The sequence below is a fragment of the Allobosea sp. GW821-FHT12C12 genome, assembly GCF_058807355.1.
Window position 1 is genome coordinate 153859 of record NZ_JBXAQP010000008.1, and the last position, 56872, is coordinate 210730.

49 protein-coding genes and 1 pseudogene (2 of these 50 running past the window's edge) are annotated in these 56872 nt (G+C 69.5%); 22 read left to right on the forward strand and 28 right to left on the reverse strand.

Features of this window, described 5'->3' with window-relative positions; genetic code table 11:
* Positions 1-425: the 3' portion of a (d)CMP kinase gene (gene cmk / locus AC1RRW_RS13590; RefSeq protein ID WP_492901365.1), read on the forward strand. The gene continues 202 nt to the left of window position 1, outside the view; the window shows 425 of its 627 coding nt (coding positions 203-627); its start codon lies off the left edge, out of view; it ends in the stop codon at positions 423-425.
* A 252-nt stretch (positions 426-677) separates the two neighbouring features.
* Positions 678-1433, forward strand: coding sequence for a DUF1194 domain-containing protein (locus AC1RRW_RS13595; RefSeq protein WP_492901288.1), 756 nt, complete (start codon positions 678-680; stop codon positions 1431-1433).
* Positions 1434-1443: 10 nt separating this feature from the next.
* Here AC1RRW_RS13595 and hrpB read toward each other — a convergent pair whose 3' ends face one another.
* On the reverse strand, positions 1444-3948 hold the full coding sequence (gene hrpB, locus AC1RRW_RS13600) for an ATP-dependent helicase HrpB (protein WP_492901289.1): 2505 nt from the start codon (positions 3946-3948) through the stop codon (positions 1444-1446).
* Between the two features lie 46 nt (positions 3949-3994).
* Positions 3995-4786: a class II glutamine amidotransferase gene (locus tag AC1RRW_RS13605; protein WP_492901290.1), complete on the reverse strand. Its 792-nt coding sequence runs from the start codon at positions 4784-4786 to the stop codon at positions 3995-3997.
* Positions 4787-4974: 188 nt separating this feature from the next.
* Here AC1RRW_RS13605 and AC1RRW_RS13610 point away from each other — a divergent pair, with 188 nt between their 5' ends.
* Positions 4975-6390: a sodium:proton antiporter gene (locus AC1RRW_RS13610; RefSeq protein ID WP_492901366.1), complete on the forward strand. Its 1416-nt coding sequence runs from the start codon at positions 4975-4977 to the stop codon at positions 6388-6390.
* Between the two features lie 358 nt (positions 6391-6748).
* Here AC1RRW_RS13610 and phnE read toward each other — a convergent pair whose 3' ends face one another.
* From phnE to AC1RRW_RS13640, 6 genes are all read right to left on the reverse strand, one after another.
* Complete coding sequence (gene phnE, locus AC1RRW_RS13615) at positions 6749-8377, reverse strand: phosphonate ABC transporter, permease protein PhnE (RefSeq protein ID WP_492901291.1); 1629 nt, start codon at positions 8375-8377, stop codon at positions 6749-6751.
* Positions 8374-9162 carry a phosphonate ABC transporter ATP-binding protein gene (phnC, locus tag AC1RRW_RS13620; RefSeq protein WP_492901292.1) on the reverse strand — a complete coding sequence of 263 codons (789 nt, stop codon included), beginning with the start codon at positions 9160-9162 and terminating at the stop codon, positions 8374-8376. Before phnC ends, phnE begins: the two co-directional genes overlap by 4 nt.
* A 73-nt stretch (positions 9163-9235) precedes the next feature.
* Positions 9236-10288 (reverse strand): phosphate/phosphite/phosphonate ABC transporter substrate-binding protein, encoded by a 1053-nt coding sequence (phnD, locus tag AC1RRW_RS13625; protein ID WP_492901293.1) that lies wholly within the window; start codon positions 10286-10288, stop codon positions 9236-9238.
* A gap of 109 nt (positions 10289-10397) precedes the next feature.
* Entirely contained in the window at positions 10398-11405 is a 1008-nt protein-coding gene (locus tag AC1RRW_RS13630) for an Lnb N-terminal periplasmic domain-containing protein (protein WP_492901294.1), read from the reverse strand.
* A 96-nt stretch (positions 11406-11501) separates the two neighbouring features.
* On the reverse strand, positions 11502-13112 hold the full coding sequence (locus AC1RRW_RS13635) for a phosphoenolpyruvate carboxykinase (RefSeq protein ID WP_492901295.1): 1611 nt from the start codon (positions 13110-13112) through the stop codon (positions 11502-11504).
* Between the two features lie 201 nt (positions 13113-13313).
* Positions 13314-14111, reverse strand: coding sequence for a HugZ family pyridoxamine 5'-phosphate oxidase (locus AC1RRW_RS13640; protein WP_492901296.1), 798 nt, complete (start codon positions 14109-14111; stop codon positions 13314-13316).
* Between the two features lie 140 nt (positions 14112-14251).
* Between AC1RRW_RS13640 and AC1RRW_RS13645 the strand changes: the two genes are divergently transcribed.
* The 13 genes and pseudogenes from AC1RRW_RS13645 to trxA all read left to right on the forward strand — a co-directional run bounded on the left by AC1RRW_RS13645 (position 14252) and on the right by trxA (position 32341).
* Entirely contained in the window at positions 14252-14953 is a 702-nt protein-coding gene (locus AC1RRW_RS13645) for a response regulator (RefSeq protein WP_492901297.1), read from the forward strand.
* A 99-nt stretch (positions 14954-15052) separates the two neighbouring features.
* On the forward strand, positions 15053-16852 hold the full coding sequence (locus tag AC1RRW_RS13650) for a stimulus-sensing domain-containing protein (protein ID WP_492901298.1): 1800 nt from the start codon (positions 15053-15055) through the stop codon (positions 16850-16852).
* Positions 16853-16858: 6 nt separating this feature from the next.
* On the forward strand, positions 16859-17347 hold the full coding sequence (locus tag AC1RRW_RS13655; RefSeq protein ID WP_492901299.1) for an HPr kinase/phosphorylase: 489 nt from the start codon (positions 16859-16861) through the stop codon (positions 17345-17347).
* A gap of 87 nt (positions 17348-17434) precedes the next feature.
* On the forward strand, positions 17435-17836 hold the full coding sequence (locus tag AC1RRW_RS13660) for a PTS sugar transporter subunit IIA (protein WP_492901300.1): 402 nt from the start codon (positions 17435-17437) through the stop codon (positions 17834-17836).
* An 8-nt stretch (positions 17837-17844) separates the two neighbouring features.
* On the forward strand, positions 17845-18180 hold the full coding sequence (locus AC1RRW_RS13665) for an HPr family phosphocarrier protein (protein ID WP_492901301.1): 336 nt from the start codon (positions 17845-17847) through the stop codon (positions 18178-18180).
* 213 nt (positions 18181-18393) lie between these two features.
* A pseudogene (locus AC1RRW_RS13670) lies at positions 18394-18519 on the forward strand (DUF2283 domain-containing protein); the annotation flags it as partial.
* 108 nt (positions 18520-18627) lie between these two features.
* Positions 18628-20028, forward strand: coding sequence for an adenosylhomocysteinase (ahcY, locus tag AC1RRW_RS13675; RefSeq protein WP_492901302.1), 1401 nt, complete (start codon positions 18628-18630; stop codon positions 20026-20028).
* A gap of 346 nt (positions 20029-20374) precedes the next feature.
* Positions 20375-22858 carry a sensor histidine kinase gene (locus AC1RRW_RS13680; RefSeq protein ID WP_492901303.1) on the forward strand — a complete coding sequence of 828 codons (2484 nt, stop codon included), beginning with the start codon at positions 20375-20377 and terminating at the stop codon, positions 22856-22858.
* Positions 22855-24399 carry a tRNA (adenosine(37)-N6)-threonylcarbamoyltransferase complex ATPase subunit type 1 TsaE gene (gene tsaE, locus AC1RRW_RS13685; RefSeq protein ID WP_492901304.1) on the forward strand — a complete coding sequence of 515 codons (1545 nt, stop codon included), beginning with the start codon at positions 22855-22857 and terminating at the stop codon, positions 24397-24399. Before AC1RRW_RS13680 ends, tsaE begins: the two co-directional genes overlap by 4 nt.
* Before the next feature lie 107 nt (positions 24400-24506).
* Positions 24507-25301 (forward strand): nucleotidyltransferase family protein, encoded by a 795-nt coding sequence (locus AC1RRW_RS13690; protein ID WP_492901305.1) that lies wholly within the window; start codon positions 24507-24509, stop codon positions 25299-25301.
* On the forward strand, positions 25294-28398 hold the full coding sequence (gene addB, locus AC1RRW_RS13695; RefSeq protein WP_492901306.1) for a double-strand break repair protein AddB: 3105 nt from the start codon (positions 25294-25296) through the stop codon (positions 28396-28398). Before AC1RRW_RS13690 ends, addB begins: the two co-directional genes overlap by 8 nt.
* Positions 28395-31859, forward strand: coding sequence for a double-strand break repair helicase AddA (gene addA, locus AC1RRW_RS13700; RefSeq protein ID WP_492901307.1), 3465 nt, complete (start codon positions 28395-28397; stop codon positions 31857-31859). Before addB ends, addA begins: the two co-directional genes overlap by 4 nt.
* A 161-nt stretch (positions 31860-32020) precedes the next feature.
* On the forward strand, positions 32021-32341 hold the full coding sequence (gene trxA / locus AC1RRW_RS13705; protein WP_492901308.1) for a thioredoxin: 321 nt from the start codon (positions 32021-32023) through the stop codon (positions 32339-32341).
* A gap of 65 nt (positions 32342-32406) precedes the next feature.
* On the opposite strand, the gene AC1RRW_RS13710 is transcribed toward trxA, so the two are convergent.
* Positions 32407-32802 carry a DoxX family protein gene (locus AC1RRW_RS13710; RefSeq protein WP_492901309.1) on the reverse strand — a complete coding sequence of 132 codons (396 nt, stop codon included), beginning with the start codon at positions 32800-32802 and terminating at the stop codon, positions 32407-32409.
* Positions 32803-33121: 319 nt separating this feature from the next.
* Here AC1RRW_RS13710 and AC1RRW_RS13715 point away from each other — a divergent pair, with 319 nt between their 5' ends.
* The gene (locus AC1RRW_RS13715) at positions 33122-35263 is read left to right on the forward strand and encodes a transglycosylase domain-containing protein (RefSeq protein WP_492901310.1); all 2142 of its coding nucleotides are present in this window, start codon (positions 33122-33124) and stop codon (positions 35261-35263) included.
* A gap of 1 nt (position 35264) precedes the next feature.
* On the opposite strand, the gene AC1RRW_RS13720 is transcribed toward AC1RRW_RS13715, so the two are convergent.
* The 3 genes from AC1RRW_RS13720 to AC1RRW_RS13730 form a co-directional block, all read right to left on the reverse strand.
* Complete coding sequence (locus AC1RRW_RS13720) at positions 35265-36461, reverse strand: multidrug effflux MFS transporter (RefSeq protein ID WP_492901311.1); 1197 nt, start codon at positions 36459-36461, stop codon at positions 35265-35267.
* A 61-nt stretch (positions 36462-36522) separates the two neighbouring features.
* The gene (locus AC1RRW_RS13725) at positions 36523-37263 is read right to left on the reverse strand and encodes a M48 family metallopeptidase (protein ID WP_492901312.1); all 741 of its coding nucleotides are present in this window, start codon (positions 37261-37263) and stop codon (positions 36523-36525) included.
* Between the two features lie 41 nt (positions 37264-37304).
* Positions 37305-38606, reverse strand: coding sequence for a polyhydroxyalkanoate depolymerase (locus AC1RRW_RS13730; RefSeq protein ID WP_492901313.1), 1302 nt, complete (start codon positions 38604-38606; stop codon positions 37305-37307).
* A 192-nt stretch (positions 38607-38798) separates the two neighbouring features.
* Between AC1RRW_RS13730 and AC1RRW_RS13735 the strand changes: the two genes are divergently transcribed.
* Together AC1RRW_RS13735 and AC1RRW_RS13740 are read left to right on the forward strand one after the other, a co-directional pair.
* Entirely contained in the window at positions 38799-40151 is a 1353-nt protein-coding gene (locus AC1RRW_RS13735) for an ActS/PrrB/RegB family redox-sensitive histidine kinase (RefSeq protein WP_492901314.1), read from the forward strand.
* Positions 40152-40231: 80 nt separating this feature from the next.
* On the forward strand, positions 40232-40819 hold the full coding sequence (locus tag AC1RRW_RS13740) for an ActR/PrrA/RegA family redox response regulator transcription factor (RefSeq protein ID WP_492901315.1): 588 nt from the start codon (positions 40232-40234) through the stop codon (positions 40817-40819).
* On the opposite strand, the gene AC1RRW_RS13745 is transcribed toward AC1RRW_RS13740, so the two are convergent.
* Positions 40816-41283 carry an MmcB family DNA repair protein gene (locus tag AC1RRW_RS13745; protein WP_492901316.1) on the reverse strand — a complete coding sequence of 156 codons (468 nt, stop codon included), beginning with the start codon at positions 41281-41283 and terminating at the stop codon, positions 40816-40818. The genes AC1RRW_RS13740 and AC1RRW_RS13745 overlap by 4 nt on opposite strands.
* A 112-nt stretch (positions 41284-41395) precedes the next feature.
* On the opposite strand from AC1RRW_RS13745, the gene AC1RRW_RS13750 reads away from it, so the two are divergent.
* Together AC1RRW_RS13750 and AC1RRW_RS13755 are read left to right on the forward strand one after the other, a co-directional pair.
* Positions 41396-42421 carry an MraY family glycosyltransferase gene (locus AC1RRW_RS13750; protein ID WP_492901317.1) on the forward strand — a complete coding sequence of 342 codons (1026 nt, stop codon included), beginning with the start codon at positions 41396-41398 and terminating at the stop codon, positions 42419-42421.
* A complete protein-coding gene (locus tag AC1RRW_RS13755; RefSeq protein ID WP_492901318.1) occupies positions 42414-43343 on the forward strand; it encodes an NAD-dependent epimerase/dehydratase family protein in 930 nt (309 codons plus the stop codon). The genes AC1RRW_RS13750 and AC1RRW_RS13755 overlap by 8 nt, the downstream gene beginning before the upstream one ends.
* Here AC1RRW_RS13755 and AC1RRW_RS13760 read toward each other — a convergent pair.
* From AC1RRW_RS13760 to AC1RRW_RS13770, 3 genes are all read right to left on the reverse strand, one after another.
* Entirely contained in the window at positions 43267-45222 is a 1956-nt protein-coding gene (locus tag AC1RRW_RS13760; protein ID WP_492901367.1) for an SDR family NAD(P)-dependent oxidoreductase, read from the reverse strand. The two genes, AC1RRW_RS13755 and AC1RRW_RS13760, sit on opposite strands and share 77 nt — an antisense overlap.
* Positions 45223-45285: 63 nt before the next feature.
* Complete coding sequence (locus tag AC1RRW_RS13765; RefSeq protein ID WP_492901319.1) at positions 45286-45876, reverse strand: TetR/AcrR family transcriptional regulator; 591 nt, start codon at positions 45874-45876, stop codon at positions 45286-45288.
* A 126-nt stretch (positions 45877-46002) separates the two neighbouring features.
* Complete coding sequence (locus AC1RRW_RS13770; RefSeq protein WP_492901320.1) at positions 46003-47484, reverse strand: cobyric acid synthase; 1482 nt, start codon at positions 47482-47484, stop codon at positions 46003-46005.
* 288 nt (positions 47485-47772) lie between these two features.
* Between AC1RRW_RS13770 and AC1RRW_RS13775 the strand changes: the two genes are divergently transcribed.
* Positions 47773-48924, forward strand: coding sequence for an aminotransferase (locus AC1RRW_RS13775; RefSeq protein WP_492901321.1), 1152 nt, complete (start codon positions 47773-47775; stop codon positions 48922-48924).
* A gap of 54 nt (positions 48925-48978) precedes the next feature.
* Here AC1RRW_RS13775 and AC1RRW_RS13780 read toward each other — a convergent pair whose 3' ends face one another.
* The 12 genes from AC1RRW_RS13780 to AC1RRW_RS13835 all read right to left on the reverse strand — a co-directional run.
* Complete coding sequence (locus AC1RRW_RS13780) at positions 48979-50295, reverse strand: hypothetical protein (RefSeq protein WP_492901322.1); 1317 nt, start codon at positions 50293-50295, stop codon at positions 48979-48981.
* A gap of 82 nt (positions 50296-50377) precedes the next feature.
* Positions 50378-50728, reverse strand: a complete 351-nt coding sequence (locus AC1RRW_RS13785; RefSeq protein ID WP_492901323.1) for a RidA family protein — start codon at positions 50726-50728, stop codon at positions 50378-50380.
* Between the two features lie 109 nt (positions 50729-50837).
* A complete protein-coding gene (locus tag AC1RRW_RS13790; protein WP_492901324.1) occupies positions 50838-51287 on the reverse strand; it encodes a YqaA family protein in 450 nt (149 codons plus the stop codon).
* Between the two features lie 52 nt (positions 51288-51339).
* Positions 51340-52308, reverse strand: coding sequence for a type I pantothenate kinase (gene coaA / locus AC1RRW_RS13795; protein WP_492901368.1), 969 nt, complete (start codon positions 52306-52308; stop codon positions 51340-51342).
* A gap of 51 nt (positions 52309-52359) precedes the next feature.
* Positions 52360-52680 carry a phosphoribosyl-ATP diphosphatase gene (locus AC1RRW_RS13800; RefSeq protein ID WP_492901325.1) on the reverse strand — a complete coding sequence of 107 codons (321 nt, stop codon included), beginning with the start codon at positions 52678-52680 and terminating at the stop codon, positions 52360-52362.
* 3 nt (positions 52681-52683) lie between these two features.
* Positions 52684-53448: an imidazole glycerol phosphate synthase subunit HisF gene (gene hisF, locus AC1RRW_RS13805; protein WP_492901326.1), complete on the reverse strand. Its 765-nt coding sequence runs from the start codon at positions 53446-53448 to the stop codon at positions 52684-52686.
* A complete protein-coding gene (locus AC1RRW_RS13810) occupies positions 53445-53930 on the reverse strand; it encodes a DUF29 domain-containing protein (RefSeq protein ID WP_492901327.1) in 486 nt (161 codons plus the stop codon). The genes hisF and AC1RRW_RS13810 overlap by 4 nt, the downstream gene beginning before the upstream one ends.
* Positions 53931-53943: 13 nt before the next feature.
* Positions 53944-54693: a 1-(5-phosphoribosyl)-5-[(5-phosphoribosylamino)methylideneamino]imidazole-4-carboxamide isomerase gene (gene hisA / locus AC1RRW_RS13815; protein ID WP_492901369.1), complete on the reverse strand. Its 750-nt coding sequence runs from the start codon at positions 54691-54693 to the stop codon at positions 53944-53946.
* Entirely contained in the window at positions 54681-55337 is a 657-nt protein-coding gene (hisH, locus tag AC1RRW_RS13820) for an imidazole glycerol phosphate synthase subunit HisH (RefSeq protein WP_492901328.1), read from the reverse strand. The genes hisA and hisH overlap by 13 nt, the downstream gene beginning before the upstream one ends.
* Complete coding sequence (locus AC1RRW_RS13825; protein ID WP_492901329.1) at positions 55334-55819, reverse strand: DUF2628 domain-containing protein; 486 nt, start codon at positions 55817-55819, stop codon at positions 55334-55336. Before AC1RRW_RS13825 ends, hisH begins: the two co-directional genes overlap by 4 nt.
* Before the next feature lie 110 nt (positions 55820-55929).
* Positions 55930-56517: an imidazoleglycerol-phosphate dehydratase HisB gene (gene hisB, locus AC1RRW_RS13830; protein WP_492901330.1), complete on the reverse strand. Its 588-nt coding sequence runs from the start codon at positions 56515-56517 to the stop codon at positions 55930-55932.
* Positions 56518-56715: 198 nt separating this feature from the next.
* On the reverse strand, positions 56716-56872 hold the 3' portion of the coding sequence (locus AC1RRW_RS13835; RefSeq protein ID WP_492901331.1) for a hypothetical protein. It continues 293 nt past the right edge of the window; 157 of the gene's 450 nt are visible here — the last part of the coding sequence; its start codon lies off the right edge, out of view; it ends in the stop codon at positions 56716-56718.

Consider the following 56872-nt stretch of genomic DNA (forward strand, 5'->3'; position numbering starts at 1 on the left):
CGGAGGAGATCCTGCGCGGCCGCGAGATCGGCGAGGCGGCCTCCGTCGTCGCCGCGATTCCGGCCGTCCGCAGCGGACTGATCGACCGGCAGCGGCGCTTCGCGGCGCAGGCGAGCGGCGCCGTGCTGGACGGACGCGACATCGGCACGGTGATCTGCCCGGACGCCGCCGCCAAGCTCTTCGTCACCGCGACGCCGGAGGTCCGCGCCGCCCGTCGCCACAAGGAATTGCTGGGGCGCGGCGAGGCTGCCTCTTTCGAGGGCATCCTCGCCGATATCCGCCGGCGCGACGCGCGTGATTCGGGCCGCAGCGACGCGCCGCTCAAGGCGGCCGAGGACGCCGTCATCCTCGACACATCGGCGCTGAGCGTCGAGGAAGCGCTGGCCGCGGCGATCGCGATCGTCGAGAAGCGCCGCGCTCGCTGAACCGTGACGGGCGAGCCGCGCGCCGGCTTGATAAAAGGCTGTGCCTGCCCAGCTTTCGCCCTTGGCGGGATTCGAAAGCAGGCGCACACTCCCGGCAGACTTGCTTGCATGACATTCGCTCGAGGCCGATGCCCGTTCGCGGCGTTCCGCGCTCTTCGGCATCCCGCTTTGGCGACGATGATGGAGGTGGCGATGCGGCGGCGGCTGTTCGGTCTCTTGAGTCTCCTGGCTGCGGGCTTCTGGACGCAGGCCATGCCAAACGCGCAGCAGGCGAGCGCGCCCGGCGAGGAGGTCGACGTCGCGCTCGTGCTCGCGGTCGACGTCTCCTACTCGATGGACCTCGACGAGCTCGCCCTGCAGCGCAACGGCTATATCGAGGCCTTCCGCTCGAAGCAGTTGCACGACGCCGTCGCCAAGGGCGCGGTCGGCAAGATCGCGGTGACCTATTTTGAATGGGCCGGCGGCTATTTCCAGCACATCGTCAAGCCCTGGACGATCATCGACACGCCGCAATCGGCCATCGCCTTCGCCGAGGAGCTCGGCGAGGCCCCGACGCGGCGCGGCCGCCGCACCTCGATCTCGGGCGCGATCGATCTGAGCATGGCCTTGCTGGAGCAGGCCAAGGTCGTGCCGCTGCGCAAGGTGATCGATATCTCCGGCGACGGCGCCAACAATGACGGCAGGCCCGTGACCGCCGCCCGCGACGCGGCGCGCGACAAGGGCATCAGCATCAACGGGCTGCCGGTGATGCTGAAGCAGGCGAGCTATTTCGACATCGACAATCTCGACGTCTATTACGAGGACTGCGTCATCACCGGCGTCGGCGCCTTCGTCATCCCGATCCGCGAGCGCCACCAGTTCGCCGACGCGACCCGCACCAAGCTCGTCCGCGAGATCGCCGAAGCGCCGGCCGGTCCGGAGGCGCTGGTCCAGAAGGCGCAGGCGAAGACGCCGCGCGTCGCCTGCATGTCCGGCGAACAGCAATGGCGCGAGCGGATGGGCAATTGAGAGCGTCTGCTCACGTCCCGCGCGGCTTGGCCCGCATCGTCGGCGGCGCCTTTGCCGGATCGTCGGGCCAGGGATGGCGCGGATAGCGGCCCTTCATCTCGGATTTCACCGCCGCCCAGGAGCCGCGCCAGAAGCCCGGCAGGTCGCGGGTGATCTGGATCGGCCGGTGTCCCGGCGAGAGCAGCTCCAGCACCAGCGGCACCCGCCCGCCGGCGAGCGCCGGGTGCACGGACAATCCGAACAGCTCCTGCACGCGGACCGAGATCGTCGGACCGGCCTCGGCGGCGTAGTCGACCGCGAGATTGGAGCCGGTCGGCGCGGCGAAATGCGTCGGCGCTTCCGCGTCGAGCCGGCGCTTCAGATCATAGGGCAGCAGGGTGTCGAGCGCGGCGTCGAGATCGGAAGGCTGGATCGCGGCGAGAGCGCCGCGTCCGACGAGATGGGGGCCGAGCCACGCGCCGGCGTCCCGCGCCAGCGCGTCGTCGGACAGGTCGGGCCAGGGGTTGCCGGCCTCGCCGCCATGAGCCTGTCTGAGAAAACCGACGCGCTCGCGCAATTGCCGCTGCCCCTTCGCCCAGGGCAGCAGCCCGATGCCCAGCGCCGCGAGTCCCTCGGCGAGAATCGTGGCGTTCTCGGCCGTCGCGGCGGACGGCAGCGGCCGCTCGGCCATGACGAGCGCGCCATAGCGCCGGACCGCGCGGCTGCGCAGGGCGCGCGCCGGCCGGTCGAAGCCGGTCTCCTGACGTTCGTCGAGGGTGAAGGGCGCAAGTCCCGCGCCCGCCAGCCGCGCGATCTCGTCTTCCGTGATCGCCGCGCCGGCCAGGATGCGCGCCTGCTGCGCCGCGCCGGTCATCTCCGCGACGACGATGAAGGGCTCGCGCGCCAGCCGCTGGCCCGGCTCCAAAGCGGCCCCGCGGCCATTGGCGAGGCGGTACTGCCCCGCGCCGCCGCGCGCCTGCGCGATGCGGTCGGGATAGGCCAGCGCCAGCAGGAAGCCCGGCGACAGCGCCTCGGGCGCGACCGCCTTGCCGGCGTCGCGCTCTGCGCTCTGGCTCCAGCCCTCGGCCAGCCGGCGCATGTCGCCGCTCCGGCCGCCGCGCTCGCGCGAGAAACGCTCCAGCCGCTCGGCGAGATCGACGGCGTCGCCGCCGAGCCCGCGTTCGACCAGCAGCGCCGCGATCCCAGCCGCCGTCCGCGCCAGCCCGAAGCGCGCGGCCGCGATCACCATGCGCGCCAGCCGCGGCGGCAGCGGCAGATGCTGCAGCGCCTTGCCCTCCCTCGTCAGGCGGCCATCGGCGCCGAGCGCGTTGAGGCTCGTCAGGAGCGCGCGCGCTTCCTTGAGAGCCGGCGCGGGCGGCGGATCGAGGAAGGCGAGCGTGGCCGGATCGCCGACGCCCCAGGCGGCGCAGTCGAGCAGCAGCGGCGCGAGATCGGCCGAGAGGATCTCGGGGCGGGCATAGGCCTCCAGCGCGCCCGTGCCGGCCTCGTCCCAGAGCCGGTAGCAGATGCCGGGCTCGGTGCGCCCGGCGCGGCCGCGGCGCTGGTCGGCCGCCGCGCGGCTGACGCGGCGCGTCTCCAGCCGGGTCACGCCGATATCGGGCTCGTATACCGGCGCCCGGGCGAGCCCTGAATCGATCACCACCCGCACGCCCTCGATCGTCAGCGAGGTCTCGGCGATGGACGTGGCCAGCACGACCTTTCGCCGGCCGGGCGGGGCCGGCAGCACGGCGCGGTCCTGCCCGGCCTGGTCGAGCGCGCCATGGAGCGGCGCGATCTCGACGCTCTGGTCGCGGATGCGCTCGCGCAGCCGCTCCTCGACGCGCCTGATCTCGCCTTGGCCCGGCAGGAAGACCAGAAGCGAGCCGCGCTGCTCGTTCAGCGCCAGCAGCACGGTCTCCGTGACCTGGTCCTCGATCCGCTTCAGCGGATCGCGGGGCAGATGGCGCGTCTCGACCGGAAAGGCCCGGCCCTGGCTTTCGATGACGGGCGCGTCGCCGAGCAGCTTCGCCACCCGCGCCCCGTCGAGCGTCGCCGACATCGCCACGATGCGCAGGTCCTCGCGTAGCCCCGCTTGCGCGTCGAGCGCCAGCGCCAGCCCGAAATCGGCGTCGAGCGAGCGCTCGTGGAACTCGTCGAACAGCACCGCCGCGATGCTCTCCAGCGCCGGGTCGTCGAGGATCATCCGGGCGAAGACGCCTTCGGTGACGACCTCGATCCGCGTCCTGGGCCCGATCTTCGAGCCGAGTCGGACCCGCAGGCCGACGGTGTCGCCGACGCGCTCGCCGAGCGTCTGCGCCATGCGGTTGGCCGCGCCGCGCGCCGCGAGCCGGCGCGGCTCCAGCACGATCAGCTTGCCGCCCTTGGTCCAGGGCTCGTCGAGCAGTGCGAGCGGCGCCCGCGTCGTCTTGCCGGCGCCGGGCGGGGCGACCAGCACGGCGTTCGGCCGTGCCCGCAGCGCGGCCGCGAGGTCAGGGAGGACGGCGTCGATCGGGAGGCTTGGGTCGAAGGCGCGCATGGCGCGGCCGATGTCGCGCGTTCGGCCCAGGCTGGCAAGCGGCGCTTCAGGCCGCGACCCGCTCCGCCGCCACCTCGAAGGGCCGCGTCGACACCGCGCCGGCCGCGATCGTCACCAGCGTGTTGCAGGGCAGGGCCTGCCAGCAGTCGCGCGCCGCATCGACCGGCTCCGACGCGACGACGACGCTGTCGCCGCGATCGCAGAGATAGAGCGAGGGCGGCTTGGGGTCGGATGACCAGCGCAGGGCGTGAATGGTCTCGCCATCGGCCAGCGCCGCCGCGCAGCGCAAGGGCTCGCGGATGCCCGCCGCCTGCATCAGCGAAAGCGCCTCCCCGAGCGCCCAGGCCAAGGCCTCGCCGGGCGAAAAACCGTCGGCGATTCGCGCCAGCGCCAGCAGGAACAGGGCCTCCGAATCGGTCGTGCCGACGCGCGCGCCGTAGAGCGCGTCCGGGATCAGACTCTCGAGCTTGCGGCGGATCAGGCCGTAGCCGCCGATCTGGCCGTTATGCATGAAGAGATGCCGGCCATGGGAAAAGGGGTGGCAGTTCGCGCGCGTCGTCGCCGTGCCGGTCGCGGCGCGGACATGGGCGAAGAACAGGCCGGAGCGGACCTGGCGGGCGATCGAGAGCAGGTTCTCGTCGGACCAGGCCGGCCTGACCTCGCGATAGAGGCCGGGCTCCGCCCGCTCGCCGTACCAGCCGAGCCCGAACCCGTCGCCGTTGGTGCCGCTCTTGGTCTCCTCCGCATGAAGCGACTGGTGGATCAGCGAATGGCACGGCGCCGCCACGAGGTCTTCGAGGAAGACCGGAACGCCGGAATAGACGAGGAAACGGCACATGCTCAGGCCCCGAATCGGCCGCGGCCGGGACGCCGCAGGGCAGGAGATTATTCTACGGGAATGAATGGCAGGCTAATGGCGCGCGGCGCGTCAGGCCCATCCTTGCCAGCCCCATGGTCATCGACTAGCCAAGCAGGCGAGCCGGGCCCGATGATCGGGCGCCGGGAGGCCGGGAACCAGAGATCGTGATCATCGTTCCGGCGCGCCTCGGCGCAACGCTCGTCCTCTGCCTCGCTCCCGGCGCGGCGCTCGCCGCCGGCGACATCGGCGGCGCGACCATGGGCGCCGCCTGGGCGCTGCCCTTCGTCGGCCTGCTGCTGTCGATCGCGCTCGGACCGGTGCTGCTTCCGCATTTCTGGGAGCTGAACCACGGGAAGTTCGCCGCCTTCTGGGCCGTCCTCGTGCTGGTCCCGCTGGTCCTGTTCCGCGGCCTCGATCCGGCGCTGGGGGCGCTGCTGCACGCCGCGCTGCTCGAATACATCCCCTTCATCATCCTGCTGTTTTCGCTGTTCACGATCGCCGGCGGCATTCTGATCATGGGGAACCTCGACGGGACGCCGGCGACCAATACGGCGCTGCTCGCCATCGGCGCCCTGATGGCGAGCGTGGTCGGCACGACCGGCGCCTCGATCATCATGATCCGCCCGGTGCTGCGCGCCAATGACGACCGGCGCTTCAACGTCCATGTCGTGGTCTTCTTCATCTTCCTGGTCTCGAACATCGGCGGCTCGCTGACGCCGCTCGGCGATCCGCCGCTCTTCCTCGGCTTCCTGCGCGGGGTCGACTTCTTCTGGACGACGACGAATCTGCTGGGGCCGACAGTTCTTTCGGTCGCGCTCCTGCTCGCGCTGTTCTTCGCGCTGGACAGCTATTTTGTCCGCAAGGAGCACGATTATACGCCGCTGAAGGATCCGACGCCGGATCGCGCCGTCAAGCTCTACGGCAAGGTCAATTTGGTGCTGCTCGGCGGCGTGATCCTCGCCATCCTGCTCTCGGCGAGCTGGAAGCCGGGCATCGCCCTCGACATCCGCGGCGTCAGGGTCGAGCTTCAGAACGTGGTGCGCGATCTCGTCCTGCTGGCGCTGGCCGGCCTGTCGCTGAAGCTGACTCCCAATCCCGTCAGGGCCGGCAACGAGTTCGGCTGGGCTCCGATCGCCGAGGTCGCCAAGCTCTTCGCCGGCATCTTCATCTGCATCGTCCCGGTGCTGGCGATGCTGCAGGCCGGCAAGGACGGCGCGTTCTCGGGGCTGGTCGCGCTGGTCTCGAAACCGGACGGCAGCGACAACATCGTCGCCTATTTCTGGCTGACCGGCATCCTCTCGTCCTTCCTCGACAACGCCCCGACCTATCTCGTCTTCTTCGAGCTGGCCGGCGGCGACGCGCAGGCGCTGATGAATGCGGGCGCGGCGACGCTCGCCGCGATCTCGGCTGGCGCGGTCTTCATGGGCGCCAACACCTATATCGGCAACGCGCCCAACTTCATGGTCTACGCCATCGCCAAGGACCGCAAGGTCGCGATGCCGAGCTTCTTCGGCTACATGCTCTGGTCGGGCGCGGTCCTGCTGCCGCTCTTCCTGCTGCTGACGGCTCTGTTCTTCCGCTGATGCCACTGCCGTCATGCTCGGGCTTGTCCCCAGCATCCACGCCTTGCTACCCTAGTTTGACGCAACCGAAGACGTGGATGGTCGGGACAAGCCCGACCATGACGAGGAGCGGGAGCCAGTGACTAACTTGCTGGAATTCATCCTTGTCATCGTGATCAGCGTCGCGATGCTGTTTTATGCCTTTGCGCAATCTTTTATAGATGTCTCGACTGGCCCACCATTCGGGTTGCCAGCGTACGTTTACGCCTTTCTGCCATTCATCTATTTGATCGTTCGGCTGGCGATTTGGTCTGTGATGCGAAGACGCTCGCCCGGGCGAGGCGGCCAGTCGTGATCGTCTGCTGGACCGCTCCGGCGTCTAGATCACCCGCGAGCGGATCGCCGCCGTGACGACCTCGGTGAGCACGACCACGACGAAGATCACCAGCAGCACCAGCCCGACCTGGTCCCAGTAGAGATTGTCCATCGCCGCCTGCAGCGCGACGCCGAGCCCGCCCGCGCCGACGAGGCCGAGCACGGCGCTCTCGCGGACATTGATGTCCCAGCGGAACAGGCTGACCGCGAGAAAAGCCGGCTTCACCTGCGGCCAGAAGCCCTTCAGCAGCACGGCGCGTCGCGGCGCTCCGGCCGCCCGCAGCGCCTCGATCGGCCCGGCCTTCGCCTCTTCGATCGCCTCGGCCAGGAACTTGCCCGTGAAGCCGATCGAATGCACCGCGACCGCGAGCACGCCCGCCAGAGCCCCCGGCCCGAACACCGCGACGAAGAGCAGCGCCCAGACGAGGGTATGGACCGAGCGCGTCGCCACCAGGACGAAGCGGCCGACGGTGTTGACGAAGGCCGAGGGCGAGACGTTGCGGGCGCACATCAGCGCCACCGGCGTCGCCAGCAGGATGGCGAGGATGGTGCCGAGCGTCGCGGTGTGCAGCGTCTCGACCAGCGCCGCGGCGACGACCTTCGGGAAATAGGCCCAGTCGATCGGCCACATCCGCGCGAACAGGTCGGCCGTCTGCTGCGGCGCGTCGTAGAGAAACTCCGGGATCACCTCGATGGTGCGCAGGGACCAGCCCAGCGCCAGCGCGGCGATGCCCCAGAAGGCGAGACGCAAGGTCCGCTCGGCCGTGCTGAAGCGCTGCCAGACCGGGCCGGCGGCTCCCTGCTTCACGACGCCGGAGGGGGCCTCGTCCTGGTAGATCCGCCGCATGAAGGCCGACAGGATCTCGCCCGCCATCACCGTGACGATGATCGCGATGATGATCGAGAGCACGAAGTCGTAGTCGAAGCGCTGGAAGGCGGTGAACAGCGTCGCCCCGATGCCGCCGCCGCCGACGAGGCCGACCAGCGCCGAATTGCGCAGGTTGGAGTCGAGCTGATAGGCGGCGAAGCCGATGAAGCGCGGCAGCACCTGCGGCACGACGCCCATCGTCACGACCGAGAGGAAGGGCGCGCCCGCGGCGCGCAGCGCCTCGATCGGCTTCATCGACATCTCCTCGATCGCCTCGGCGATCAGCTTGGCGATGAAGCCGAGCGTCGCGACCACGAGCGCCATCACGCCGGCCAGCGCCCCGAAGCCGACCGCCTTGACGAACAGGATGGCGACGATGACCGGGTGGAAGGTCCGGCACAGCGCGATCACGCCGCGCGCCGCGATCGTGACCGGCGGCGGCATCAGGTTGCGCGCCGCGAACAGGCCGAGCGGCAGCGCCAGTAGCACGCCGGCCCCGGTCGCGATGATGGCGATCTGCAGCGATTCCAGCATGCCGTCGAACAGCAGCCGCATCTTGTCGGGCGCGGTGTTGGGCGGCAGCATCCGGCCGAGGAAGCGCGCGCCGTTGTCGAGCCCCTGGACGAAGCGCTCCCGGCGGATGTCGAGGATCTGCGCCGCATAGGCGACATAGACGAGAAACAGCGCCGCCCCGATGCGCAGCGGCCAGTTCGGCGGAAAGGCGCGGGCGCGCAAGCTGCCGCCCGGAGCGGGACCGTCGCTCATTCCATCCAGCCTTCGCCGCCATAGATCTCGGCGAGGTGGCCGTCGTTCAGCCCGCTCGGCGGCCCGTCATAGACGACGAGGCCCTTGGACATGCCGATGATGCGCAGGGCGAAGCGGCGCGCCAGCGCGACGTTGTGGATGTTGACCAGCACGGGAATGTCGCGTTCGCGGCCGACCTTGGCCAGAAGCTCCATGATCTCGACCGAGGTCTTGGGGTCGAGCGAGGAGGTCGGCTCGTCGGCGAGCACGAGGTCCGGCTCCTGCATCACCGCGCGCGCGATGCCGACGCGCTGGCGCTGGCCGCCCGAGAGCTGGTCGGCGCGCCGCGTCGCGAAATCGCCGAGACCGACCGATTCGAGCAGGGCGAAGGCGCGCGCGATGTCGGTCTCGGGGAAGCGCCGCGTCCAGGCGCGCCAGACCGGCACGTAGCCGAGCCGCCCGCACAGCACGTTCTCGATCACGGTCAGGCGCTCGACCAGATTGTACTCCTGGAAGACCATGCCGAGCCGGCGGCGCGCCTGGCGCAGCGCGTCGCCCTGCAGCGTGGCGAGATCGACGCCGCCGAGCAGGATCGACCCGGACGTCGGGTCGACCAGCCGGTTGATGCAGCGGATCAGCGTCGACTTGCCGGTGCCGGACGGCCCGATGATCGCGACGATGCCGGGCTCGTCGACGCTCAGCGAGATGTCGCGCAGGACGGGCTGGCCGGCCCGGTACTCCTTGACGAGGTTGCGAATGATCAGCGCCCGGCCGTGGCCGGGCGCGTCGAGGGGCAGGGCGCTCATCTGTCGGGGCGGCTTTCTGTCGAGGCAGCTTTCTTTTGAAGTCGTGGCGGCTTGCCGTCACGGAGCCTTGCCGTCACGGAGCCTTGGGCGGGGCCGCCTTCTTCTTGGCGAGTTCGTCCGCCTCGCGCTTGGCCTCGGTGTCGTAGGCCGACTTGTTGTATGGCGTGCCCGACTTCTCGGCGACGTCGCGCACCACCGCCCAGTCCTTCTGGTAGGTGATCGGCAGGAAGCGGTCGTCGCCGTTGAACTCCTTCGTCATCTCCGGCGTGAAGCGGAAGGAGAAGAAGCAGTCGGTCAGCTTCTTGGCGAGCTCCGGCTTGAGGTCGTGCGCATAAGCGAAGGACGAGGTCGGGAAGATCGGGCTGCGATAGATCTCGCGCAGATCGTCCTTCTTGATCGTGCCGCGCACGATCATGCGCTGATAGACGTCGCCGGCGACCGCGCCCATGTCGTAGTCGCCCGAGACGACGCCGAGGATCGACTTGTCGTGCCCGCCCGACATCAGCGGCTTGTAGTCGGTGTCGGCGGTCAGCCCCTGTTCGGGAAACAGCACGCGCGGCGCGAGATTGCCCGAATTCGACGAGGGCGAGGTGTGGGCGACCTTCTTGCCCTTGAGGTCGGCGAGCTTCTGGTAGGGGCTCGACGCCTTGACCACCGCGACGAGGTTGTAGCCGCGCACGCCTTCGGCCGAGCCCTTGGCCGCGAACGGCACCGCGCCGGCAAGGTTGACCGCGAATCCGGTCGGCCCGGTCGAGAAGCCGGCGAAATGCAGCCGGCCCGAACGCATGGCCTCGATCTCGGCCGAGTTCGACTGCACCGGATAATAGACGATGCGCTTGCCCGTGCAGGCGGCGAGATGCTCGGTCAGCGGCTTGAAGATGTTGGCGTAGACGGCCGGATCCTCGACCGGCGTATAGGCCCAGACCAGCGCGGACGGGTCCTTCCATTTCGACGCGTCGGTGGGCGCGTCCGCGACCAGATCCTTGTTGGCGTCGCAATAGAGCGTGTCGAGCTGGCCGCGATTCGGGCAGGCATCCTGCGCCAGCGCAGGCGCGGCGATGCCCGCGGCCAGGCCGATGACGAGCGGAAAGGCGGCGAGCGCCGGCGAAAGCGTCGGGGTTTTCAAGCGATTCCCTCCCATGTCGAGAGCCCGGTCTGCGCGGGCCTGGCCGGGAGTATGTGACACAAAACCGTCATGTTCCAGTCATGAACCGTAATTTCGGAACAGCGGCCGCTCAGGGCCTCCCGGCCGGCACGCCCTCGCGGATTTTCGCCGAGAACTCCGGATCGTCGAGAGCCACCGCGCGCGCCTTCTCTCCGATCCGCGCCTGTCCGACGAGCCGGTCGAGCGGAATGTCGGCGCTGATCGCGCCGATGCGCCGGAGATAGCCCGGCAGATAGCCGGACAGAAGCACGCGCGGATCGAGCGGCAGCGAGAATTTCCAGCCGGGCGCGACCGAGCCGACCAGATTGTAGACCACCGTCGTGCAGTTGGTCGTCAGCGTGTTGTACCAGCGCGGCGTGGCGCTCAGCCGATTGACGTCGGCGGCATAGGCCAGCAGCACGTCGCGCGCCTGGGCGGGCGTCGCGGCAAGCCGGAACAGCCGCACATCCTCTTTCCGCGCATGGCTGCGCAGGCCGACGAGATCGCGCTCGGTGGCGGCGACATAGGCCATCTCATAGGTCCGGAAGAAGCCCGCCAGAGAGGACCACTCCTCGCCCTGCTCGCGCCGGACCTCGACCGAAAACGTCAGCGGCGGCTGGTCGGAGAAGGTGAAGGAAACGAGCAGATGCGCGATCGCCTCGCCGGACCAATAGGACAGGAACAGATCCGCCCCCTGGACCCTGGTCAGGTCGTAGCGCCTGGTCTCCCAGCGCTGGTCGTAATCGGTCTCGGTCCGCCAGGCGAAGTCGCGCAGGTTCGTCACCGTCAGCGCCTCGCCGTCGCGCGCGATCGCCGGCAGGCGGGCGAGTTCGGGAATCCAGTTGCGCTCATGGGTCGGTTTCAGCCCGCCCCACCAGCCGAGCAGGCCGAGGAAGATCACGGCGAAGGAGAGCGGCAGCCGCGCCGCGCCGGTCCAGAGACCCGCGGCTCCGGCAAGGCCCGCGAGACCGAATCCGATCGCACCGAGGACCGCTGTCGTGGCGGCGAGCCGGAACAGCAGCAGGCCGGACCCCCAGGCGGTCGCGCCCAGGATGACGAGGGTGGCGAGCAGGCGGAACGCGAGGATCGGGAGCGACATGTCAGTGCTCCAATCCTCGCGGGACGAAACGCGGGGAACCCCTCTCCCACCCGGGAGAGGGGTTCCCGGAGCTCGTCGTGAGAGCGGCGAGGAGGCTCACGCCGCCAGCGAATTCGCCGGCGCGGCGGCCTTGACCGCGTCGTCGACATGGCTCTCGAAGCGCTTGAAGTTCTCGGCGAACATCCCGACCAGGTTCTTCGCGGTCTCGGCGAAGTCGGCCTTGTTCTGCCAGGTTTTCACCGGATAGAGGATGTGCGGCTCGACGCCGGGCACCGAGGTCGGCACCGCGAAGCCGAAATAGGGGTCGCGACGGAAATCGGCGCGGTTGAGCGAGCCGTCGAGCGCCGCGCTCAGCAGGCGGCGCGTCACGCGGATCGGCATGCGCCGGCCGGTTCCGTATTTGCCCCCGGTCCAGCCGGTGTTGACCAGCCAGCAATCGACATGGTGCTTGGCGATGAAGTCGCGCAGCAGATTGGCGTATTCCGAGGGATGCCGCGGCAGGAAGGGCGAGCCGAAGCAGGTCGAGAACTCCGGCTCGACGCCGGTCAGCCCGCGCTCGGTGCCGGCGACCTTGGCGGTGTAGCCGGAGAGGAAATGATACATCGCCTCGGCCGGGGTGAGCTTGGCGATGGGCGGCATCACGCCGAAGGCGTCGGCCGTCAGCATGACGATGTTCTTGGGCACGCCGGCGCGCCCGGTGCGCGAGGCGTTGGGGATGAAGTCGAGCGGATAGGCCGAGCGCGTGTTCTCGGTCTTGGACTGGTCGTCGAAATCGACCGCGCGCGTGATCGGATCGAGCACGACGTTCTCCAGCACCGTGCCGAAGCGCTGCGAGGCGGAAAAGATCTGCGGCTCGGCCTCGGCCGAGAGCTTGATCGTCTTGGCGTAGCAGCCGCCCTCGAAATTGAAGAGGCCGTCCTTCGACCAGCCATGCTCGTCGTCGCCGAGCAGGGTGCGGTCGGGATCGGCCGAGAGCGTGGTCTTGCCGGTGCCGGACAGGCCGAAGAAGATCGCCGAATCGTCCTTCGGGCCGACATTGGCCGAGCAGTGCATCGGCACGACGCCCTTGGTCGGCAGCACGTAGTTCAGATAGGTGAAGACCGACTTTTTCATCTCGCCGGCATAGGCCGAGCCGCCGATCAGCACGATCTTGCGCGAGAAGTCGATCGCGACGACCGTCTCGGAGCGGCAGCCATGGCGCTTGGGATCGGCCCTGAAGCTCGGCAGGTCGACGATCGTCATCTGCGGCACGTAGTCGGCGACCTCTTCCGGGCTCGGCCGGATCAGGAGGTTGCGGATGAACAGCGAGTGCCAGGCCATCTCGGTGAAGACGCGCGCCCTGACCCGGTGCGCCGGGTCGGCGCCGCCATAAAGGTCCTGCGCGAACAGGTCCTTGCCCTCGGCGTGCTGCAGGAAGTCGGCCAGCAGCGTCTCGAAATGCTCAGGCGCCATCGCATTGTTGTTGTCCCACCAGATCGTGTCCGCGGTCAGCGCGTCGCGCACCGTGAACTTGTCCTTGGGCGAGCGGCCGGTATGCGTGCCGGTATCGGCGCAGAGCGCCCCGCCCCGGGCGAGCTCGCCCTCGCCGGCCCTGAGCGCGCGCTCGTAGAGCTGCGGCGCCTCGAGGTTCCAGGACACCGAGGCCAGCTTGCGGAAGCCGAACGTCTCGGCGCCATGGGCGGCGTTGTAGTGACCGATGATGTCCACTGATGTCCTCCCGGGACGCGACCGCCTGGAGCGGCCGCTCTTGTCTGCAGAGAAAGCCAAAGCCCGCCGGGCCGCCGGCATGGCGTATGGTCGTTTGGTGGGCGGGTCCTTAAGCCCATGATGACGCCGGCTCAAGCCGTCGGACAGTCCCGGCGTCGGAGAAACCGATATTAATCGATTGAATAAAATCAGCGTGGTGAATCAGGCGATTGGGCTCGCGCGCGCCTTCGCGGCCAGATCGGCCAGAACCTTGCGCAGCGGTCCGGGTCCGTCGACCGGCGCGGCGAAGGCCAGGCGCAGCACGGTGTCGCCCAAAGCGAGGTCGAGCCCGTCCGGATCGAGTCCGATGGCGCGCCAGGCGCCCTTGCGCGCGCCGAGCAGGACGGTCGCGTAGAGCGCCAGCGCCTCGGCATGGTCCTCGTTCATGTGGCTGACCGCGCCGGCCTCGATCTCCGTCAGCGCCCGCGCGGCGGCGGTCTCGCTGAGGATGTCGGACGGCGCGAGCTCATAGGCCCGGCCGAAGCCGCCGTTCAGGCTCGCGCCCAGGATCTCCAGCGCAAAGAACGAGAAATCGCCGAAATCGGCGTAGAGCGCCGCCTTGGGCTGGCGCGCCAGGAAGCGCCGGCGGATGCGCCGGCCCTCGTCGGTCTCGCGATCGACCCGGCGCGCCGCGAGCTTCAGCGTGATGCGCGCATGGGCGAGCGGGTCGCCCTTGCCGGCGCTCGCGATCAGCAGCGAGGCCCTGCGGTCGGCGATCAGGTTGCCGGTATGGCCCGACAGCGCCGAGATCAGGATCAGCGGCGTGCCGTCGATGTCCGTCGCCAGGCTGACGAGGCTCGCGGCCGGATGTCCGTCGCGCCCGAGCGTCGCCAGCGCGCCGGAGCGGGCGGAGCGCAGCAGGGCCCGCGCCAGCGCGCGCGCCGTCTCGTCGGTCGGCCTGACCGGATCCTTCGCCGGGCGTGCCGTCGCCGCCCGGGAACTGCTCGTCTCGCTCGCCATGGAACCAAATCGCTCTCTCGTCGGTTTTTTGCCTTATGGCGTAGCGGTAACGCCCCGTCGTCGCTAGATTGCGGCCATGGTTTGGCCGCTCTCTCGCGGGAGTGGACTTTTATTGCAACGTGTCCGAGAGACGAAATTAGATGCCAACCATTGCGCTGGTCGACGACGACCGCAACATCCTGACCTCGGTCTCCATCGCCCTCGAGGCCGAGGGCTACCGGATCATGACCTATACGGATGGCGCCTCGGCGCTCGACGGACTCAAGCAGAATCCGCCCGATCTGGCCATCTTCGACATCAAGATGCCGCGCATGGACGGCATGGAGCTGCTGCGCCGCCTGCGCCAGAAGTCGGACTTGCCGGTGATCTTCCTGACCTCGAAGGACGAGGAGATCGACGAGCTCTTCGGCCTGAAGATGGGCGCCGACGATTTCATCCGCAAGCCGTTCTCGCAGCGCCTTCTGGTCGAGCGCGTCAAGGCGATCCTGCGCCGCGCCGGCGCCAAGGATCCCGCCGCCCCCGCGCGAGCCGAGGACGCCAAGGCGCTGGAGCGCGGCCTGCTGCGCATGGACCCCGAGCGCCACACCTGCACCTGGAAGGGCGAGCCGGTGACGCTGACCGTGACCGAGTTCCTGATCCTGCAGTCTCTGGCGCAGCGGCCGGGCGTGGTGAAGAGCCGCAACGCCCTGATGGACGCGGCCTACGACGACGAGGTCTATGTCGACGACCGCACCATCGACAGCCACATCAAGCGCCTGCGCAAGAAGTTCAACCAGGTCGATGTCGACTTCGACATGATCGAGACCTTGTACGGCGTCGGCTACCGCTTCAAGGAGAGCTGAACTCTCAGGGCCAGATCTCTCTCGGCCCTCATCCCGAGGAGCCGCTTATGCGGCTCCTCGGGATGAGGGCCGTGGGAACGAAAGAACAGTTCTAGGCTCATGGCGACGATCGAGACGGAGCGCAGAGCGGAGAGCCGCCCCCCGCAAGCCGTGCCGGCCTGGCGCAAGCGCCTTGCCGTGTTCGGCCGCAGGTTCCTGCGCGCGATCTCGGCGCGCGCCGCCTCCAGCCTGACGCGACGCATCGTCGTCCTCAACCTCGCCGGCCTCGTCGCGCTGCTGCTCGGCTTCCTCTATCTCAACCAGTTCCGCGAGGGGCTGATCGAATCCCGCGTCCAGAGCCTGCTGACGCAGGGCGAGATCATCGCCGGCGCGATCTCGGCCTCGGCCACGGTCGAGACCGACACGATCACCATCGACCCCGACAAGCTGCTCCAGCTCCAGGCCGGCGAGAGCGCCGGCCTGACAGAGGATCCGCTGGATTTCTCGATCAACCCGGAAAAGGTCGCCCCGCTGCTGCGCCGGCTCGTGACGCCGACCAAGACGCGGGCGCGCATCTACGACAGGGACGGCCTGCTGACGCTCGATTCGCGCAATCTCTATTCACGCGGCGACGTGCTGCGGCTCGACCTGCCGCGGCTGGGCGAGCCCGACGAATCGCCGCTGCTGGAGCGGACCTGGAACGTGCTGCGCAGCCGGCTCGGCCGCGCCGACCTGCCAATCTACGACGACTTCGCCAATGCCAACGGCAAGTCCTATACCGAGGTGGCGCGCGCCCTGAACGGCATCCCGGCCAGCGTCGTGCGCGTCAACACGCGCGGCCAGACCATCGTCTCGGTCGCCGTGCCGGTGCAGCGCTTCCGCACGGTCAAGGGCGCGCTCCTGCTCTCGACGCAAGGCGGCGATATCGACGCCGTCATCGCCTCGGAGCGCTACGCCATCTTCCAGGTCTTCGCGGTCGCGGCGCTCGTCATGATCGTGCTCTCGGTGCTGCTCGCCGGCACCATCGCCGAGCCGATCCGAAAGCTGGCCGATGCCGCCCAGCGTGTCCGCAAGGGCGTCAAGTCGCGCGAGATGATCCCGGATTTCGCCAGCCGGCACGACGAGATCGGGCATCTGTCGGGCTCGCTGCGCGAGATGACCAAGGCGCTCTACAGCCGGATCGAGGCGATCGAGAGCTTCGCCGCCGACGTGGCCCATGAACTGAAGAACCCGCTGACCTCGCTGCGCAGCGCGGTCGAGACCCTGCCGCTGGCGAAGTCCGAGGATTCGCGCGGCCGGCTGCTCGCCGTGATCCAGCACGATGTCCGCCGCCTCGACCGGCTGATCTCCGACATCTCCGACGCCTCGCGGCTCGATGCCGAGCTGGCGCGCGACGATTCGGCCCCGGTCGACATGGCGCAGGTGCTGGAGGCGGTCGTCTCGGTCCAGAACGAGACGCGGCGCGACGACCAGCCCCGCATCGACCTCTCGGTCGAGCGCCGCGGCCAGCGCGTCGCCGGGGCCGGCAGCTTCCTCGTCATCGGCCATGATTCCCGCCTCGGCCAGGTCGCCGTCAACCTGATCGACAATGCCCGCTCCTTCTCGGCCCCCGACAGGCCGGTTCGCGTCTTTCTCGGCCGCGAGGGCGGCGAGGTCGTCGTCACGGTCGAGGATGATGGGCCGGGCATCGAGGCGCATGCGCTGGAGCGCGTCTTCGAGCGCTTCTACACCGACCGCCCGAACGAGGGTTTCGGCCAGAATTCGGGCCTCGGCCTCTCGATCTCGCGCCAGATCGTCGAGGCGCATCGCGGCTCGATCAGGGCCGAGAACCGGCTAGGCCCCATCGGCGAGGACGGCGAGCCGACGCGGCTCGGCGCGCGCTTCATCGTGCGGCTGCCCGCCGTGCCGCTGGCGAGCTGACGAACTATGACCGTCGAGGAGTCGGCCGGCTCGCCGATTCACGTCCACGCCACCACGATCGCGATCGGCGAGGCCGGAATCCTGATCCGCGGCGCGGCCGGCGCCGGCAAATCGACGCTGGCGCTCGCCTTGATCGCAGCCGCGCGTCAGTCCGGACGGTTCGCGCGCCTCGTCGCCGACGACCGCACGGCGCTCGCCGTGGCGGGCGCTCGCCTGCTCGCCCGCCCGGTCGCGCCACTGGAAGGCCTGATCGAGCGGCGCGGGCTCGGCCTGACGCCGGAGCCGCATTTGCCCGGGGTCGTCGTCCGGCTCGTCATCGACCTCGCCGTGGACGAGCCGGCGCGGATGCCGGAACCGGAACAGCTCGTCGTCTCCGTCGAGGGGATCGACCTGCCCCGCCTGCCGCTGACGGGGCGGCCCGGCGACGAGCGGCTGGCTCTGGCGGCGCTCGACCTCTTCCTCGACCGCAGCACGCTGGATTTCGACAAGTTTTAGGCGTCGCGTCTTGCGTGCGGCGCGCGCCTGCCGCATAAACCGCGACCTTGTCCGGGCGCCTGCGCGCGCTCTCAGGCGCTGGAATGAATGATCGGACTCGTCCTCGTGACGCATGGGCATCTGGCGACGGAGTTCCGCGCCGCGCTCGAACATGTCGTCGGACCGCAAGCCAACCTCGCCACCATCGCCATCGCGCCCGATGACGACATGGAGGGCCGCCGCCGCGACATCATCGCCGCCGTCGAGGCCGTCGAGACCGGCAAGGGCGTCATCGTGCTGACCGACATGTTCGGCGGCACCCCCTCCAACCTCGCCATCTCGGTGATGGAGCCCGGCCGCATCGACGTCGTCGCCGGCGTCAACCTGCCGATGCTGATCAAGCTCGCCAGCGTGCGCGAGGACAAGACCCTCGACGAGGCCGTGACCAGCGCGCAGGACGCCGGCCGCAAATACATCACCGTCGCCAGCCGCGTGCTGGCGGGGAAGTGAATCTGCACATGGGCGGTTCGGTGGACGAGAGCTACGACGGCGACGACTGCCCCGGGGTCGAGGTGCCGGCGGGCGCGCTCCATGGCGAGTTCCGGATCGTCAACAAGAAGGGCCTGCACGCCCGCGCCACGGCGAAATTCGTGCAATGCGCCTCGAACTTCGACGCCGACATCACCGTGACCCGCTGCGGCGAGACCGTTGGCGCGACCTCGATCATGGGCATCCTGACGCTGGGCGCCGGCATCGGCTCGACCATCACGGTCATCGCCAAGGGCCGCGAGGCGGAAGAGGCGCTGAAGGCGCTGGAGACGCTGGTGGCGGACAAGTTCGGCGAGGGGGAGTAGAGCTGTGGTGCAATCGGTCTGGTCTTGGTGCTCACAATCCAAGCCGTGATTGGGTTGACGGCTCTCGTTTGGTTTTTTGTCCAGCTTGTCCGCGGGCGGATTTCACTCAAATCGCTTCGCAACGGGAATTGGCCGATCTAAATCGCATGGGATGAAGATCACCTAGCCGATGCCCTCTGCATTCGCTTTGCCGAAACGTAGGTCAGCGAGAGCGAGAAGCTGCGTCCGGGCATGGTCTTCGACTTCGATCCCGAGGGACGGATCGTGGCCGTTGGAATTCTGGATGCGTCTGAGCATTTGGCGAGCGGCGCGGATTTGCGCGCGCTGGCGGCGGCGTGAGGCCGCGCCACCAACACATAAAGACATCTTTATATCTTTGATTGCGTTTCGTCCGCGGCGCTGCTATGGACCCGCCCGTCATTCAGGACCAGCAGTGGAGCACGCCCCGTGTCGAAGACCGATTACGTCGTCAAGGACATCGCCCTCGCGGATTACGGCCGCAAGGAAATCAACATGGCCCAGGACGAGATGCCGGGCCTGATGGCGATCCGCGCCGAGCACAAGGGCAAGTTCCCGCTCAAGGGCGCGCGCATCGCCGGCTGCCTGCACATGACGATCCAGACCGCCGTGCTGATCGAGACGCTGAAGGAACTCGGCGCCGATGTGCGCTGGTCGTCCTGCAACATCTTCTCGACCCAGGACCACGCCGCCGCCGCGATCGCGGCCAGCGGCACCCCGGTCTTCGCCATCAAGGGCGAGACGCTGGAGGAGTACTGGGAATACGTCCTCAAGACCGCGACCTGGGGCGACGGCGGCACGCCGAACATGATCCTCGACGATGGCGGCGACCTGACCATGCTGATCATCCTCGGCGCCGAGGCCGAGGCCGGCAAGGCCGAGTTTCTCGACAAGCCGGGCAACGAGGAGGAGACGATCTTCTTCGCGCTGATCAGGCGCGAGCTCAAGGCCAATCCGGGCTGGTTCACCAGGACCCGCGCCGCGATCAAGGGCGTCTCGGAAGAGACCACCACCGGCGTCCACCGCCTCTACGAACTGGCCAAGGCCGGCCGCATGCCGTTCCCGGCGATCAACGTCAACGACTCGGTCACCAAGTCGAAGTTCGACAACCTCTATGGCTGCCGCGAGTCGCTGGTCGACGCCGTGCGCCGCGGCACCGACGTCATGATGTCGGGCAAGGTCGCGGTCGTCGCCGGCTATGGCGACGTCGGCAAGGGCTCGGCCGCCTCGCTGCGCCAGGCCGGCTGCCGCGTCCTCGTCACCGAGATCGACCCGATCTGCGCGCTGCAGGCGGCGATGGAGGGCTACGAGGTCGTCACCATGGAGGACGCCGCTCCCCGTGCGGACATCTTCGTCACCGCCACCGGCAACCTCGACGTCATCACCGTCGACCACATGCGCGCGATGAAGCATCGCGCCATCGTCTGCAACATCGGCCACTTCGACTCCGAGATCCAGGTCGCCGGCCTGAAGAACTTCAAGTGGGACAACGTCAAGCCGCAGGTCGACGAGATCGAGTTCCCCGACGGCAAGCGCATCATCCTGCTCTCGGAAGGCCGCCTGGTGAACCTCGGCAACGCGACCGGGCATCCGTCTTTCGTGATGTCCTGCTCGTTCTCGAACCAGACGCTGGCCCAGATCGAGCTCTGGAACCACCACGCCAAATACGAGAACAAGGTCTACACCCTGCCCAAGCATCTCGACGAGAAGGTCGCGGCGCTGCATCTGGCCAAGGTCGGCGCCAAGCTGACCGTGCTCAACGACGCCCAGGCCAAGTATCTCGGCCTGGCTCCGACGGGCCCGTTCAAGCCCGAGCTCTACCGCTACTGACATCCGGCTCACGCCGCATCTGGATCCGGGCCCGGCGTCACGCCGGGCCCTTTTTTCTTTCGGCTATCCGGTGTTGCGCGTCTGGCACTACTAATAGTTGTTTTTCCGGCATTGCCGCCTAGCTGTTGAGGCACGCGCGATTGCATCGCAACAGCCGCGCAAAACCGCGATTCCATGATCGATTAAGCACTTCCTGACGGACTCCGGCGACGATTACAGTGGCGGTGATTCGGCTCCGGTCCGACGCCGCCGCCAGCGTCGCGCGCGGCTCTCGGAGGTTGCGTTGTAGCGGGCGTTCAAGTCGGCTGGCCTTCCTGCCTCACCCCTACGTTGATGGACTTCGAGGATGATGCGCGCGAGGCGACAGGAATCAGGCGGCCGCTCCCGGCTGGGACGCGGCCTGCTCGCGGGCCTCGCCGCGTCGCAGCCCCCGGTGGGCGCCTTCGCCCAGACGGAGGTCGCGGCCTCTCCCCTGCGCTGGGATCTGCTCGGCGCCGGCAGCCTGTCCATCGTGCTGGCGGGTCTCGCCGTCTTCGCCGCGACGACCTCGATCGTCTACATTCGCGAGCGTGCGCGCTGGCAGCGGCGCGAAACCGAGCTTGCGAGCGAACTGGAGGCGGCGCGCGGCCATCAGGACCGGCTCTCGGCCCTGCTCGCCTCGGACCCGCAGGTCGTGGTCAGCTGGAAAGGGCGCGACGCCGCGCCGGTCTTCGAGGGCGATTCGGGCTTCCTGGGCGCGCCCGGCGCGACGCTCGCGCTCGCCTATGGCGCCTGGGCGCCGCCAGCCGAGGCCAAGAAGCTCGAACTCGCGACCGATGCGCTCAAGGAGCGCGGCGAGGCTTTCGGCTTCACCCTGCGCGCCAAGTCCGGCGCCTTCATCGATGTCGAGGGCCGGCCCGTCGCCGGCCGCGCCGTCATCCGCCTGCGCGAGGTGACCGGCGAGCGCGCCCGGGCGCTGACGCTGCAAGGCGAGCTGGAGAGGCTCGCCTCGGACCATGAGGCGCTGTCTGGCCTCCTCGCCGGGCTGCCGCAGCCGGCCTGGACGCGCCGTCCCGACGGCCGCCTGAGCTGGGTCAACGCCGCCTATGCCAGGGCGGTCGAGGCTTCCGATCCCGAGTCCGCGGTCAAGGGCGGGCTCGAGCTGTTCGACCGCGGCGAGCGCGAGGCGGCCGCCGCCGCGCGCCGGGAGCGAAACGTCTTCACGGCGCGCGCCCCCGCCGTGGTCGCCGGCCAGCGCCGCACGCTCGACATGCTGGAGCTGCCGACGCCGTCGGGCTTCGCCGGGCTGGCGACCGATATGAGCGAACTCGAGGCCGTCCGCATCGACCTGCAGCGCCAGATGGACGCGCATGTCCGCACGCTCGACCGGCTCAAGACGGCGGTCGCGGTCTTCGACGCCTCGCAGCGGCTGGTCTACGCCAATACCGGCTTCGAGACGCTGTGGGCGCTGGATCCCGGCTTTCTCGCCGGCAAGCCGAGCGACGGCGAGATCCTCGACCGGCTGCGGGCCGAGCGCCGCCTGCCCGAACTCGGCGACTATCGCAGCTGGAAGGCCGGCGTGCAGGCGGCCTATACCAGCCCGCGCGCCCATGAGGACTGGTGGTATCTGCCCGATGGCCGCACCGTCCATGTCGTCGCCAGCCCCAACCCCCAGGGCGGCGTCACCTATCTCTTCGACGACGTCACCGAGCGCTTCACGCTGGAATCGCGTTTCAACGCGCTCTCCCGGACGCAGCGCGAGACGCTGGATTCGCTGCGCGAGGGCGTCGCCGTGTTCGGCTCGGACGGCAGGCTCAAGCTCTCGAACCCGGCCTTCGCCCAGGCCTGGCGGCTGCAGCCCGACCTCGCGACCTCCGCCCCGCATATCGACGAGGTGGTCAAGCTGTGCCGGCCCCTCTTCCCGCGGGACGAGGTCTGGAGAGAACTGCTCAGCACGGTCACCGGCGTGCGCGATGCGCGCGAGGACTATCGCTGCCGGATGGAGCGCCGCGACGGCTCGGTGCTCGACTGCGCCGCGGCCCCCCTGCCCGACGGCGCGACGCTGATCTCGTTTGCCGACGTCACCGCCTCGGTGAACGTCGAGCGGGCGCTGACAGAGAAGAACGAGGCGCTGGAGAAGGTCTCGCGGCTGCGCGAGGATTTCGTCCACCACGTCTCCTACGAACTGCGCTCGCCGCTGACCAACATCATCGGCTTCGCGCAGCTTCTCGGCACCGAGACGGTCGGCGCGCTGAACGAGAAGCAGCGCGACTACGCCTCGCATATCCTGAGCTCGTCAGGGGCGCTGCTCGCCATCATCAACGACATCCTCGACCTCGCCACCATCGACAACGGCGCCCTGGCGCTCGATCTGGCCGAGGTCGACGTCGCCGCGACGATCGCCGAGGCGGCTGCCGGCCTCAACGACCGGATGACGGAGAGCCGGCTGACGCTGCATGTCGACATCGCGCCGCAGACCGGGCCGCTGCGCGCCGACGGCAAGCGGCTGCGGCAGGTGCTGTTCAACCTGCTCTCCAACGCGATCGGGTTCTCGCAGCCCGGCCAGACGATCTCGGTCAGCGCCGGGCGGATCGGCCGCGACGTCCGCATCACCGTGGCCGATCAGGGCCGCGGCATCCCGCCCGAGGTCAAGGACAAGGTCTTCGACCGTTTCGAGAGCCATTCGCTGGGCTCGCGGCATCGCGGCGTCGGCCTCGGCCTCTCGATCGTGCGCTCCATCGTCGAACTGCATGGCGGCCGCGTCGAACTCGATTCCGAGCCGGGCCAGGGCACCCGCGTCACGGCCGTCTTCCCGGCGCAGGACGTTCCGATCTCGGACGCGGCCGAATGAACGAAGCTGGCGGCAAGCCGGGCGAGCATCGTCTCCTCTGGGACGATGAGGCGGCGACGGAGCGCTTCGCCGGCGATCTCGCGGCGATCCTGAAACCGGGCGACATCGTCGCGCTGTCGGGCCATCTCGGCGCCGGAAAATCGGCGCTGGCCCGCGCCATCCTGCGCGAACTCTCCGGCGACAGGACGCTGGAAGCCCCGAGCCCGACCTTCACCCTGGTCCAGGGCTACGACACCGCGCGCGGCCCGGTGCTCCACGCCGATCTCTACCGGCTGCGCAGCCCCGACGAGCTCGACGATATCGGGCTGGGCGAGGACCTCGACCGGCTGGTCACGCTGGTCGAATGGCCCGATCGCGCCGGCACGCGCCTGCCCGCCGGCCGCCGGCTCGACATCGTTCTGGAGGTCGATCCGGCCAATCCCGAGAGCGGGCGCATCGCCACCGTCTCGGGCGGCGTGCTCTGGCGCCCGCGCCTCGCCATCGCGATCGCGACGCGCCGCCTGCTCGACGAGGCCGGCTGGAGCGAGGCGCGTCGCGATTTCATGCAGGGCGACGCGTCCAGCCGCGCCTATGAGCGCCTGACGCATTCGGACGGCGCGACCGCCGTGCTGATGATCTCGCCGCCAAGGCCGGACGGTCCGGCGATCCGGCAGGGCAAGCCCTATTCCGCCATCGCCCATCTCGCCGAGACCATCGACGCCTTCGTCGCGATGGATCGCGGGCTGGGCTCGCTCGGCTATTCCGTGCCGACGATCCTGGCGCAGGACCTCTCGACCGGGCTGCTGCTGATCGAGGATCTCGGCAGCGACGGCGTCGTGCGCGACGGCGCGCCGATCCCCGAGCGCTACGAGGCGGCGGCCCGGCTGCTCGCCGACCTGCACCGCCACGTCCTGCCCACGATCCTGCCGGTCACGGAGGGGCGCGACCACGTCGTGCCCGATTACGATCGCGGCGCGCTGGCGATCGAGAGCGAATTGATCCTCGAATGGTATGCCCCCCATATCGCGGGCGTGACGCTGCCGGCGGTGACGCAGGCCGAGTTCGGCCGCATCTGGAACAGGCTCTTCGACGAGATCCTCGACGGTCCGGTCACCTGGACCCTGCGCGATGTCCACTCGCCCAACCTGCTCTGGCTGCAGGAACGCGAGGGCCTTGCCCGGCTCGGGCTGATCGATTTCCAGGATGCGGTGCTCGGCCACCCGGCCTATGATTTGGTCTCGCTCGGGCAGGATGCGCGCGTCGACGTGCCCGCCGCGCTCGAATTGCGCCTGCTCGCGGCCTATGGCGCGGCAAGGCGAAACGACGATCCCGATTTCGACCTCGCCGGCTTCGCCCGCGCTTATGCGATCCTCGGCGCGCAGCGCAACACCAAGATCGCCGGCATCTTCGCCCGCCTCGACAAGCGCGACGGCAAGCCGGCCTATCTGAGGCACCTGCCTCGCATCGAGGCCTATCTGCGCCGCAATCTCGAGCATCCGGCGCTGGAAGAATTGAAGGGTTGGTGCCAGGCCCATCTGCCGAAGCTGTTCGAGGGGGGTTGAGCTCGCCGTCATGCTCGTCCCTGTGGCGAGCATCCGCGTCTTGACCACGGCTCCTGACGCAGGAAGACGTGGATGGTCGGGACAAGCCCGACCATGACGGGTTAAGCATGGCGCAGGTTGATCCAGCTTCGGAGATTCGCGTGACGCCAGCCGCCTCGACGCCGATCCGCCGGGCCATGGTTCTGGCGGCGGGCCTGGGCCAGCGCATGCGCCCGATCACCGACACGCTGCCGAAGCCGCTCGTCGCGATCGGCGGCAAGCCGATGCTCGACCATGCGCTCGACCGGCTGGCCGAGGCCGGCGTCGAGGAGGCGGTCGTCAACGTGCATCATCTCGCCGAACGGATCGAGACGCATCTGGCCGCGCGCTCGCGGCCGCGCATCACGATCTCCGACGAGCGCGCGCAACTTCTGGAAACCGGCGGCGGCGTGAAGAAGGCCCTGCCGCTGCTCGGCTCCGAGCCGTTCTTCCACATCAATTCCGACTCGCTCTGGAGCGAGACCGGGCGGTCCAATATCGCCGCGATGGCGCAGGCCTGGAATCCGGCGACGATGGATCTGCTGCTGCTGCTCGCGCCGCGCGAGACCAGCATCGGCTTCGACGGCGCCGGCGATTTCTTTCGCGACGAGGCCGGCCGGCTGGCGCGGCGCGGCAAGGCTGAGAGCGCGCCCCAGGTCTATGCCGGCGTCGCCATCCTGAAGCCGGACCTCTTCACGCAGACGCCCGACGGCCCGTTCTCGCTCAACCTGCTGTTCGACCGCGCCATCGCCGCCGGCCGGCTGCATGGCGTCGTGCTCGAGGGCCAATGGCTGCATGTCGGCACGCCCGAGGCGATCGCGCCGGCGGAATCCGCCTTCGCCGCCGCGCAAGGGCTGCGCCGCGCCAAAGCCGGCCATGGCTGAGCTGAACCTCTTCACCATCCCGCCCGGTGCGCCGTTCCTCGACGTGCTGGCGCGGGCGATGCTGGCCGGCCGCTTCGGCCGGCTGGTCGATCCCGACGATCCGATGGCGCTGGCGCGGGCCACGATCTACCTGCCGACGCGGCGCGCCGCGCGCGCGCTCGTCGCCTGCCTGTCGGAGCAGCTCGGCGGCAAGCCTCTGCTGCTGCCGCGCATCGTGCCGCTCGGCGACGTCGACGAAACCGAGCCCGCGCTGATCGGGGCCGAGGCCTGGACGCATGGCGCGCTGATGCCGGTCGATCCGCTGGCGCGACGCATGCTGCTGACGCGGCTGGTCGATGCCTGGGGCCGCAGCGCCAACCGCCGCCATCTCAAGATCGATGCGTCCGAGCCCTCGCTGGCGCCGGCCACGCTCGCCGAGGCTTATGGGCTTGCGGGTGACCTCGCCGCCCTGCTCGACCAGATGCAGACCGAGGGTGTCGCGGTCGATCGGCTGGCGACGCTGGATGCGGCGCGCTTCGACGCGGTCTGGCAGCTCAACGCCGACTTTCTTGCCATTCTCGGCAAGAACTGGCCTGCCGTTCTCAAGGAGCGCGGCGAATGCGATCCCGCCTCCTTCCGCAACGCCATGCTGGCGGCGGAGCGCGAACGGCTGCTGGCGAATCCGCCCAAGGGGCCGATCATCGCGGCCGGCTCGACCGGCACCATCCCTGCCACGGCGCGATTGCTGGCCGCGATTGCCCGGCTGCCGGGGGGCGCGGTGGTGCTGCCGGGACTGGACCTCGCCTTGCCGGAACAGGCCTGGCGCGCCATCGCTGACGAGCCGGCGCCCTCCCATCCGCAGGCGGCTCTGCATCATCTTCTCGCCACGCTGCAGGCCGAGCGCGACGACGTCGTCAGCCTCGCCGAGCCCGACACTGGCCGCGCCGCCCGCACCGTGATGCTGCGCGAGGCGATGCTGCCGGCCTCCGTCACCGAACTCTGGGCGGGCCTCGCCGAGCGCCTGAGCGGGACCGAGGCCGACAGCGCCATGGCCGGTCTCCGCCTCGTCGAGGCCGCCGACGAGCGCGAGGAAGCGCTGACGGTGGCGCTCGCCCTGCGCGAGACGCTGGATGAGCCGGGCGCGCAGGCCGCGCTGGTGACGCCCGATCGCGGTTTGGCCGAGCGCGTCGCGGTCGAGCTCAAGCGCTGGGGCGTCGCCGTCGACGATTCCGCCGGCCTGCCGCTGGCGCGCTGGCCTGCCGGCTCGCTGCTGCGGCTGGCGCTCGAGGCGGCGCTGTCGGAGCTCGCGCCCGCCGCCCTGATCGACCTGCTCGCCCATCCGCTCTGCCGGCTCGGCCTGCCGCTCGAGCAGGTCAGGCAAGGGGCCTCGGCGCTGGAGATCGGAGCCTGGCGTGGCCGCGCCGTCCGTCCCGGCATGACGGGGCTGCGAGCGAGCCTCGCGGCACTGAAACCCGGTCCCGACGAGCGCCACGTACCGGGCCCACGAAAGCGCCTGAGCGCCAACGACGAGATCGCCGCGATCGCGCTGCTCGACGCGCTCGATGTCGCCATGACGCCGCTATGCGCGTCGCTGGCGGCCGAGCCGGTCGACCTGCCGGCCCTCGTAGCGGCCGCCCGCGCCGCCGTCGAGGCGCTGAGCCGGGCGAAAGGCGGTGCGGCTCTCGCCTTCGTCGGTCCCGATGGCGAGGCGTTGGCGGGGCTTTTCGACGACCTTGCGGGCGCCGGGGCCGAGATGCCCGAAGGCGTCCGCGCGACCGACGCGGTCGCGATCCTCGAAGGCCTGCTTGCCGAGCGTGTCGTCCGCCGTGCGAGCAGCAGCCATCCGCGCGTAAAGATCTGGGGGTTGCTGGAGGCGCGCCTGCTGGAGGCCGACCATGTCGTGCTCGGCGGATTGAACGAGACGGTCTGGCCGCCCGAGACCCGCACGGATTCGTTCCTCAACCGGCCGATGCGGGCCGAACTCGGCCTCTCCCCGCCGGAGCGACGCATCGGCCAGACCGCGCATGACTTCGTTCAGGCGCTGATGGCGCGCCATGTCACGCTGACGCGATCGCGCAAGGCCGGCGAGGCCGAGACCATCGCCTCGCGCTTCTGGCAGCGCCTGAAGGCGGTGACGCCGGAGCCCGTCTGGAAGCGATCGCTCGCCGACGGACAGCGGCTCTCCGCGCTGGCCGCGACGCTGAGTGCGCCCGCGCCGGTCAAGCCGATCGGACGGCCCGCGCCGCTGCCGCCACGCCGGCTGCAGCCGCTCTCGCTCAGCGTCACCGATGTCGAGACGCTCTATCGCGACCCCTATGTGATCCATGCCCGGAAGATTCTGAAGCTCGACGCGCTCGATCCGCTGGTCGAGGATCTGGGCGCCCAGGATCGCGGCGACCTGCTGCACGGGATCGTCGCCGAGTTCGCCATCGCCAACCCCGCGACGCTCCCGGTCGACGCGCTCGGCCAGCTCATCGCCATCGGTCACAGGCTGTTTGCGGAGCTCGACGACACGCCGGAGGTGAAGGCCTTCTGGTGGCCGCGCTTCCTTCTGACGGCCGATCATTTCATCGGCTGGGAGCGGCGGCGGCGGCCCGGCCTCGCCAAGGTCGCGGTCGAGCGCGGCACGGGCGCGAGCTTTCCGCTGCCGGACGGCGAGCAGTTGCGCCTGAGCGGCCGGGCCGACCGCATCGAGGTGACGCGCGAGGGACGGCTGAAGATCATCGACTTCAAGACCGGCGCGCCGCCGAGCAAGGCGCAGGTCGAGAAGGGCTTCGCGCCGCAACTGACGCTCGAAGCCGAACTCGCGGCCCGCGCCGGCTTTCATGATGTCGTCGGCCCGGCGCCGGTCGAGGCGGTGCTCTATCTCAAGCTCCACCACGATCCGAAGGGCTGGGCCAGGGACAAGCCGCTCGATTTCGGCGAGGAGACCTTGGCCGATGTCTCGGCGCGCCATCTCGAACGGCTGCTCCGGCACGTCGCGGCGCTGCGCGACGGCGGCGAGGCCTATCTCTCCCGCCGCGCGCCGGATTACATCAAATATGCCTCGCCTTACGACCGGCTCGCTCGCGTCAAGGAATGGGCCGCGGCCGGCGGCGACGCGGAGGACGAGGCGTGAAGCCGGGCTGGATCGTCCCCGAGCTGACGAAGCGGCGCCAGGCGAAGGCCTCGGGGCCGCGCCTCAGCGCCTGGGTCTCGGCCAATGCCGGATCGGGCAAGACCCATGTGCTGGTCAACCGGGTGCTGCGTCTCTTGCTCGACGGCGTCGCGCCCGGCCGGATGCTCTGCATCACCTACACCAAGGCGGCCGCCGCCAACATGGCGAACCGGCTGTTCCGCGAGCTTTCGGCCTGGGCGACGCTGCCCGAGGAGAAGCTGCGCAAGGCGCTGGCCGGGCTGACGGGCGCGCCGCCCTCGGCGACCGACCTCGCCTCGGCGCGCCGGCTCTTCGCGCAGGCGCTGGAGACGCCGGGAGGCCTGAAGATCGAGACCGTCCACGCCTTCTGTACCCGCGTGCTGCAGGCCGCGCCCTTCGAGGCGAACGTTCCGCCGCGCTTCGAGGTCGCCGACGATCTGGCGCAGACCGGAATGCTGCGCATCGCGCGCCGCGAGCTGTTGGCGCAGGTCGTGGCCGAGCCGGACGGCGAACTGGCGGCCGCGCTCGATCTGCTCGCCCGGCACGCGGCGCAGGACACCTTTGAGGTCATGATCCAGGAGGCGCTGCGCCAGCGTGCGCTGTTCAGCGATCCCCACGGCCGCGCCCGCGACGCCGCAAGAATGCGCGCCGGCATGGCGGCGTTTCTGGGCATCGCGCCGGAACTCACGGCGGACGCGGTGACGGCGGATTTCCGCCGCGATCTTGCGGGCCTCGCTGGGCTGGATGGGCTGATCGCCGCGCTCGACGCCGGCAGCCAGACGCGCCGGGCTTTTGCGACGACCCTGCGCAATCTGCTGGCCGGTCAGGACGACGGCGACCCGGTGGCGACCTGCCGCGGCGGCTTCATCACCGAGAAGGGCGCGGTCAACGCCAATATCCGGGGCACGAGGAGCTCGGTGCTGCCCGACGATCTGATGGCGGTGCTGGAGGATCTGGCCACAATCCTGCTGGCGGCGTCCGATCGTCTCGCCGCCATCGCGATCCGCGACCGCGGCCATGCGCTGGCGCTGCTGGTGACGCGGATGCTGGCCTCCTATCGACGCCAGAAGAGCCAGCGCTCGCTGCTCGACTATGACGATCTGATCGCCAAGACGCGCTCGCTGCTGTCGCGCGTCGAGGCCGCATGGGTGCTCTACAAGCTCGACGCCGGCATCGACCATATCCTGCTCGACGAGGCGCAGGACACCAGCGACGCGCAATGGGCGATCCTCGGCGCGCTCGCCGCCGAGTTCACCAGCACGCAAAAGCTGCTGGCGGCCAGCGGCCGCCCGCGCACGCTCTTCGTCGTCGGCGACGAGAAGCAGTCGATCTATGGCTTCCAGGGCGCGGCGCCTGCCGCCTTCGCCGAAGAGCGGCGACGGCTGGGAGCCGCCATCGAGGCGGCCGACGGCGATTTTGAGTCCGTCAGCCTCAACACCTCCTTCCGCTCGGCCCCCGACATCATGGCGGCGGTCGACGCCGTCTTCGCCGTCCCCGAGCATGCGCGCGGGCTGGTCTTCGACGGTGCGGCCACGCCGGAGCCGCACGACACGGTGCGCCGGGCCGATAGCGGTTGCGTCGACCTCTGGCCGGTCGCGGCCGATGATGCGCGCGAGCCGCCCGACGCCTGGACCGCGCCGGTCGACGCCACCGAAAGGCGCAGCGCCGTCGCCAAGCTCGCCGCCCGCATCGCCACGACCCTGGCGCGCTGGAATCGGGCCGGCCGCGACGATCGCGGCCATCCCTTCAAGCCCGGCGATGTGATGATCCTGCTGCGCAATCGCGGCGCGCTGTTCGAGCGGATCGTCAAGGCGCTGAAGGATGCCGGCGTGCCCGTCACCGGCCGCGACCGGCTCTCGCTGGCCGAGCATCCGGCGGTCGAGGATCTGGTCGCGCTCGGCCAGACGCTGCTGCTGCCCGAGGACGACCTGACGCTCGCGATCGCGCTGAAGACGCCGCTGATCGGGCTGAACGACGACGACCTGATGCGGCTCGCGCCGGAGCGCCGAGGCTCCTTGCGCGACGCGCTGCGTCAGGCCGGCGAGAGCGAGCCGCGTTACGCAGAGATCGAGCGCCGATTGACGGCGCTCGCTGGCGAAGCCGCGCGCTGCGGACCGTTCCGCTTCTTCGCCGACCTGCTCGGCCCGGGCGGCGGCCGCAATCTGGCGCTGGCGCGGCTCGGCGCGGAGGCCGGCGACGCGCTCGACGCCTTCCTCAATGCCGCGCTCGATCATGAGCGGCGCTACGGCCCCTCGCTCGCGGCATTTCTGCGCCATGTCGCCGGCACGGCGGCCGACGTGAAGCGCGACCTCTCGTCGAGCGCCGGCGAGGTCCGCGTCATGACCGTGCATGGCGCCAAGGGACTGGAGGCGAAGATCGTGATCTTGGCCGATCTCGGGCCGGAACCGAGCGCCAGGCGTCTGCCGAAGCTGCTCGTGGTCGAGCCGCCACGGGGTACGGCGGTGCCGCTCTGGACCCCGTCGGCGGCGGATGACGCCGCCGCGACCGCCGCCGCCAAGGCCGGCCTCGTCGCGCGGATGGTCGAGGAGCATCACCGGCTGCTCTATGTCGCGCTGACCCGGGCCGAGGACCGGCTGATCGTCTGCGGCGCGCAGGCCGGGGGCGAGGTTCCGGAAGGCTCCTGGTACGCCATGGTCGAGGCCGGCCTCAAGGCTTCGACGGCCGGCTTGCGGCCCGTTCCGGCGCCCGACGGCGACGGCGAGATCGGCCGCTTCATGGTCTCGCCGCCGGGGCAGGTCGAGGAGCCTGAAGCGCCGCCCATCCCGCCGGACGCAACACCGCCGGCCTGGCTTTACCGGCCCGCGCCCGGCGAAGCCGAGCCCGCCCCGCCGCTCAAACCCTCAAGCGCGCTGTCGGCCGCCGATGCCGAGGAGCGTCCTGCCGACGGGCCGTTCCTGGCCGAGGCCGCCGCCGCCGGCCGGCTCGCGCATCTCCTGCTGCAGGTGCTGCCGGAAGTTCCCCCCGGCCGCCGCGCCGATGTCGCCCGCTCGCTCGCGGAAGCGCGCGGCAGGGCGGTCGGCCCGGAGCGGCGGCGGCGCATCGCGGCGGATGCGCTGGCCTTGCTGGGCCAGCCCGCGCTCGCGAGGCTCTTCGCCGAGGGGTCGCTCGCGGAAGCGCCGCTGGCCGGGACGATCGTCCTGTCCGGCGGCGCCGCGCGCGCCGTCTCGGGCCGGATCGACCGCCTCGCCGTCTCTGGCGACGAGGTCCTTATCGCCGATTTCAAGACCGCCGCCCGCCCGCCGGCGAGCGCCGCCGGGATCCCGCCGGAGACGCTGGCCCAGCTCGCCGCCTATCGCGCGCTGGTCGGCGCGATCTATCCCGGCAGGACGGTGCGGCCGCTGGCGATCTATACCGCGACGCTGGCCTGCCTGGAGCCGGAGCCGGCGGCGCTGGATGCGGCGCTTGCAGCCATGGCGGGCTAGGGCATCGGCCCGAAAAGCGGCATGCGGTTTTCGGGAAAGCCGATGCCAAATCAAAGTGCCGCAGGCAGGGCGCGGCTGCGCGCCTTGACCCCGGCCATGCGCGTTCCTAGCTTCGGGCACGAAGGCGGCGCGTCCGCCAATCCATTGAAAGGCTACGGGTCATGGCGACGGGCAAGGTGACGGATGCGAGCTTCGAGGCCGACGTCCTCAAATCGGCCGAGCCGGTGGTGGTCGACTTCTGGGCCGAGTGGTGCGGTCCCTGCCGCATGATCGGCCCGGCGCTCGAGGAGATCGCCGGCGAGATGAACGGCAAGGTCAAGATCGTGAAGATGAATGTCGACGAGAACCAGGCGATCCCGGCCCAGTTCGGCATCCGCTCGATCCCGACGCTGATGCTGTTCAAGGACGGCAAGCTCGCCTCGCAGAAGGTCGGGGCCGCGCCCAAGAGCGACCTCTCGCGCTGGATCGCCGGCGCGGTCTGAGCGGTTCCTGCTCCGGAAAAAGCCCGCCCACCGCAAGGACGGCGGGCTTTTCGGCGTGAACGCGTTCAGCCCTTGCGCGAGTCGACGCTCCAGGGGCCGGCGCCGGCCGTGACGAGGTAGAGGAAGACGAAGCAGTAGAGGATCGCGGCATCGCCGCCATTCAGCAGCGGGTAGATGCTGCGCGGCGCGTGGAACATCCAGTAGGCGACCGCCATCTCGCCGGCGAGGACGAAGGCGACGGGCCGGGTCCACAGGCCGATCAGGATCAGCGCCCCGCCAAAAGTCTCCAGGATCGCGCCGAACCAGAACAGCGTGAACATCGCCGGCAGGCCGCTCTGCGGCGGCGCGGGGAAGCCGAACAGCTTCTGCGTCCCGTGCGCGATGAAGATGAGGGCGGTGACGATACGCAAAAGCGCAAGCGCCTGGGGCTGGTAACGCTGAAGCGAACTGAAGGCCTGCATTGAGCTCTCTTTCTGTGAAGGCGGCGGTTTCAGGAGCGAAACGGCGCTTGCTTGCGACGAATTCCAAGGACGTTTCCGCCGGAACATCGTTTTTGAACTCCTTCTCGATTTGATGACGGATCGTCGCGGGCGGCGCAACCGCCTCGCGAGATGACGCCGGTTTGCAGGATTGCAACATCTTCACGTTCTCGCGACGAACCTTGCCGTCCGCGGCCGGTGCAGACTTAACCGACCCTTAAAAGCGCCATGTTTCACTCCTGTCTGACGGATGAGCGAGGTGTCCGCTCGCGGGCGGCAATCGGACTTCAGACAGGGCAGGATGAACGACAGGTCGAGACGGACCGGGCGGCGCGAGCCGTCCTTCGAGCGGGCGCGGGCCGAGAGCCGCGACGACGGCGATTTTCGCCTGTCCGCCGATGACCGGCCGGGGCGCGGCTATCGTCAGCCCTCCCGTCAGGACGAGCGCCGCGATCCGCAGCGCCGCGACAGGCGCCGCGGCAGGGGTGGGCGCGGCCGCAAGGGCCGGTCCTTTCTCGGCGGGCTGTTCTACTGGACGATGGTGCTCGGGCTCTGGTGCGCGATCGGCCTGGGCGGGCTCGTCGCCTATCACGCCGCGCAACTGCCGCCGATCAACCAGCTCACGGTGCCCAAGCGCCCGCCAAACATCGCGATCCTCGCCGCCGACGGCACGCTCTTGGCCAATCGCGGCGAGACCGGCGGGCGCACCATAACGATCGGCGAGGTGCCGCCCTATCTGCCCAGGGCCTTCGTCGCGATCGAGGACCGGCGCTTCTACCAGCATTATGGCATCGACCCGGTCGGCCTGACCCGCGCCATGGTGAGCAACCTGCGCCGCCGCAGCGGCGTTCAGGGCGGCTCGACCCTGACCCAGCAGCTTGCCAAGAACCTGTTCCTGACCCAGGAACGCACCGCGGCGCGCAAGATCCAGGAGGCGATCCTGGCGCTCTGGCTGGAGCGGACCTACTCCAAGGACCAGATCCTCGAGCTCTATCTCAACCGCGTCTATTTCGGCTCGGGCGCCTATGGCGTCGAGGCCGCCGCGCAGCGCTATTTCAACAAATCGGCCCGCTCGGTCACGATCGCCGAAGCCGCCATGCTGGCGGGCCTCGTCCAGGCGCCCTCGCGCCTCGCGCCCAACCGCAATCCGGAAGCCGCGGAAAAACGCGCCCAGCTTGTCGTCGCCGCCATGGCCGAACAGGGCCTGATCTCTCAAGGTGCGGCCAAGGCCGCGCTGGTCGCGCCCGCCGAATCGGCCGAGCGCATCGGCGCGGGCTCGGTCAACTACGCCGCCGACTACGTCATGGACGTGCTCGACGATTTCATCGGCGCTGTCGATGGCGACGTCACCGTGCTGACGACGATCGATCCGAAACTTCAGGCGCTGGCCGAGACGACGCTGGTCGAGGCGCTGGCCGCGCAAGGGCCCAAGCAGGGCGTCGGCCAGGGCGCGGTCGTCTCGATGGCGCCCGACGGCGCGCTGCGCGCCCTCATCGGCGGGCGCGACTACACCAAGAGCCAGTTCAATCGCGCCACCGCCGCCAAGCGCCAGCCGGGCTCGGCCTTCAAGCCCTTCGTCTATCTCGCGGCGCTGGAGCAGGGCCTGACGCCGGACACGATCCGCGACGATTCGCTCGTCACCATCAAGGGCTGGACGCCGGAGAACAATTCCCGGACCTATCGCGGCCCGGTGACGCTGCAGACCGCCTTCGCCCATTCGCTCAACACGGTCGCGGTCAAGCTCAACCAGGAGGTGACGCCGCGCGAGAGCGTGCGCACCGCCCAGCGGCTCGGCATCTCGTCGGCGCTGCAGGCCAATCCCTCGCTGGCGCTCGGCACCTCGGAGGTGACCCCGATCGAGCTCACGACGGCCTACGCCACCTTCGCCAATGGCGGGCAGGGCGTGCTGCCCTATGTCATCCGCGAGGTGAAATCGACCGCCGGCAAGGTGGTCTACGCGCGCAAGGGCTCTGGCTTCGGCGCGGTCGTGCAGCCGCAGACGCTCTCGATGATGAACGCCATGTTCAACGAGGTCATGCTGAGCGGCACCGGCAGCAAGGTCAACATCCCCGGCTGGGAGGTCGGCGGCAAGTCGGGCACGACGCAGGATTTCCGGGACGCCTGGTTCGTCGGCTTCACGGCAAGGCTGGTCACCGCGGTCTGGCTCGGCAATGACGACAACAGTCAGATGAAGCGCGTCTTCGGCAGCGGCCTGCCGGCCGAGATCTGGGGCAAGTACATGAAGGCGGCCCATGTCGGCGCGCAACCCGCGCCGCTTCCAGGCGGGCTCTGGCGCAGCGGCCCGCGCTCGATCTTCGACAACGGCGCGCCGGTGGCGAGCGCGAGGCCGCCCGGCAACACGCAGACCGCCGACAGCGACCGCGCCTGGGTGCCCCCGCCGCCGCAGGAGAAGAATCTGCTGCAGCGGCTGTTCGGCGGGTAATTCAGGCTTTCGCGGCGCGGACCCGCCGCGAGCCGTGGAAGATCGCGAAGGCCGCGACGCCGATCGCCGCCATCACCAGCGGCATCGGCAGGGCGGACGCGCCCAGCAACCGGCCGACGAGCAGACCGACGCAGGCCGAGAGCAGCATCTGGCACAACCCGTTGAAGGAAGAAGCCGCGCCGGCGCGCTCCGGGAACGGCATCATCGCCGCAGCTTGAGCCTGCGGCATGGTCAGCCCGACGCCGCAGGCATAGAGCGCCATCGGCACGGTGACGCCGAGATGCCCGCCAAATCCGGTCGCGACGCAGGCCAGCATGACGAGCCCGCCGCCGGCGAGGCAGGCGACGCCGAGCGCGATGACGCCGTCCATGCCGCGCCGCCCGACCAGGCGCTGCGCGACGATCGTTCCGGCGATGAAGCCGAGCACGCCGAAACTGAAGGACAGGCCGTAGGCGACGGGCGAAAGCCCGTGGATGCCGATCAGCACGAAGGACGAGCCCGAGATGAAGGTGAAGAGCCCGGCATAGGCGAGCCCCGTCAGCGAGACATAGACGCGGAAGGCGCGGTTCCGCAGCAGCACGCCGAAGCCGCGGAAGATCGAGAGGAAGGAGAGCGGTTGCGGCGAGCGGGCGCGCAGGGTCTCGGGCATGACCGTGACGATGACGGCGACCAGCGCCAGCGCGAACAGGAGCGAGGCGAAGAAGGTGGAGCGCCAGCCGAATGCGTCCTGCAGAAAGCCGCCGAGCACCGGCGCGATCGCCGGCACCAGCCCCATGATCATGCCCATGCGGGCGAGCTCGCGTCCGGCGCGGGGCCCCTCGTGGAGATCGCGCACCATGGCGCGTCCGAGCACGATCGGCCCCGAGGCGCCGAAGGCCTGCAGGGCGCGGGCGGCGGTCAGCGCGCCGATCGAGGGCGCGAAGGCGCAGGCCAGCGTCGCCGCGGCGAACAGGCTCAAGCCCACCAGCAGCACCGGGCGGCGGCCGACGCGGTCGGAGACCGGACCCCAGACGATCTGGCCGCCGGCGAAGCCGAACAGGAAGACGGACAGCGTCGCCTGCGCGCCCGCGACATCGCTTTGCATGACGCGCGCGATCTCGGGCAGCGAAGGCAGATAGAAATCGGTCGAGAGCGGCCCGAGCGCCGTCAGCATGGCGAGGACGGCGGTCATCGCCAGCGTGTCGGGGCGTAGTTTCATCGAGGCGCGACTTCCAGAGGTTGTGCGCCTGAATAAGTCTGGCGAGACCGGCTGTCGAGGATCACCCGAATCCGTGCAGCCCCGCGCCGTTCCGCTTGAGCCAGGCCTCGGCTTCCTCCGTGCGCGGGCAGAGCCTGTGCGTCAGCGCCCAGAAGCGGTGCGAATGGTTCATCTCCTTGAGATGGGCGACCTCATGCGCCGCCAGGTAATCCAGCACCAGCGGCGGCGCGAGAATCAGCCGCCAGGAGAAGTTGAGGTGGCCCTTCGACGAGCACGAGCCCCAACGGCTGGTCGTGTCGCGGATGGTGATCTTGCGCGCGGAGAGGCCGAGCGTCGCGGTATGGCGCGCGACGGCCGCGTCCAGATCGGCCAGCGCCTGCCTGCGCAGGAAATCCTGGATGCGGCGCGGCACGTGCGCCGCCTCGCCCGCCACCGCGATGATCGCGGCGCCGTCGCGGTCGGTCGTGGCGTGGGTGACGCCGCGCACGCGCGACCAGTGCACGATCCGGTGCGGCTCGCCACGAAAGGGCACGGTCTGTCCGGGCTCGAACGGCACCGAAAGCGGCCGCTTGGCGACCCGCGCCGCGATCCAGCCGCCATGACGCTCGGCGAAGACGCGCCCCGCGCCGAAATCGGCGCGCTCGGGCAGCGTCAGGGTGATTTCGCCCGTCGCCTGCGAGACGCGCAACGTCATCCGCCGCGCCGCCGCGCGCCGCCTGACTAGAACGGGATAGAGCATCCCGGCATGGGGCACCTCGATCCGGTCCGGATCGGGCTGTCGCTTGAACAGGGAGAACCGCATCGGCCGCGATGGTGCCGGATTCGCGGGCGTCGCGGAAGGTCTCAGCTCGCGATCCTCAGCGCTTTGCGGGCGTCCGTGGCGCTTTCGTCGCGGCGGCTCTTCGCGGCCTCCATGTCGAGGCCGACCATGAAGTCGGCGATGCGCGGCGCGATCTCGGAACGGAAGCGCGAGCCGTTGAAGACGCCGTAGTGGCCGACGGCCTTCTGCATGTAATGCACGCGCCTGTCGGCCGGGATGTTGACGCAGAGGTCGTGCGCGGCCTGGGTCTGGCCGACGCCGGAGATGTCGTCGTTCTCGCCCTCGACCGTCATCAGCGCGACGCGCCGGATCGCGGTCAGGTCGACCGGCTTGTCGCGGTGCATCATCGTGCCTTTCGGCAGCGCGTGCTCGACGAACACGGTCTCGACGGTCTGGAGGTAGAACTCCGCCGTCAGGTCCATCACGGCGAGATATTCGTCGTAGAAGTCGCGATGCTTCTCGGCCGAATCGCCGTCGCCGCGGACGAGATGCTTGAACATGTCGTAATGGGCGGTGACGTGGCGATCGAGATTCATCGCCATGAAGCCCGAGAGCTGCAGGAAGCCGGGATAGACCTCGCGGAAGAAGCCCGGATGCGGGAACGGCACCTTGGTGATGCAGTTCGCCCGGAACCAGTCGATGCCGCGGTCCATGGCGAGCTTGTTGACCTCGGTCGGCGAGCGGCGCGTGTCGATCGGCCCGCCCATCAGCGTCATCGAGCGCGGCGCGCAGGTGTCGCGCTCGGCTTCCATGCGCGCGACCGCCGCGAGCACCGGCACCGAGGGCTGGCACACGGCCATGACATGGGCGTCGGGCCCGAGCGTCTGCAGCATGGCGATGACGTAGTCGATATAGTCGTCGAGATCGAAGCGGCCGGCGCTCATCGGCACGAGGCGCGCGTCGACCCAGTCGGTGATGTAGACCTCATGGCCGGGCAGGAAGGCCTCGACCGTGCCGCGCAGCAGCGTGGCGTAGTGGCCCGACATCGGCGCGACCAGCAGCACCTTGGGCTGCGGCTTGCGCCGCGTTTGCGTCTTGCGGTCGAAATAGACCAGCTTGCAGAAGGGCCGCTCCCAGACGACGCGCTCCTCCACGGCGACCTTGACGCCGTTGATCGTCGTCTCCGGCAGATCGAAGGCCGGCTTGCCGTAGCGCCGCGTGGTGCGCTCGAACAATTCGCAGGAGGCCGCCATGGTGCGCCCGAACGGGGTGTAGGTCAGCGGATTGGCCGGGTTCCTGAAGGCGAGCTGCACGGCGTCGGAAAAACCGCGCGCCGGCCCGACCATCATGTGAACGGCTTCATAGGCGTGATAGGCAAACGACATGGGCGCCCCATACATGCGATCACCGTCCTCGGCTCAACGCGTCACGATCGATGATGCGCTGCAGCACGGAACGCACCGTAGATCGTCTTTGTTCGCATTCAATCCGGCTAAAGACTAAGATTCCGCTGAGATGCCGATTTGCCACAGATTATTTGCCGTGAAAGCGTGCGGCCGCGGTCCGGGAGCCGCGTCATGACCGCGTTCGACAGGCTCGAGCCGATGGCCCGGCGTTCCGGCCGTCATCTGCGGCTCGATACGCTGGTCAGGCTGCGCTGGCTCGCCATCGCCGGCCAGAGCCTGGCCGTCGCCGGCGTGCATTTCGGGCTCGGCTTCTCGCTGCCCTTCGGCTGGTGCTTCGCGGTCATCGCCGTCTCGGCCTGGCTCAACATCGCGCTGCGCATCCGCTTCCCGATGAGCCATCGCCTGCGCGACGGCGCGGCCACGGCGCTGCTGGCCTTCGACATCATCCAGCTCGCCGCGCTGCTCTATCTCACCGGCGGGCTGCAGAATCCGTTCTCGATCCTGTTCCTCGCCCCGGTGATGATCTCGGCCACCGCCCTGCCGCCGCAGCGCACGCTGCTGCTCGGGATGCTCGCGATCGCGCTGGCGAGCGCGCTGAACTTCGCGCATCTGCCCTTGCCCTGGGCCGGCGAGCCTCGTCCCGTCCTGCCGGCCCACTACCAGATCGGAACCTGGATCTCGCTGGTGCTTGGGCTCGGCTTCACCGGCATCTATGCCTGGCGCGTCGCCAAGGAAGCGCGCGACCTGTCCGACGCGCTGACCGCGACCGAGCTCGTATTGGCGCGCGAGCAGCATCTCTCCCAGCTCGACGGCCTCGCCGCCGCCGCCGCCCATGAGCTCGGCACGCCGCTCGCGACCATCGCGCTCGTCGCCAAGGAGCTGTCTCGGCTCAGCCCGCCCGAGGGCGAGATGGCCGAGGACATCGCCCTGCTGCGCGAGCAGGTCGAGCGTTGCCGCGGCATCCTGAGCAAGCTCGCCTCGCTGCAGGACGACGACGCCGGCCCGCTCGACCAGCTCTCCCTGCGCCTGCTGATCGAGGAGGCGGCAGGGCCGCAGCGGCCCTTCGGCGTGCCCTTCGAGATCACGACGACGGGCGAGAAGCCGGAGCCCGTCTGCCGCCGTAATCCCGGCATGATCTACGGGCTCGGCAACATCGTCGACAACGCCGTCGATTTCGCGGCGTCGGGCGTCACGATCACGGCGCAATGGTCAGAGAGCCATGTCACGCTGATCATCGCCGATGACGGGCCGGGCTTTCCGCCGGACGTGCTGATGCGCGCCGGCGAGCCCTATCTGACGCGCGCCGCCAGCGAGGGCCGCGCCGGCGGCGGGCTGGGCCTGGGCCTGTTCATCGCCAAGACGCTGCTGGAGCGCAGCGGGGCCGCGATCGAGTTCTCCAACCTGCCGCTGCCCGCGAGCGGAGCCGCGATCCGGATCGTCTGGCCCAGATCAGTCTTCGAGGCCGATCTGCGCAGCCGGGGGGCTACAAAGCCGGAAGCGCCGGCACTACATGGGGTTAGCTGAATCAGAGCGAAGTCGGGGATGCGCGGGCGGCGCATCCGCGTTAGAATTCCGCGCGGCCGGCCCGGCGCAAGGAGTTTTCGATGCAAGATCTGCTGACCAAGCAAGAACGTCCAGGCGAGGCCGCGGCCGGGAATCCGGCGCCGTCGGATATGTCCCTGCTGCTGGTGGATGACGACAAGCCGTTTCTGACGCGACTGGCGCGCGCCATGGAGAGCCGCGGCTATGCCGTTCGCACCGCCGAAGGCGTCCAGGCCGGCATCGCCGAGGTCGAGGCGGCGGCGCCGGCCTTCGCGGTGATCGACCTGCGCCTCGCCGACGGCAACGGGCTCGATGTCATCGTCCGGCTGAAGGAACGCCGGCCCGACGCGCGCGGCATCGTGCTGACCGGCTACGGCAACATCGCCACCGCCGTCAGCGCCGTGAAGCTCGGCGCGTTCGACTTCCTCGCCAAGCCGGCCGACGCCGACGAGATCCATTCGGCGCTGGCCGCCGCGCGCGATTCGAGGCCGATGCCGCCGGAGAACCCGATGTCGGCAGACCGCGTCCGCTGGGAGCATATCCAGCGTGTCTATGAGCTCTGCAACCGCAACGTCTCGGAAACAGCGCGTCGGCTCGGCATGCATCGGCGCACCCTGCAGCGCATTCTGGCCAAGCGCGCCCCGCGCTAGGCGCTCGACCGATCGGGATCCTCGATCAGGGCCAGCCGCCCGGCCGCCAATTTCGCAAAGGCGATGGTCAGCGCCTTGCGCCGGGCTGGGCTCAGCGGATGGCGCGGCGGCTCGCGCAGCATGTCGCCACCCCAGGCATCGGCAACGATCAGCCCGACATCGTCGGGCAGGATCTCGCGCGGAAACTCCGGCGCGACGGCGAACAGGAAGCCGTCGCAATAGTCGCGGTAATCCGGCCATTTGCCGTCGATCCGGTAATCCTCGACGCCGGACTTCACCTCGATCACCAGCAGTTCGCCAGAAGGCGAGAGCGCCACGATGTCGCCGCGCCTGCCATTGGCGAAGCTCATCTCCTTGACGATGGCGTAGCCGCGCGCCCGCAGATGCCGGCCGGCGCCGCGGCAAACGGCGCGGGTGATGTCGGGTCGCGTCGATGGCGGGTTGAGGCGTGAATCGGCGAGCATGCGTGCATGTTCTCTCTTTGTCCGAGGTCGCGCAACCTCGTAGCGAAGTCCGGCGTCGACAATCGTCAGGACCTCACCTAGGCATGCGCGCCTCGCCGATGGTGCCCCCGCCTTGCAACCACTTCTCGCGCCCCTGCTGATAGCGTCCGTCGCCGCCTTGGCCGCGGCCCTGCTCTGCGTCGTGCTGCGCCCGCTGCTGGTGCGCTACGCCATGGCGCGGCCGAGCGCGCGCTCCAGCCATCGCGTGCCGACGCCGCAGGGCGGCGGCATCGCCGTGCTGGCGGCCGCGATCCTGGCGCTCGGGCTCGCGGTGCTGTTCGCGCCCGTGCCGGCCGATGCCCGCGACGGCCTGCTGCTGGTGCTCGGCGCGGCCGTCCTGCTCGCCATCGTCGGAGCCTGGGACGACATCCGGCCGCTGTCGCCCGGCGTCCGGCTCGGCCTTCAGGCGCTCTGCGTCGGCCTCGTGCTGTTTTACGCGGCGCCCGGCCTGCGCCTCTTTCCCGAGGTTCTGCCGCTCGCCGTCGAGCGCGGGCTCGCGCTGCTGGCAGGCCTCTGGTTCGTCAATCTCGTCAACTTCATGGACGGCATCGACTGGATCACGGTCGCCGGCATCGTGCCGCCGAGCGGCGCTCTGGCGCTGGCCGGCGCGGCCGGCGTCCTCGACCCGACGACGGGCTGGCTCGCGGCGGCGCTCTGCGGCGGGCTGCTCGGCTTCGCGCCCTTCAACAGGCCGACGGCGCGGCTCTTCCTCGGCGATGTCGGCTCGCTGCCGATCGGGCTTCTGACGGCCTGGCTGCTCTACCGGCTGGCCGGAACCGGCGCACTCGCGGCGGCGCTGCTGCTGCCGCTCTATCATGTCGCGGATTCGACCATCACGCTGCTGCGCCGGCTGGCGCGCGGGGAAAAGGTCTGGGAGGCGCATCGCAGCCATTTCTATCAGCAGGCCACGGTCAACGGCCATGGCGTGATGGAGATCGTGGCGCTGGTCGCGCTGCTGAATGTCGGACTGATCGGGCTGGCGGGCCTGAGCCTGCGCTTCACAGCGCCTTGGATGCAGGTCGCCTGCCTCTCCGCCGGCCTGCTGCTGACCGCGCTGCTGCTCCGGCGCTTCGCGACGAGGCGCGCGAGCCTTGGCTGATCCGCTCGTCCTCGTCACCGGAGCCGGCGGCTTCATCGGGCCGCATCTCGTCGCCGGCCTGCTGGCGGCCGGCTATCGCGTCCGCGTCGCGCAGCGCCGGGCTTCCTCGCCGCCGACCGGCGTGGAGGCGGTCGTCGCCGGCGATCTCGCCGAGCCGGTCGACTGGAGCGCGGCGCTCGCCGGCGTCGACCATGTCGTGCATCTCGCCGGCCTCGCCCATGCCGGGCCGGGCCTGCCGGAGGCGCTCTACCAGCGCATCAACACGCAAGCGACGCTGGAGCTCGCGCAGGCCGCGCAAGCGGCCGGGGTCGCGCGCTTCGTCTACCTGTCCTCGATCAAGGCCCAGACCGGCGCAACGGCTGGGCCACCCGTGACCGAGGCCGATCCGCCGCTGCCCGATCAGGCCTATGGCCGCTCGAAGCTCGCGGCCGAGCAGGGATTGGCCGGGCTCGATCTCGACTGGGTCGCCTTGCGGCCGGTGCTGGTCTACGGACCGGGCGTCAAGGCCAACATGGCGGCGCTGCTGAAACTGGCGAAGTTGCCCATGCCGCTGCCGTTCGGCGCGCTGACCGCGCCGCGCTCGCTGCTGGCGGTCGAGAACCTGGTCGAGGCGATCCTGTTTTCGCTGACGCCGTCGTGCCCGGCCCGGCGCGCCTACGTCGTCGCCGACCCCGAACCGATCGGCGTGGCCGGCATCGTCGCGGCCCTGCGCCAGGGGTTGGGCCGCCCTCCCGGCCTGATCGCCGTGCCGCCGGTCGTGCTGCGCGCGACGGCCGCGCTCGCCGGACAGTCGCGGCGCTTCGATCTGCTCGCCGGCGGGCCGGTCGCGCGGCCGGAGGCCCTGCTCAGGGCTGGCTGGCGGCCACGGGTCGAGACGCCGGCTGCGCTGGCGCGTCTTGCGGCGTCTGCTGGCGGAACTTGAAGTCCGGGATCGCCTCGCCGAGCACGGCTTCCGCCATGCCGCGGTCGTCGGCCTTCACGGCGGCGTCGAGCCGGGCGAGCCAGCCCTGCATGCGCGGCCGGCCGGCGAAGATCGGCTTGGCGGCCATCACGCCGTCGAGCCCGGTCTCGGCCATGGGCTCGTCGCGCGCGAACAGGATCTCGTTCAGGCGCTCGCCGGGCCTGACGCCGGAGACGACGATCTCGATGTCGAGGCCGGGCTCGTAGCCGGCGAGCCGGATCATCCGCTCGGCCAGGTCCATGATCCTGACCGGCTGGCCCATCTTGAGGACGTAGACGGCGGCGCGCTCGGCGTCGGGTTCGTCGGCGCGGGCGTGCGAGGCCGCCGTCAGGACGAGGTCGCAGGCCTCGCGGATCGTCATGAAATAGCGGATCATGTCGGGGCTGGTCACGGTCACAGGCCCGCCGCGCTCGATCTGCGCCTTGAACTTCGGCACCACCGAGCCGGCCGAGCCGAGCACATTGCCGAAGCGCACCGCGACCAGCCGCATGCCCGATGCCGCCGCGACGAATTCGGCGTCGCGGGATTGCGCGTACATCTCGGCGAAGCGCTTGGTCGCGCCGAGCATCGAGACCGGCTCGATCGCCTTGTCGGTCGAGATCATCACGAAGATCCTGGCGTTGGCCGCGATCGCCGCGTCGGTGACGTTCACCGAGCCGACGATGTTGGTCTTGATGCCCTCGGCCCAGTCGGCCTCCAAATAAGGCACGTGCTTCAGGGCGGCGGCGTGGATGACGATGTCGGGCGAGAACGCCGTGAAGAGCTGCGTGATCCGGGCCCGGTCGCGCACATCGGCGAGCGCGCCCGAGACCTTGGCGTCATGCTCGTGGATCGAGAGCTCCTCGGTGATCTTGAACAGGGCCGGTTCCGAACTCTCGACGACGAGAAGTTCGCTCGCCCCGAAGACGGCGCAGCGCAGGCAGATCTCGGAGCCGATCGAGCCGCCGCCGCCGGTGACGATGACGCGCTTGCCTCTCAGGAAATGGCCGAGCCGCTCGCGGTCGATCCTGACGGAGGGGCGCACCAGCAGATCCTCGATCTCGAGCGGCGCGATCTCGGTGTCGCGCACGCCCTCGCCGAGCGTATCGACGCGCGAGATCGGCAAAGCGAGCTTGCGCGTGCGCGCCAGCCAGAGTTCCGGCCGGGCCTCCGGCGTCAGCGCGCTCGGCGTCGCGACGATGCGGCGGAAATCCTCTCCGCGCGCGGCGGCGTCCTGCACGATCGTCTCGATCTCGCCGAGCAGGCCGAGCACCGGCACGCCGCGGATCGACTGGCGCAGATCGTCCTGGCGCGGCGACAGGATGCCGGCCGGGCGCATCTTGCGCATCGCGCCGGCCTCCATGGCGCGGATCACCATCTCGACCTCGACGCCGCGTCCCAGGACCAGGGCGGGCAATGTCGCTTCGCGCACGGCGAGGTGGCGCGTGCGCGAGAACTTGAAATAGCGATAGGCCAGGCGCGGGCCGCCAAGCAGCGCGATCTGCAGCATCCAGTAGAGCGCGATCGAGATCTTGCCGAAATAGAAGGCGCCGTAGAAGGTCGGCGAGACCAGAACGTAATCGACCACCAGCAGGCTCAGCGACAGCACCGTCACCGCCCTGACGATGTTGGACAGGTCCGGCAGCGAGGCGAAGCGCCATTTCGAGCGGTAGAGCGAGAAGAACCAGTAGACGATGCCGGCATAGGAGACGAAGGCCGGCAGGAACTGCGGCAGGTAGCGCATATGCTGCGTCAGCTGCCAGCCTTCGAAGCGGATCACGAAGACGAGCCAGATCGCCAACGCAGTCATCACGAGATCGTGGACGACGACGGCGAGCTTCTTGACGTCCTGCTTGGAGATCCGGGCCATGGCAGGCGGGGTATCCCGCCCCGGCGGCGGCTTGTCAACGCGCGCGAGGCGCGCTCAGGGCCGGTGGCGCAGCAGCCCGGCCATCAGGAAATCGATCATGGCGCCGATCGCCGGGCCCGGCATGCAGTCGCATTGCGTCATCAGCAGCGGGTGGTGGAACCGGATCATCGCGGTGCGGATGCAGCGCGTCGCGTCGGCCGGATCGACCGCACGGAACTCGCCGGTCTCGACGCCCTGCGCCACGACGCGGCGCAGCACCGCGTCGAAACGCTCGATATGGCCGATGATCGCGTCCCAGCTCTCCTCCATCGCGGCGCAGACCATTTCCTGCATCCGCGCCTGGTCGGCGAAGCGCGCCTCGTTGATCCGGTTGGCGGCGAGCAGCATCTCGCGCAACCGCGACGCGGCCGAACCGGGTCCATCCGCGATCGCTCTCAGCGCGACTTCGAACTCGCCCTTGTAGCGCGCCAGCACCGCTTCGTTGATCGCCTTCTTGGAATCGAAGAAGCGATAGACATTGGCCGGCGACATCCGCAGCGACTTGGCGATGTCGGCGACCGTCGTCTTCTGGTAGCCGATATCGCGGAAATGGCGCTCGGCCGCATCGACGATGCTGAGCCGCGTGTCGCGCTCGGGATGGCTCAAGGCAGCCCGTCCTCGGTGCTGATAGGATCAGGAATGAATTGTTATGACGAATTTCGTTATTCGTCAATATTCTTAATGATCAAGGCGTTATGTCAAAAAACATAAAATCGTTGTTTTGACGAAACGTCAGCGCGTCCGCGCCAGCGCCAGGATCGCGTCGATGTCGAGATGTCGCGCCAGATGGGCCGCCAGCCGGTCCAGCGTCGCTTCGACATCGGCCTCGTAGTTCATCGTCGAGCCGATCGGCCGACCGGCGATGGCGCCGAGACAGGCCGAGCGCACCGCATCCGACGAGAAGACGCCGTGCAGATAGGCCCCGACGACGCGCCCGTCCGGGCTGCTTGCCCCGTCGCTACGGCCGCCGATCCGGAAGGGCGCACGCGCCGTGTCGCCGCCCTCGGTCTTCCCGAGATGGATTTCGTAGGCGCGGCCCGAGGCGTCGCTCGGCGCGTGCGTGAAGTCGACCTCGCGCACGGTCTTCTCCGGCGACAGCACCGTCTCGACGTCGAGCAGGCCGAGGCCCGCCGCCTCGCCGGCCGGGCCTTCGAGCCCGAGCGGGTCGCGCACGATCCGGCCCAGCATCTGATAGCCGCCGCACAGGCCCAGCACATGACCGCCGCGGCGGCGATGGGCGAGGATGTCGATGTCCCAGCCCTCGGCCCGCAGCACGGCGAGGTCGCGCAGCGTCGTCTTGGAGCCCGGCAGGATGACGAGGTGGGCGTCGCCCGGCAGCGCCTCGCCGCGCGGCACCAGCACGAGATCGACCGCATCCTCGCGCTTCAGCGGGTCGAGATCGTCGAAATTGGCGATGCCGGGCAGCACGGGCGCCGCGATCCTGAGCGCGGCATCGGGCCGTCGTTCCCCGCTGCGCAGGTCGAGCCCGTCCTCCGCCGGCAGGCGGAAGGCGTCTGCGAACCACGGCACGACGCCGAAGCAGGGCCAGCCCGTGGCGGCCCGGATCGTCTCGACGCCGGCCGAGAACAGCGAAACGTCGCCCCGGAACCGGTTGATCGCGAAGCCCGCGATCATGGCGCGGTCGGCCTCGTCGAGCACGGCATGGCTGCCGACCAGGCTCGCGATCACGCCGCCGCGGTCGATGTCGCCGACCAGGATGGCGGGCACGCCGGCGGCGCGGGCGAAGCCGAGATTGGCGATGTCGCGCGCGCGCAGATTGGTTTCGGCCGGCGAGCCGGCGCCTTCGACGACGACGAGGTCGGCATCCGCGCCGAGCCGGGAAAAGCTCTCCAGCACCTTGGGCATGAAATCGCTCCGCCGTGCGAAATCGCTCGAGGCGAGACGGCCGGCGACGCGGCCCTGCAGCACGATCTGGCTGCCGGTCCCGCTCTCGGGCTTGAGCAGCACCGGGTTCATGTCGGTATGGGGGGCGATGCGCGCGGCGCGCGCCTGCAACGCCTGCGCCCGGCCGATCTCGCCGCCGGGCGTCGCGGCCGCATTGTTCGACATGTTCTGCGGCTTGAAGGGCCTGACGTTCAGCCCGCGATCGGCGAACAGTCGGCACAGGCCCGCCACGATCAGCGACTTGCCGACATTGGAGCCGGTGCCGAGGATCATGACGGCAGGGATGCGGCGGGTTGTGAACGGGGCCATTCGCCTGCTTAGGCAAGCGCTGCGAGGCCGGCAAGGCGCTCCGTCCAGCGATGCCGCTGACAGGAAGGGTCACCGGTTCACGCCAATATCCCGTTGCGTCAAAGGGGCGAAGCCGCCGCGGGCGCCCGTCGTGAACCGGCTCGCGCAGATAAGCATTGATCGCTGATGAATGTCAACATTCATCATTCGATATTTCGTATCGGCTTGTTTCCGCGGGGAGCGGATGCGCTGCGCCACCCGCCATGCTAGAGCGGCTGCCGCCTTCCCGCCGCCAGCCATGATCCTGCGATGAATCCGATCTTTTCGTCTCTCCAGACCAGCGTGTTCGAGGTGATGTCCAGGCTCGCCCGCGAGACGGGCGCGGTCAATCTCGGGCAGGGCTTTCCCGACGATCCGGGGCCGGAGGATGTCCGGCGCAAGGCGGCGGACGCGGTGATCGACGGCTGGAACCAGTATCCGCCGATGATGGGTCTGCCCGAGTTGCGCCAGGCGACGGCCGCGCATTTCAGGCGCTGGCAGGACCTCGAGCTCGATCCCGACAGCGAGATCATGGTGACCTCGGGCGCGACCGAGGCGATCGCGGGCGCGCTGATGGCGCTGGTCGCGCCGGGCGACGAGGTCGTGCTGTTCGAGCCGATGTACGACGCCTATGTCCCGCTCGTGCTGCGCGCCGGCGGCGTGCCGAAATTCGTCACGCTGACGCCGCCGGCCTTCGGGCTCGGCGAGGCCGCCCTGGCGCGGGTCTTCTCGCCGAAGACCCGGGTGGTGCTGTTCAACAACCCGCTTAACCCGACGGCGACGATCTTCAGCGACGCCGATCTCGACCTGCTGGCGTCCTTCTGCGTGAGGCACGACGCCGTCGCGCTCTGCGACGAGGTCTGGGAGCATGTCGTCTTCGACGGCCGCCGCCATGTCCCGATGATCAGCCGGCCCGGCATGCGCGAGCGCACCGTCAAGATCTCGTCGGCCGGCAAGATCTTCTCGCTGACCGGCTGGAAGGTCGGGCTGGTCATGGCCGCGCCGGACCTGATGAAGGTTCTGGCCAAGGCGCATCAGTACATCACCTTCACCACCCCGCCGAACCTGCAGGCGGCCGTCGCCTACGGCCTCGGCAAGGACGATTCCTATTTCGAGGGGATGCGGGCCGATTTCCAGCGCTCGCGCGACCGTTTCGCCGGAGGCCTGCGCGATCTCGGCTATTCCGTGCTGCCGAGCGTCGGCACCTACTTCCTGAATGTCGACATCGCCCCGCTGGGCGAGAGCGACGATGTCGCCTTCTGCCAGCGGCTGGTGACGGAGAGCGGCGTCGCCGCGATCCCGGTCAGCGCCTTCTATGCGCAGGGCGCGGTCAGGACCGTGGTGAGGTTCTGCTTCGCCAAGCATGATGCGACGCTTGACGCGGCGCTGGAACGCCTCGCCGACCGCAGGCGCGCCGCCTGAGCGCTAGCCGGCGCGTTTTCGTCACCAGACCCTGTCCATGGTCGCTGACAGCCTCTAGAGCCGGGCGCTCGCCTCGCCCAGGCGCTTCTGCAGCGCCGCGGCGTTTGCCGGGAAGCCGGCCGCACGAAGGCTCTCGATCGCCGTCATCAACTGCGTCAGCGCTTGCCGCGCCAGGCTTTCGTCCTTCTGGCGCTCGGCCAGCTGCAGGGTCGCGAAACCCCGGTTTGCCGAACTCGTCGCCCAGAGCAGCGGCTGCGTCTCCCGTCTGCGTTCTTCCAGCGCGCGCTCGAAGGCGGCGATCGCCTCCTCCAGCACCACGGGCTCGCGGTAGCGCGCGCCCATTGCGAAGAGCACGAGGCCCATCTCGTCCTGAAGCGCGGCCCAGCGCAGCGGCTCGCGGCCGCGTTCGACGGTCGCCACGATCCGGTTGAAGCTGTTGAAGGCGCGTTCCAGCATGGCGAGATCGCCGCGGCGGCCTCCGAGCGTGGCCCGGGCTCGGGCGATGGCGTATTCCAGCTCGAGCCAGCCCGGGCCGTCGCGGTCGCGATCCCAGGCCGCGAGCGCCGCGGCGAGCGCCGTCACGGCGTCTTCGAGGAGTTCCTCGTCGCCGCGCGCCTCGCCCAGCGCCAGCGCCAGCACGCCGAACTTCGCCTTCAAGCCCCGCCACAGCCCGGGCGCTTCCGTGCGTCCCAGATCCTCCAGCCCGGCGCGACAGGCGTCGAGCGCTTCGGCCCGCGGGCCGATCTCGCCGGTGATGTCGGCCAGCTTCGCCAGGGCATCCGCGAGCGCCGCCTGCACGGCCGCGAAGGCGGCCGATTCGACGAGGCCGTCGAGACCTTCGAGCAGCCGCCGCGCCTGGACTATGGCGTCGTCCAGTCCTTCGCGGCCGCCGAAATCGAGGCTGATGCGCGCCAGTGTCTCGACCTGCGCGACCGCGAACTGGCGGCTGCGCGGCAGATCGGCGAGACCCATCAAGGCCGAAGCCTCGCTGTAGCGCTGCGCCGCTTCGCCATAGGCTTCGGGCGCGGTTCGCAGGAAACTCGTCGCCGCGCGGTCGGCGCGGACCTCGCCTGCGGCCTGCCGACGCCCGGGCGGCAGCGTGGCCAGATTGGCGAGGTCCCCGAGCAGGGCGAGCTCGCGCTGGGCGAGCGCCTTGTCGAGCTCACCGAGGCGGCCGGCATCGAGCGCGGCCGTCGCGGCCGCGCGAAACCGCGTCTCGGCCTCGTCGGCCGCGGCTGAACCCAATCTTGCGCGTAAAGCCAGGAAGTCCTCGGCCTTGCGCTCGAGCAGCGCCTCCAGCACGTCCGGGGATGGAAGCGTCGGCCGCTTGACGAACTCCGACATCATGGCGAGCAGGGCCGTCGCCGGCACGCCCCGCCGACGTGCCGTCTCGGCGAGGAGCGCCGTCAGGCCGTCTTGATTCGTCGCGCCGCCGTCCACGCCCGAGCGCCCGTCACTTGGCCGCGATGACCGCGATCTCGACCGTGAACTGCGGCGCGGCGAGCTTCGCCTCGACCGTGGCCCTCCCGGGCGTCGCGCCGGCGACGACCCACTTGTCCCAGACGCCGTTCATCTCGGCGAAGGTCGACATGTCGGACAGCCAGATATTGACCATCAGCAGCCTGGTCTTGTCGGTGCCGGCCTCGGCGAGCAGCCCGTCGATGATGCCGAGGATGTCGGCGGTCTGCTCGGCGACGCTCTTGCCCGCCGCCTTGTCGGCGACCTGGCCGGCCAGATAGACGGTGTCGCCGTGGACCACCGCCTTGGACATGCGCGGGCCGACGCCGATACGCTGGATGCTCATCGTCTTGATCTCCTGAAAACGGGCCGTTGCTGGTAGCCCGGAGCGCGCGGTTGCGCAAATGGCCGGATCGCAACGCAGGGATGCGGCGTCAAGCCGCCGAGGCGGCCGCTCAGCCCAGCGCGGCCCAGCCGGCCCAGAGCGCGGCGTAGCGCCCGGCCTTGCCGACCAGGACGAGCAGGATGAAGCGCCCGAGCGGATAGTTCAGCGTGCCGGCGACCAGCGTGAGCGGGTCGCCGCCGATCGGCAGCCAGGCGAAGAGCAGCGAAGGCCAGCCGAAGCGTCGAAACCAGCCCTGCGCCCGGGCAAGCCCGTCGGGATCGGGCCGCAATCGCGCCGGCAGACGCTGGACGCCATGACGCGAGATCAGCCGGCCGATCTGCCAGTTGAAGACCGAGCCCGCCGTATTGGCGAGGCTGGCGACGAGAAACAGCGCCAGCGGATCGACGGTCTTCGCCGCCAGCAAACCGACGAAGACGATCTCCGACTGCGCCGGCAGGAGCGTCGCGGCGACGAACGCCGCGCCCGCCATGCCGGCGAGCGAGGCGATCGCCTCCGTCACGGCATGACGCCAAAAAGTGAGGACCGGGGCTTGGACGACATCATGCCGCCACCTAGAGCCGTCTCAGGGCGACCCGCTGGATGCGGTGGCTCGCGCCCTTGGTCAGGATCAGGCTGGCCCGCTGGCGCGTCGGCAGGATGTTCTCCCGCAGGTTGGGCAGGTTGATCCCGGTCCAGAGCGTCTCCGCGATCGAGAGCGCCTCGTCCTCGGCGATCTCGGCATATTTGCGGAAGAAGGAGCGCGGATCGCGGAAGGCCGTCTGGCGCAGGGTCATGAAGCGGTTGACGTACCAGCGGTGCAGATCGTTCTCGTCGGCGTCGAGATAGACCGAGAAGTCGAAATAGTCGGAGACGAATGGGATCACCGTGCCGTCCTTCGGCATCCGGCTCGGCTGAAGCACGTTCAGCCCTTCCAGGATCAGGATGTCGGGCCGCTCGACCGTGACCTGCTCGCCCGGCACGACATCGTAGACCAGATGCGAGTAGACAGGCGCCGTGACGGCCTTCCTGCCGGCCTTGATCTCGGACAGGAAGCGCAGGATCGCCGCGCCGTCATAGCTCTCCGGAAAGCCCTTGCGCTGCATCAGCCCGCGCCGCTCGAGCTCCGCGTTCGGCAGCAGGAAGCCGTCCGTGGTGACGAGCTCGACCTTGGGCGTGTTCGGCCAGCGCGACAGCAGCGCCTTGAGCACGCGCGCCGTGGTCGACTTGCCGACCGCGACCGAGCCCGCGACCCCGATGATATAGGGCACCTTGACCTCGGCTTCGGCCAGCAGGAAGCGCTGCGTCGCCTTGAACAGCCCTTGCGTCGCGGCGACGTAAAGCGAGAGCAGGCGCGACAGCGGCAGATAGATCGCGACGATCTCGTCGAGCGAGATCGGGTCGTTGATCGATTGCAGCTTGGTCAGGTCGTCGACCGAGAGCGTCAGCGGCGTATCGGCGCGCAGATGCGCCCACTCGTCGCGGGTGAAGCTGCGGTAGGGCGAGCCGAGATCGGCCGGCGCGGGGATCAGACGCTGGTCCATCAGGCGACCCGCATTCCAGGCTTCGAGGTTCAACGCAGGGTCTTTCCGGGCTCAACGCGGCCGCGCCGCTTTTTCCGCCAGCCCGGATGTCGCGGTGCGGGCCTCAAGCTGGCTCAACACGTCTTGCAATGCAACATCGCGCGATCCGAGCACGACCAGGAGATGATAGATGAGGTCGGCGCTCTCGGCGATCAGCTCGGCGCGGTCGCCCCTGACGGCGGCGATCACGGTCTCGACCGCCTCCTCGCCGAGCTTCTTGGCGCAGCGTTCCGGCCCGGCGGCCAGCAGCTTCGCCGTCCAGGATTCGTCGGGCGAGGCCTTGGCGCGCTCGGCAATGCGGGCTTCGAGATCGGCGAGGGTGAAGGCGGTCATCGCTCAGGCCAACCGCATCTTGAGCCCGGCCGCCGCCATATGCGCCTTGGCCTGCGGGATGGTGTAGGTCCCGAAATGAAAGATCGAGGCTGCCAGCACCGCCGAGGCGTGTCCTTCGCTGACGCCCTCGACGAGATGATCGAGCGTGCCGACGCCGCCCGACGCCACCACCGGGATGGAAACCGCATCCGCCACGCGCCGCGTCAAGGCAAGGTCGAAGCCGGTCCTGGCGCCGTCGCGGTCCATCGAGGTCAGCAGGATTTCGCCCGCTCCCAGACTCGCGACCTCGCGCGCATAGGCGATCGCGTCGATGCCGGTCGGGTTGCGCCCGCCATGGGTGAAGACCTCCCAGCGATGGGCTGAGACCTGCTTGGCGTCGATCGCCACGACGATGCATTGCGCGCCGAACTTTTCCGCCGCCTCGCGCACGAACTCGCGCCGATGCACCGCCGCCGTCATGATCGAGGCCTTGTCGGCCCCGGCGAGAAGCAGCCTGCGGATGTCCTCGACGCCGCGCACGCCGCCGCCGACCGTCAGCGGCATGAAGCAGGCCTCGGCCGTGCGGCTGACGATGTCGAACAGGATGCCGCGGTCCTCGTGGCTCGCGGTGATGTCGAGGAAGCAGAGCTCGTCGGCGCCGGCCGCGTCATAGGCCTTGGCCGCCTCGACCGGATCGCCGGCATCGACCAGGTCGACGAAGTTGACGCCCTTGACGACGCGGCCGTCCTTGACGTCGAGGCAGGGGATGATGCGGGTTTTGAGGGTCATGCGGGGTCGAGATCGAACACGCGGCTCGCCAGGTCTTGCATGGTGTAGGGACACTCGGCTGGAAAGACACCGATCTTGAGGCCGGTTTCCGCTGCGGCTTCGATGCGGGCGCGTCGGTATGCGCGCTCGGCCGCCTCGGCGAAGCGAGGTTTCAGGCCTGGGTTCTCAGCCAGGACGTCTGCGAAGTCGCCACGTTGCACGACGATCGTGGTCAGCCAACTGCGGCTGCGCTTTTCCGACTGATAGTCCCATTTGAGCATGTGCATCATCAAGACGCGCAGCGCACTGCTTAGCTTGTGGAACTGCTCCTTGCCCAGGCTCTCCAGCTCCTCGACGATGTTGGCGCGGTCGATCTCGTCGAAGCGGCCTTCCCGCACCAGCGCGGCCTGCTGCAGCGCCCAGGAGTAGAAGTCCCGTTCGTAGAGATCGGCCGGCGCAGGCGGCGTCTTGGGCAGTTCGAACACGCTCATGCGGGCGAACATAGCCGATCCGGCTTCATGCGTCAGCTCTCGCGCTCGCCAGCCGCGTCAGGGCAGCCGCTGGATCAATCCGCCCGTCATAAAGCGCACGACCCGTGATCGCGCCTTCCAGGATCGCGGCGTCGGACGCACAGAGCCGTTCGATGTCGGCCATGGACGCCAGGCCCCCGGATGCGATCACCGGGATCGTCAGCGCGTTGGCCAGCGCGATCGTGCCGTCCCAGTCGACGCCCTGCAGCATGCCGTCGCGGGCGATGTCGGTGTAGACGACGGCCGAGACCCCGGCGTCCTCGAAGCGCCGTCCGAGATCGTCGGCGGCCAGCGCCGAGGTCTCGGCCCAGCCCTCGACCGCGACGAACCCGTCGCGCGCGTCGATGCCGACCGCGACCTGACCCGGAAAGGCTTTCGCCGCCTCCCGCACGAAGCCGGGGTCGCGCACGGCCGCCGTGCCGATGATGACGCGCCTGATGCCTTTATCGAGCCAGCCCGCGACCGTCTTCATGTCGCGGATGCCGCCGCCGAGCTGCACCGGGAAAGCGACCTTGGCGAGGATCGCCTCGACGGCCGCGGCGTTCATCGGCTTGCCGGCGAAGGCGCCGTCGAGATCGACGACATGCAGCCACTGGAAGCCCTGCGCCTCGAAGGCGGCTGCCTGCGCGGCCGGGTCGTCGTTGAACACGGTCGCGCGGCCCATGTCGCCCTGCCGCAGGCGCACGCACTGGCCGTTCTTCAGGTCGATGGCGGGAAACAGGATCACGGCGTCCAGCCCAGGAAATTGGCGATCAGCCGCAGCCCCAGCGTCTGGCTCTTCTCGGGGTGGAACTGCGTGCCGGCGATGTTGCCCCGCGCGACCATGGCCGTGACCGGGCCGCCATGGTCGGTGACGGCGAGCACGTCCTCGGGCCTTTCGGCGTTCAGCGCGTAGGAATGCACGAAATAGGCGTGCAGCCCCCGCGGCCCGGTCTCGATGCCGTCGAGCAGCGGGTGGTCGTCCTGCCTGTGCAAGGTGTTCCAGCCCATATGCGGAATCTTCAGGCCGTCGTCGTTCGGCACGATCGGCGCGACATCGCCTGAAATCCAGCCGAGCCCCGGCGTCACGACATATTCGAGCCCGCGCGTGGCGAGCAACTGCATTCCGACGCATATCCCGAGGAAGGGCCGACCCTTGGCCCGCACGGTCTCCTCCAGCGCCTCGACCATGCCGCCGACGGCGTCGAGCCCCCGCCGGCAATCGGCGAAGGCGCCGACGCCCGGCAGCACGATCCGGTCGGCGGCGCGGACCGCGTCGGGGCCGCTGCTGACGCTGATCGTCGACGCGATGCCGGATTCGACCGCGGCGCGCTCGAAGGCTTTCGCGGCCGAATGGAGATTTCCCGAGCCGTAGTCGATGATGACGACCCTCTGGCTCATCGCCTCTGCGCCTCGGGGAAGAGCCCGATCACCGGAACGGCGCCAGCCGGCTGGCGCCGCGCCGTGGCGGGTAGAGGCAGGCGCGGCGCGGGCGTCTCGCCGGCGAGCGCCCGTTCGAAATAGCGCCGCTCGGCCTCGGCGAGATCGCGCGCCTCGACGACATCGGCCGGACGCCAGCCCTGGCGGGCGAGCTTGCGCGCGATCAGGTTCTGGCCCTCTAGGCCGAGGAACAGGCCGATCGCCCAGTAGCTCAGCATCAGCGCGCCGTCCGGCAGGCCGAGGCCGGTCCGCGCACAGAACAGCGCCGCCCAGATCAGCGCATAGACCAGCGTCGCCAGCCAGAGCCGCTTGCCGAGCAGCCAGAGCCCGCCGAGCGCGAAGGCGGACCAACAAAAGGTCTCGGGCAGCAGCCGCGCCTGCTCGATCTCCTCGCGCCGGCCGCCGGAGCCCGGCGGCGGGATCATCACGCTGTAGAAGGCCATCGTCGTCTCCTAGAGCATCGGACCGGAAAGTGGAATCCACTTTTCGGAAAATCTGATGCAAAAACAAAAAGCTAGATCGCCACTCCGCGTCCGAAAGGACGCGCGGCGATCTACAGCGCGCCCTTGGTCGAGGGCACGCGGCCGCCCTCGCGCGGATCGACCTCAAGCGCGCTCCGCAGCGCCCGCGCCAGCCCCTTGAAGCAACTCTCGGCGATGTGGTGGGCGTTCTCGCCATAGAGCGTCTCGACATGCAGCGTGACGCCGGCGTTCATGGCGAAGGCCTGGAAGAACTCGCGCACCAGTTCGGTGTCGAATGATCCGATCTTCTCCGCCTTGAACTGCGTCCTGAAGACCAGAAAGGGCCGGCCCGAGACGTCGACCGCGACCCGGGTCAGCGTCTCGTCCATCGGCAGGTGCACGTCGGCATAGCGGCGGATGCCCTTCTTGTCGCCGAGCGCCTGCTTCAGCGCCTCGCCGAGCGCGATGCCGGCATCCTCGACCGAATGGTGGTCGTCGATATGGGTGTCGCCCTTCACGCTGACGGTCAGGTCGATCAGCGAATGGCGCGCGAACAGGTCGAGCATATGGTCAAGGAAGCCGACGCCGGTCGAAGTCTCGGCCTTGCCGGTGCCGTCGAGCACGAGCTTGACCGCGATGTCGGTCTCGTTGGTGCGGCGCTTGACCTCGCCAGAACGCATGGTTGCCTCTGTCGTTTCCACGAATGCGAGCGGCTTTAGCAGGCGAAGGGGCGCAGGCCAATGCGTTTGCCGGTCCCTCTCCGTCATGCTCGCCCTCGTGGCGAGCATCCACGTCATTGCATAGGCGCGACGAGGGAAGACGTGGATGGTCGGGACAAGCCCGCCCATGACGGGAAAGGTGTGGCGGAGGCGAAGGCGCTACGTCGTATCGGGCGGCCCGAACCGCGCCAGGAACGCCCGCGCCCGCGGCATCGCGTCGTGCAGGAACTGGCCGGGCTCGCGCAGCCAGAGCCCGTCATAGGTCTTCGACTTCGCCTCCGAGATCAGCACGTCCTGCGGCAGCGGCACGAGCGTG

What these genes read in the sequence shown, in the direction of transcription:
- AC1RRW_RS13775 (WP_492901321.1), top strand. Translation starts at nt 47,773, where the DNA reads ATGAATCCGATCTTTTCGTCTCTCCAGACCAGCGTGTTCGAGGTGATG.
- AC1RRW_RS13680 (WP_492901303.1), top strand. Translation starts at nt 20,375, where the DNA reads ATGATGCGCGCGAGGCGACAGGAATCAGGCGGCCGCTCCCGGCTGGGA.
- AC1RRW_RS13715 (WP_492901310.1), top strand. Translation starts at nt 33,122, where the DNA reads ATGAACGACAGGTCGAGACGGACCGGGCGGCGCGAGCCGTCCTTCGAG.
- AC1RRW_RS13735 (WP_492901314.1), top strand. Translation starts at nt 38,799, where the DNA reads ATGACCGCGTTCGACAGGCTCGAGCCGATGGCCCGGCGTTCCGGCCGT.
- AC1RRW_RS13665 (WP_492901301.1), top strand. Translation starts at nt 17,845, where the DNA reads ATGGGCGGTTCGGTGGACGAGAGCTACGACGGCGACGACTGCCCCGGG.
- AC1RRW_RS13785 (WP_492901323.1), bottom strand. Translation starts at nt 50,728, where the DNA reads ATGAGCATCCAGCGTATCGGCGTCGGCCCGCGCATGTCCAAGGCGGTG.
- phnC (WP_492901292.1), bottom strand. Translation starts at nt 9,162, where the DNA reads ATGAGCGCCCTGCCCCTCGACGCGCCCGGCCACGGCCGGGCGCTGATC.
- hisF (WP_492901326.1), bottom strand. Translation starts at nt 53,448, where the DNA reads ATGACCCTCAAAACCCGCATCATCCCCTGCCTCGACGTCAAGGACGGC.
- AC1RRW_RS13770 (WP_492901320.1), bottom strand. Translation starts at nt 47,484, where the DNA reads ATGGCCCCGTTCACAACCCGCCGCATCCCTGCCGTCATGATCCTCGGC.
- AC1RRW_RS13730 (WP_492901313.1), bottom strand. Translation starts at nt 38,606, where the DNA reads ATGTCGTTTGCCTATCACGCCTATGAAGCCGTTCACATGATGGTCGGG.
- AC1RRW_RS13800 (WP_492901325.1), bottom strand. Translation starts at nt 52,680, where the DNA reads ATGACCGCCTTCACCCTCGCCGATCTCGAAGCCCGCATTGCCGAGCGC.
- coaA (WP_492901368.1), bottom strand. Translation starts at nt 52,308, where the DNA reads ATGGACCAGCGTCTGATCCCCGCGCCGGCCGATCTCGGCTCGCCCTAC.
- AC1RRW_RS13650 (WP_492901298.1), top strand. Translation starts at nt 15,053, where the DNA reads ATGGCGACGATCGAGACGGAGCGCAGAGCGGAGAGCCGCCCCCCGCAA.
- AC1RRW_RS13710 (WP_492901309.1), bottom strand. Translation starts at nt 32,802, where the DNA reads ATGCAGGCCTTCAGTTCGCTTCAGCGTTACCAGCCCCAGGCGCTTGCG.
- AC1RRW_RS13745 (WP_492901316.1), bottom strand. Translation starts at nt 41,283, where the DNA reads ATGCTCGCCGATTCACGCCTCAACCCGCCATCGACGCGACCCGACATC.
- AC1RRW_RS13720 (WP_492901311.1), bottom strand. Translation starts at nt 36,461, where the DNA reads ATGAAACTACGCCCCGACACGCTGGCGATGACCGCCGTCCTCGCCATG.
- phnE (WP_492901291.1), bottom strand. Translation starts at nt 8,377, where the DNA reads ATGAGCGACGGTCCCGCTCCGGGCGGCAGCTTGCGCGCCCGCGCCTTT.
- hisB (WP_492901330.1), bottom strand. Translation starts at nt 56,517, where the DNA reads ATGCGTTCTGGCGAGGTCAAGCGCCGCACCAACGAGACCGACATCGCG.
- addB (WP_492901306.1), top strand. Translation starts at nt 25,294, where the DNA reads ATGGCTGAGCTGAACCTCTTCACCATCCCGCCCGGTGCGCCGTTCCTC.
- AC1RRW_RS13810 (WP_492901327.1), bottom strand. Translation starts at nt 53,930, where the DNA reads ATGTTCGCCCGCATGAGCGTGTTCGAACTGCCCAAGACGCCGCCTGCG.
- AC1RRW_RS13605 (WP_492901290.1), bottom strand. Translation starts at nt 4,786, where the DNA reads ATGTGCCGTTTCCTCGTCTATTCCGGCGTTCCGGTCTTCCTCGAAGAC.
- trxA (WP_492901308.1), top strand. Translation starts at nt 32,021, where the DNA reads ATGGCGACGGGCAAGGTGACGGATGCGAGCTTCGAGGCCGACGTCCTC.
- AC1RRW_RS13655 (WP_492901299.1), top strand. Translation starts at nt 16,859, where the DNA reads ATGACCGTCGAGGAGTCGGCCGGCTCGCCGATTCACGTCCACGCCACC.
- AC1RRW_RS13595 (WP_492901288.1), top strand. Translation starts at nt 678, where the DNA reads ATGCCAAACGCGCAGCAGGCGAGCGCGCCCGGCGAGGAGGTCGACGTC.
- AC1RRW_RS13725 (WP_492901312.1), bottom strand. Translation starts at nt 37,263, where the DNA reads ATGCGGTTCTCCCTGTTCAAGCGACAGCCCGATCCGGACCGGATCGAG.
- AC1RRW_RS13630 (WP_492901294.1), bottom strand. Translation starts at nt 11,405, where the DNA reads ATGTCGCTCCCGATCCTCGCGTTCCGCCTGCTCGCCACCCTCGTCATC.
- hrpB (WP_492901289.1), bottom strand. Translation starts at nt 3,948, where the DNA reads ATGCGCGCCTTCGACCCAAGCCTCCCGATCGACGCCGTCCTCCCTGAC.
- AC1RRW_RS13645 (WP_492901297.1), top strand. Translation starts at nt 14,252, where the DNA reads ATGCCAACCATTGCGCTGGTCGACGACGACCGCAACATCCTGACCTCG.
- AC1RRW_RS13690 (WP_492901305.1), top strand. Translation starts at nt 24,507, where the DNA reads ATGGCGCAGGTTGATCCAGCTTCGGAGATTCGCGTGACGCCAGCCGCC.
- AC1RRW_RS13640 (WP_492901296.1), bottom strand. Translation starts at nt 14,111, where the DNA reads ATGGCGAGCGAGACGAGCAGTTCCCGGGCGGCGACGGCACGCCCGGCG.
- AC1RRW_RS13660 (WP_492901300.1), top strand. Translation starts at nt 17,435, where the DNA reads ATGATCGGACTCGTCCTCGTGACGCATGGGCATCTGGCGACGGAGTTC.
- tsaE (WP_492901304.1), top strand. Translation starts at nt 22,855, where the DNA reads ATGAACGAAGCTGGCGGCAAGCCGGGCGAGCATCGTCTCCTCTGGGAC.
- AC1RRW_RS13740 (WP_492901315.1), top strand. Translation starts at nt 40,232, where the DNA reads ATGCAAGATCTGCTGACCAAGCAAGAACGTCCAGGCGAGGCCGCGGCC.
- AC1RRW_RS13825 (WP_492901329.1), bottom strand. Translation starts at nt 55,819, where the DNA reads ATGGCCTTCTACAGCGTGATGATCCCGCCGCCGGGCTCCGGCGGCCGG.
- hisH (WP_492901328.1), bottom strand. Translation starts at nt 55,337, where the DNA reads ATGAGCCAGAGGGTCGTCATCATCGACTACGGCTCGGGAAATCTCCAT.